Source organism: Lysinibacillus sp. FW301-JW8 (genome assembly GCF_058788755.1).
Window position 1 is genome coordinate 1 of sequence record NZ_JBYTBB010000017.1, and the last position, 57,671, is coordinate 57,671.

General features: G+C 35.7%; 59 protein-coding genes and 4 pseudogenes (1 of these 63 running past the window's edge). 54 read left to right on the plus strand and 9 right to left on the minus strand.

Features of this window, described 5'->3' with window-relative positions; translation table 11 throughout:
- A partial coding sequence (locus tag AC3WOM_RS09110; protein ID WP_492446323.1) for a hypothetical protein occupies nt 1–250 on the plus strand: 250 nt, incomplete at its 5' end.
- A 475-nt stretch (nt 251–725) separates the two neighbouring features.
- On the opposite strand, the gene AC3WOM_RS09115 is transcribed toward AC3WOM_RS09110, so the two are convergent.
- On the minus strand, nt 726–1,031 hold the full coding sequence (locus AC3WOM_RS09115; protein ID WP_492446325.1) for a hypothetical protein: 306 nt from the start codon (nt 1,029–1,031) through the stop codon (nt 726–728).
- A 64-nt stretch (nt 1,032–1,095) separates the two neighbouring features.
- Entirely contained in the window at nt 1,096–2,250 is a 1,155-nt protein-coding gene (locus AC3WOM_RS09120; protein WP_492446326.1) for a hypothetical protein, read from the minus strand.
- A 179-nt stretch (nt 2,251–2,429) separates the two neighbouring features.
- On the opposite strand from AC3WOM_RS09120, the gene AC3WOM_RS09125 reads away from it, so the two are divergent.
- Nucleotides 2,430–2,621, plus strand: coding sequence for a transmembrane Fragile-X-F protein (locus AC3WOM_RS09125; RefSeq protein ID WP_492446327.1), 192 nt, complete (start codon nt 2,430–2,432; stop codon nt 2,619–2,621).
- 159 nt (nt 2,622–2,780) lie between these two features.
- On the opposite strand, the gene AC3WOM_RS09130 is transcribed toward AC3WOM_RS09125, so the two are convergent.
- Entirely contained in the window at nt 2,781–3,356 is a 576-nt protein-coding gene (locus AC3WOM_RS09130) for an LOG family protein (RefSeq protein WP_427538123.1), read from the minus strand.
- A 184-nt stretch (nt 3,357–3,540) separates the two neighbouring features.
- Here AC3WOM_RS09130 and AC3WOM_RS09135 point away from each other — a divergent pair, with 184 nt between their 5' ends.
- Together AC3WOM_RS09135 and AC3WOM_RS09140 are read left to right on the plus strand one after the other, a co-directional pair.
- A complete protein-coding gene (locus tag AC3WOM_RS09135; protein WP_427538126.1) occupies nt 3,541–3,858 on the plus strand; it encodes a MazG nucleotide pyrophosphohydrolase domain-containing protein in 318 nt (105 codons plus the stop codon).
- Nucleotides 3,859–3,870: 12 nt separating this feature from the next.
- Nucleotides 3,871–4,314, plus strand: a complete 444-nt coding sequence (locus tag AC3WOM_RS09140; RefSeq protein WP_492446328.1) for a GNAT family N-acetyltransferase — start codon at nt 3,871–3,873, stop codon at nt 4,312–4,314.
- A 38-nt stretch (nt 4,315–4,352) separates the two neighbouring features.
- Here the strand turns inward: AC3WOM_RS09140 and AC3WOM_RS09145 are convergent, their stop codons facing one another.
- Nucleotides 4,353–4,808 carry an NUDIX domain-containing protein gene (locus AC3WOM_RS09145; RefSeq protein ID WP_492446329.1) on the minus strand — a complete coding sequence of 152 codons (456 nt, stop codon included), beginning with the start codon at nt 4,806–4,808 and terminating at the stop codon, nt 4,353–4,355.
- Between the two features lie 107 nt (nt 4,809–4,915).
- Here AC3WOM_RS09145 and AC3WOM_RS09150 point away from each other — a divergent pair, with 107 nt between their 5' ends.
- A complete protein-coding gene (locus AC3WOM_RS09150; protein WP_492446432.1) occupies nt 4,916–5,413 on the plus strand; it encodes a hypothetical protein in 498 nt (165 codons plus the stop codon).
- A gap of 75 nt (nt 5,414–5,488) precedes the next feature.
- Here the strand turns inward: AC3WOM_RS09150 and AC3WOM_RS09155 are convergent, their stop codons facing one another.
- Nucleotides 5,489–6,661, minus strand: coding sequence for a multidrug effflux MFS transporter (locus tag AC3WOM_RS09155; RefSeq protein WP_492446330.1), 1,173 nt, complete (start codon nt 6,659–6,661; stop codon nt 5,489–5,491).
- Between the two features lie 241 nt (nt 6,662–6,902).
- Between AC3WOM_RS09155 and AC3WOM_RS09160 the strand changes: the two genes are divergently transcribed.
- The 3 genes from AC3WOM_RS09160 to AC3WOM_RS09170 all read left to right on the plus strand — a co-directional run bounded on the left by AC3WOM_RS09160 (nt 6,903) and on the right by AC3WOM_RS09170 (nt 8,779).
- The gene (locus AC3WOM_RS09160) at nt 6,903–7,448 is read left to right on the plus strand and encodes a GNAT family N-acetyltransferase (RefSeq protein WP_492446332.1); all 546 of its coding nucleotides are present in this window, start codon (nt 6,903–6,905) and stop codon (nt 7,446–7,448) included.
- Between the two features lie 127 nt (nt 7,449–7,575).
- On the plus strand, nt 7,576–7,797 hold the full coding sequence (locus tag AC3WOM_RS09165) for a hypothetical protein (RefSeq protein ID WP_492446333.1): 222 nt from the start codon (nt 7,576–7,578) through the stop codon (nt 7,795–7,797).
- Nucleotides 7,798–8,002: 205 nt separating this feature from the next.
- Complete coding sequence (locus AC3WOM_RS09170) at nt 8,003–8,779, plus strand: class I SAM-dependent methyltransferase (protein WP_492446335.1); 777 nt, start codon at nt 8,003–8,005, stop codon at nt 8,777–8,779.
- Between the two features lie 206 nt (nt 8,780–8,985).
- Here the strand turns inward: AC3WOM_RS09170 and AC3WOM_RS09175 are convergent, their stop codons facing one another.
- Nucleotides 8,986–9,384: a glucosamine 6-phosphate synthetase gene (locus AC3WOM_RS09175; RefSeq protein ID WP_492446337.1), complete on the minus strand. Its 399-nt coding sequence runs from the start codon at nt 9,382–9,384 to the stop codon at nt 8,986–8,988.
- A 611-nt stretch (nt 9,385–9,995) separates the two neighbouring features.
- Here AC3WOM_RS09175 and AC3WOM_RS09180 point away from each other — a divergent pair.
- Together AC3WOM_RS09180 and AC3WOM_RS09185 are read left to right on the plus strand one after the other, a co-directional pair.
- Complete coding sequence (locus AC3WOM_RS09180; protein ID WP_427538147.1) at nt 9,996–10,319, plus strand: DUF1827 family protein; 324 nt, start codon at nt 9,996–9,998, stop codon at nt 10,317–10,319.
- A 636-nt stretch (nt 10,320–10,955) separates the two neighbouring features.
- The gene (locus AC3WOM_RS09185) at nt 10,956–11,783 is read left to right on the plus strand and encodes a hypothetical protein (RefSeq protein WP_492446338.1); all 828 of its coding nucleotides are present in this window, start codon (nt 10,956–10,958) and stop codon (nt 11,781–11,783) included.
- Nucleotides 11,784–11,876: 93 nt separating this feature from the next.
- Here AC3WOM_RS09185 and AC3WOM_RS09190 read toward each other — a convergent pair whose 3' ends face one another.
- Complete coding sequence (locus AC3WOM_RS09190; RefSeq protein ID WP_492446340.1) at nt 11,877–12,263, minus strand: hypothetical protein; 387 nt, start codon at nt 12,261–12,263, stop codon at nt 11,877–11,879.
- Between the two features lie 604 nt (nt 12,264–12,867).
- Between AC3WOM_RS09190 and AC3WOM_RS09195 the strand changes: the two genes are divergently transcribed.
- From AC3WOM_RS09195 to AC3WOM_RS09325, 27 genes and pseudogenes are all read left to right on the plus strand, one after another.
- Complete coding sequence (locus AC3WOM_RS09195) at nt 12,868–13,224, plus strand: hypothetical protein (RefSeq protein ID WP_492446342.1); 357 nt, start codon at nt 12,868–12,870, stop codon at nt 13,222–13,224.
- 223 nt (nt 13,225–13,447) lie between these two features.
- Nucleotides 13,448–13,681 (plus strand): annotated as a pseudogene (locus tag AC3WOM_RS09200) (TnsA endonuclease N-terminal domain-containing protein); the annotation flags it as partial.
- 497 nt (nt 13,682–14,178) lie between these two features.
- A complete protein-coding gene (gene comX, locus AC3WOM_RS09205; RefSeq protein ID WP_427538160.1) occupies nt 14,179–14,340 on the plus strand; it encodes a competence pheromone ComX in 162 nt (53 codons plus the stop codon).
- A complete protein-coding gene (locus tag AC3WOM_RS09210) occupies nt 14,313–16,673 on the plus strand; it encodes a sensor histidine kinase (protein WP_492446345.1) in 2,361 nt (786 codons plus the stop codon). Before comX ends, AC3WOM_RS09210 begins: the two co-directional genes overlap by 28 nt.
- Before the next feature lie 795 nt (nt 16,674–17,468).
- Entirely contained in the window at nt 17,469–18,014 is a 546-nt protein-coding gene (locus tag AC3WOM_RS09215) for a helix-turn-helix domain-containing protein (protein WP_427538166.1), read from the plus strand.
- A 265-nt stretch (nt 18,015–18,279) separates the two neighbouring features.
- A complete protein-coding gene (locus tag AC3WOM_RS09220; protein ID WP_492446347.1) occupies nt 18,280–19,278 on the plus strand; it encodes an ABC transporter ATP-binding protein in 999 nt (332 codons plus the stop codon).
- Complete coding sequence (locus tag AC3WOM_RS09225; protein WP_492446348.1) at nt 19,265–20,269, plus strand: ABC transporter ATP-binding protein; 1,005 nt, start codon at nt 19,265–19,267, stop codon at nt 20,267–20,269. Before AC3WOM_RS09220 ends, AC3WOM_RS09225 begins: the two co-directional genes overlap by 14 nt.
- Before the next feature lie 31 nt (nt 20,270–20,300).
- Nucleotides 20,301–21,899 carry an ABC transporter substrate-binding protein gene (locus AC3WOM_RS09230; RefSeq protein ID WP_427538175.1) on the plus strand — a complete coding sequence of 533 codons (1,599 nt, stop codon included), beginning with the start codon at nt 20,301–20,303 and terminating at the stop codon, nt 21,897–21,899.
- 293 nt (nt 21,900–22,192) lie between these two features.
- The gene (locus tag AC3WOM_RS09235; protein ID WP_492446350.1) at nt 22,193–23,206 is read left to right on the plus strand and encodes an ABC transporter permease; all 1,014 of its coding nucleotides are present in this window, start codon (nt 22,193–22,195) and stop codon (nt 23,204–23,206) included.
- On the plus strand, nt 23,206–24,039 hold the full coding sequence (locus AC3WOM_RS09240) for an ABC transporter permease (RefSeq protein ID WP_427538181.1): 834 nt from the start codon (nt 23,206–23,208) through the stop codon (nt 24,037–24,039). Before AC3WOM_RS09235 ends, AC3WOM_RS09240 begins: the two co-directional genes overlap by 1 nt.
- A 12-nt stretch (nt 24,040–24,051) precedes the next feature.
- The gene (locus tag AC3WOM_RS09245; RefSeq protein WP_492446352.1) at nt 24,052–24,390 is read left to right on the plus strand and encodes a cupin domain-containing protein; all 339 of its coding nucleotides are present in this window, start codon (nt 24,052–24,054) and stop codon (nt 24,388–24,390) included.
- Between the two features lie 1,035 nt (nt 24,391–25,425).
- On the plus strand, nt 25,426–26,355 hold the full coding sequence (locus tag AC3WOM_RS09250) for a DUF2268 domain-containing putative Zn-dependent protease (protein ID WP_492446354.1): 930 nt from the start codon (nt 25,426–25,428) through the stop codon (nt 26,353–26,355).
- Nucleotides 26,330–27,097 (plus strand): MerR family transcriptional regulator, encoded by a 768-nt coding sequence (locus tag AC3WOM_RS09255; RefSeq protein WP_492446356.1) that lies wholly within the window; start codon nt 26,330–26,332, stop codon nt 27,095–27,097. The genes AC3WOM_RS09250 and AC3WOM_RS09255 overlap by 26 nt, the downstream gene beginning before the upstream one ends.
- A gap of 396 nt (nt 27,098–27,493) precedes the next feature.
- Nucleotides 27,494–27,574 (plus strand): annotated as a pseudogene (locus AC3WOM_RS09260) (pentapeptide repeat-containing protein); the annotation flags it as partial.
- 12 nt (nt 27,575–27,586) lie between these two features.
- The gene (locus AC3WOM_RS09265; RefSeq protein ID WP_492446358.1) at nt 27,587–27,928 is read left to right on the plus strand and encodes an ApeA N-terminal domain 1-containing protein; all 342 of its coding nucleotides are present in this window, start codon (nt 27,587–27,589) and stop codon (nt 27,926–27,928) included.
- On the plus strand, nt 27,907–29,052 hold the full coding sequence (locus AC3WOM_RS09270; RefSeq protein ID WP_492446360.1) for a hypothetical protein: 1,146 nt from the start codon (nt 27,907–27,909) through the stop codon (nt 29,050–29,052). Before AC3WOM_RS09265 ends, AC3WOM_RS09270 begins: the two co-directional genes overlap by 22 nt.
- 303 nt (nt 29,053–29,355) lie before the next feature.
- Complete coding sequence (locus AC3WOM_RS09275; RefSeq protein WP_492446361.1) at nt 29,356–29,514, plus strand: hypothetical protein; 159 nt, start codon at nt 29,356–29,358, stop codon at nt 29,512–29,514.
- A gap of 240 nt (nt 29,515–29,754) precedes the next feature.
- A complete protein-coding gene (locus AC3WOM_RS09280) occupies nt 29,755–30,789 on the plus strand; it encodes a hypothetical protein (protein ID WP_492446363.1) in 1,035 nt (344 codons plus the stop codon).
- Nucleotides 30,790–31,689: 900 nt separating this feature from the next.
- Nucleotides 31,690–31,989, plus strand: a pseudogene (locus AC3WOM_RS09285) (type IA DNA topoisomerase); the annotation flags it as partial.
- A 319-nt stretch (nt 31,990–32,308) separates the two neighbouring features.
- Nucleotides 32,309–32,839 (plus strand): RNA polymerase sigma factor SigY, encoded by a 531-nt coding sequence (sigY, locus tag AC3WOM_RS09290; protein ID WP_492446365.1) that lies wholly within the window; start codon nt 32,309–32,311, stop codon nt 32,837–32,839.
- Nucleotides 32,826–33,170, plus strand: a complete 345-nt coding sequence (locus AC3WOM_RS09295) for a YxlC family protein (RefSeq protein ID WP_492446366.1) — start codon at nt 32,826–32,828, stop codon at nt 33,168–33,170. The genes sigY and AC3WOM_RS09295 overlap by 14 nt, the downstream gene beginning before the upstream one ends.
- Nucleotides 33,171–33,568: 398 nt before the next feature.
- Complete coding sequence (locus AC3WOM_RS09300) at nt 33,569–34,369, plus strand: CPBP family intramembrane glutamic endopeptidase (protein ID WP_492446368.1); 801 nt, start codon at nt 33,569–33,571, stop codon at nt 34,367–34,369.
- A gap of 87 nt (nt 34,370–34,456) precedes the next feature.
- Nucleotides 34,457–34,648, plus strand: coding sequence for a cysteine-rich KTR domain-containing protein (locus AC3WOM_RS09305; RefSeq protein WP_402787379.1), 192 nt, complete (start codon nt 34,457–34,459; stop codon nt 34,646–34,648).
- 196 nt (nt 34,649–34,844) lie between these two features.
- Complete coding sequence (locus AC3WOM_RS09310; protein WP_492446369.1) at nt 34,845–35,093, plus strand: hypothetical protein; 249 nt, start codon at nt 34,845–34,847, stop codon at nt 35,091–35,093.
- A gap of 537 nt (nt 35,094–35,630) precedes the next feature.
- Nucleotides 35,631–36,119 carry a hypothetical protein gene (locus tag AC3WOM_RS09315; protein WP_492446371.1) on the plus strand — a complete coding sequence of 163 codons (489 nt, stop codon included), beginning with the start codon at nt 35,631–35,633 and terminating at the stop codon, nt 36,117–36,119.
- A gap of 328 nt (nt 36,120–36,447) precedes the next feature.
- Nucleotides 36,448–36,801, plus strand: coding sequence for a hypothetical protein (locus AC3WOM_RS09320; protein ID WP_492446372.1), 354 nt, complete (start codon nt 36,448–36,450; stop codon nt 36,799–36,801).
- A gap of 49 nt (nt 36,802–36,850) precedes the next feature.
- A complete protein-coding gene (locus AC3WOM_RS09325; protein WP_492446374.1) occupies nt 36,851–37,552 on the plus strand; it encodes a hypothetical protein in 702 nt (233 codons plus the stop codon).
- Nucleotides 37,553–37,870: 318 nt separating this feature from the next.
- On the opposite strand, the gene AC3WOM_RS09330 is transcribed toward AC3WOM_RS09325, so the two are convergent.
- The gene (locus tag AC3WOM_RS09330) at nt 37,871–40,045 is read right to left on the minus strand and encodes a DNA topoisomerase III (protein ID WP_492446376.1); all 2,175 of its coding nucleotides are present in this window, start codon (nt 40,043–40,045) and stop codon (nt 37,871–37,873) included.
- Nucleotides 40,046–40,222: 177 nt separating this feature from the next.
- Between AC3WOM_RS09330 and AC3WOM_RS09335 the strand changes: the two are divergent.
- Together AC3WOM_RS09335 and AC3WOM_RS09340 are read left to right on the plus strand one after the other, a co-directional pair.
- Nucleotides 40,223–41,399, plus strand: a pseudogene (locus tag AC3WOM_RS09335) (DNA topoisomerase); the annotation flags it as partial.
- Between the two features lie 186 nt (nt 41,400–41,585).
- On the plus strand, nt 41,586–42,410 hold the full coding sequence (locus AC3WOM_RS09340; RefSeq protein ID WP_492446377.1) for a DNA alkylation repair protein: 825 nt from the start codon (nt 41,586–41,588) through the stop codon (nt 42,408–42,410).
- Nucleotides 42,411–42,522: 112 nt separating this feature from the next.
- Here the strand turns inward: AC3WOM_RS09340 and AC3WOM_RS09345 are convergent, their stop codons facing one another.
- On the minus strand, nt 42,523–43,143 hold the full coding sequence (locus AC3WOM_RS09345; protein ID WP_492446378.1) for a TetR/AcrR family transcriptional regulator: 621 nt from the start codon (nt 43,141–43,143) through the stop codon (nt 42,523–42,525).
- 245 nt (nt 43,144–43,388) lie between these two features.
- On the opposite strand from AC3WOM_RS09345, the gene AC3WOM_RS09350 reads away from it, so the two are divergent.
- The 15 genes from AC3WOM_RS09350 to AC3WOM_RS09420 form a co-directional block, all read left to right on the plus strand.
- A complete protein-coding gene (locus tag AC3WOM_RS09350) occupies nt 43,389–44,141 on the plus strand; it encodes a glucose 1-dehydrogenase (protein ID WP_427538199.1) in 753 nt (250 codons plus the stop codon).
- 1,066 nt (nt 44,142–45,207) lie between these two features.
- Nucleotides 45,208–46,566 (plus strand): aspartate kinase, encoded by a 1,359-nt coding sequence (locus AC3WOM_RS09355; RefSeq protein ID WP_492446380.1) that lies wholly within the window; start codon nt 45,208–45,210, stop codon nt 46,564–46,566.
- Between the two features lie 95 nt (nt 46,567–46,661).
- On the plus strand, nt 46,662–46,844 hold the full coding sequence (locus tag AC3WOM_RS09360; protein WP_427538205.1) for a hypothetical protein: 183 nt from the start codon (nt 46,662–46,664) through the stop codon (nt 46,842–46,844).
- A gap of 234 nt (nt 46,845–47,078) precedes the next feature.
- Nucleotides 47,079–47,759: an adenosylcobinamide amidohydrolase gene (locus AC3WOM_RS09365; RefSeq protein WP_492446383.1), complete on the plus strand. Its 681-nt coding sequence runs from the start codon at nt 47,079–47,081 to the stop codon at nt 47,757–47,759.
- Complete coding sequence (cbiB, locus tag AC3WOM_RS09370; protein ID WP_492446434.1) at nt 47,759–48,715, plus strand: adenosylcobinamide-phosphate synthase CbiB; 957 nt, start codon at nt 47,759–47,761, stop codon at nt 48,713–48,715. The genes AC3WOM_RS09365 and cbiB overlap by 1 nt, the downstream gene beginning before the upstream one ends.
- Nucleotides 48,702–49,781, plus strand: a complete 1,080-nt coding sequence (locus tag AC3WOM_RS09375; protein WP_492446385.1) for a pyridoxal phosphate-dependent aminotransferase — start codon at nt 48,702–48,704, stop codon at nt 49,779–49,781. The genes cbiB and AC3WOM_RS09375 overlap by 14 nt, the downstream gene beginning before the upstream one ends.
- 11 nt (nt 49,782–49,792) lie before the next feature.
- Nucleotides 49,793–50,401: a histidine phosphatase family protein gene (locus AC3WOM_RS09380; RefSeq protein ID WP_492446387.1), complete on the plus strand. Its 609-nt coding sequence runs from the start codon at nt 49,793–49,795 to the stop codon at nt 50,399–50,401.
- Nucleotides 50,402–50,404: 3 nt separating this feature from the next.
- Complete coding sequence (locus tag AC3WOM_RS09385) at nt 50,405–50,989, plus strand: bifunctional adenosylcobinamide kinase/adenosylcobinamide-phosphate guanylyltransferase (RefSeq protein WP_492446389.1); 585 nt, start codon at nt 50,405–50,407, stop codon at nt 50,987–50,989.
- A gap of 34 nt (nt 50,990–51,023) precedes the next feature.
- The gene (gene cobS / locus AC3WOM_RS09390; protein ID WP_492446391.1) at nt 51,024–51,800 is read left to right on the plus strand and encodes an adenosylcobinamide-GDP ribazoletransferase; all 777 of its coding nucleotides are present in this window, start codon (nt 51,024–51,026) and stop codon (nt 51,798–51,800) included.
- Nucleotides 51,773–52,372 carry a histidine phosphatase family protein gene (locus AC3WOM_RS09395; protein ID WP_492446393.1) on the plus strand — a complete coding sequence of 200 codons (600 nt, stop codon included), beginning with the start codon at nt 51,773–51,775 and terminating at the stop codon, nt 52,370–52,372. The genes cobS and AC3WOM_RS09395 overlap by 28 nt, the downstream gene beginning before the upstream one ends.
- Nucleotides 52,321–52,713 (plus strand): bifunctional adenosylcobinamide kinase/adenosylcobinamide-phosphate guanylyltransferase, encoded by a 393-nt coding sequence (locus AC3WOM_RS09400; RefSeq protein WP_492446395.1) that lies wholly within the window; start codon nt 52,321–52,323, stop codon nt 52,711–52,713. Before AC3WOM_RS09395 ends, AC3WOM_RS09400 begins: the two co-directional genes overlap by 52 nt.
- Before the next feature lie 20 nt (nt 52,714–52,733).
- Complete coding sequence (locus AC3WOM_RS09405) at nt 52,734–53,228, plus strand: ECF transporter S component (RefSeq protein WP_427538229.1); 495 nt, start codon at nt 52,734–52,736, stop codon at nt 53,226–53,228.
- Entirely contained in the window at nt 53,225–53,896 is a 672-nt protein-coding gene (locus AC3WOM_RS09410; RefSeq protein ID WP_492446396.1) for a hypothetical protein, read from the plus strand. The genes AC3WOM_RS09405 and AC3WOM_RS09410 overlap by 4 nt, the downstream gene beginning before the upstream one ends.
- A gap of 453 nt (nt 53,897–54,349) precedes the next feature.
- Nucleotides 54,350–56,083, plus strand: coding sequence for an ABC transporter ATP-binding protein (locus AC3WOM_RS09415; RefSeq protein ID WP_492446398.1), 1,734 nt, complete (start codon nt 54,350–54,352; stop codon nt 56,081–56,083).
- Nucleotides 56,080–57,671, plus strand: partial view of an ABC transporter ATP-binding protein gene (locus AC3WOM_RS09420; RefSeq protein ID WP_492446400.1) — the 5' portion only. It continues 220 nt past the right edge of the window; only the first 1,592 of its 1,812 coding nucleotides appear in the window; its start codon is at nt 56,080–56,082; its stop codon lies beyond the right edge, outside the window. The genes AC3WOM_RS09415 and AC3WOM_RS09420 overlap by 4 nt, the downstream gene beginning before the upstream one ends.

Consider the following 57,671-nt stretch of genomic DNA (forward strand, 5'->3'; position numbering starts at 1 on the left):
TTTTATTAGTCAATTGATGGCCTATCAAATAAGAAACTTCATCTGGAAGGAGAAGGGCATAGAAATTAGTGAGATGGTGGCCATTCGTAGTATCGCGACAGAGATTTTACCGAAGCTATATGAAGAATGCATAAAAAAAGAGAAGGGATTGAAAGACTTTATCCATTTGACCACCGAGTTCCTGCTCAAGACGGCCCGGAAATCAAAGTCCACCAAAGGAACAGCCTTTCAACGCCTTCAATTCACGTAAAATATCCAAATATAACCAACTCACCTAGAGGGGTTTATTTTGATATGTCTAAAATACTTTTTCCCATTTTAACGATAAATGAAACCTATCATTTCTAATTATAAAATCATTTGATTAGATGTGTAGAAATCTTAAGTTGACAGCTATGGGCTACTCGACTCCCGTGGGATAGCGAGACAGACGAGAAACTGAGGCCAACACGATGTTGGTCACGAAGGCGTTGTCACAGGACGTGACGCACTTAGTCTTCGTTCCTCAGCGCAGGAAGCGGCTCGTCGCTCGCCCACAGGAAGCCTTGCTCTGCGCGAAAGCGAAGCGTCAGCGGCAAAGCGAGTAGCCTGGAACGGAAATCACCTTCATTTGACTTAGTAGTGTTCACAAAGAGTCCCTTGACCATTTAGTTTTTCAACACTATGAAAAATTCCTAGCTATTTATGAAAATGAATAACTAGGAATTTTTAAAAATATCTGTATTTTAAATATAATGAGTTGGTTTTTTATTTCCTCTTTCATAATTATCTCTTAGCATGTCTGTAAAGTCCTGAGCTAATTTGGCCAATGATTCAGCATCGACTGAAGGGAAGGAGGGGAGTATTTCAAACAGTTCAGGATCAAAGGAAATCTTTTTTCCCTTGTATGACCCCATAATAATTATTTTTATTAACCCTATTTCGCCTAATCTTTTATAATGCTCACTTGTTACCATGATATCTTTTTCAGCATGTAAGTTTAGCCATCTTCTTACTCGAAATTTATTGATGCAGTTCACTCCCTTTTCCACAGGAACATAGCACTAACGGGTTAAGAATAACCCACAATTAGGGAGATTTCCTATATTCCTTCAATTATTGAGGAATGTAAACCTGACCGTTAATTGTTAGCTTAGAAGCAGAGATAAGAATGTCTTCGTTCGCTTTAAAGTATGGATCTAAAATCGTATAGAAAGCGTCCCATTTGGCATCAATTTTTTCTTGATCTACCTTATCATCAAGGGCTATGATTTCCTCATAAAGCTGTTTTAATTGTTTTTGATCAGCCTCGCTCACTTCGAAAGCAAAGTCAGCCATGTATTCTTCAAATGTTTGTGGTGTATAGAAATCATCCATAATAGTATAAAATTCAGCCCATAGCTTTTCGGACAATTCTACATTTTCATCTTTTTCAGCCTTTTGAGCATCCACATAGATTGTTTTTAGCTTGGCTAATGTTTCAGCAGGAATATCTAATTCCGTGCCTTCCATATATTCTTCAAATGTTTGCGGTGGATAAAGTTTTTCTAAATAAGGTTGAAGAATTGTATAAAATTCTTCAAATTTTTCATTTGCCTTGTCCTCTTCAATACCAGCTTTTTCAAGCTTTACCCATTCATCATAAATTGCCATAAGCTGTTTTTGGTCCTCAGCTTCAATGACGATGTTTTTTTCACTAAATCCAAACTCTTCTACATACTCTTCAAAGGATTGAGGCTCCCAGTTAGCTAAGATGTAAGGCTTTGTGATTTTATACATATCCTCATAGATTTTAGTAATCTCATCGTATTTCTTTTCTACTGCTTCTGTAGATGTATCTTCAAGCACACTAGCTTCTTTTTGAAGTTTTTTAATCTCATTAAATAACTTTTCTAATTTTGCTAGTTCCTCAGCCGTGATTTCTTTTGGCAGATCTCTTTTATAAACTTCAAAAGTGTAGAAATCAGAATAACTGTCAACAATTGAACCTTCTACTGAGATTTCTTGTCCCTCTGTTAAATTTAATTTATCTAATTGTTCCTTAGAAAATTTATAGAAGCTAATAAAGTAATTCTTCCCATCTTTTCCTTTAAGATTGATCCCATCTCCATAATTATCTGTAATTGTTCCAATAATTTGCTGTTCCATTTGGACAGTAGCATTGTTGGGAGTTAGCACAGATGTAGCTCCTGCCTGAAGTGGTGTCATCACAGCTAATCCTAATGTTAATGCTGAGGCCATCATCCAAGTTTTTTTAAACGGTTTTTTCATCTTTGGTTGTCTCCTTTATGACTGAAATTATGTTTCCAATATCTATACGATTTACCAGCAAAAAGGTTCCGTTTTTTTCAAAAAGTGTGGTTTTTAATTGTTGTATAATAGTAATACTAGTGGTTCAAGAGATAACTTCCTTTTGAAGTGGAAAATTTAAGGATGTTAGGGGGGACGTTTTGGGAATTGCAGAAGTCTTAACAGTTGTTTTTATTGTGTTAAAGCTTACCGATGTTATTTCATGGTCTTGGTGGCTAGTATTATTGCCTGCCATTATATCGTTTAGCATTTACATAATTATATTGGTGATGAAGCTAATCATGGTAATTATTGCAGTAGTGGCTGTGAAAAATCGTAAAGAAGAAATTTGAACATGGCTAGGCAAGTATAGATAATGAATGAACGTAGTAGTTAAAAGCGGTATAAGGAAATGCCTGTGCTGATGTTTTGGTAGTGAACTGCATGGTAAACAAATAACCATGCAGCAATAGCAATGTGTTAGGAAGGCCAGCTAAGTAAATTACTGGTCTTTATTTTGATAGCTGATATGTTTTAACTGCTGGTGGAACATAAGCAGCGCATTTATCTAAAAGTGTCGCTACATTGTCATCAACTAGCAATGTATCACGATTATGTGCTTGTAAAAATTGCTCATTCTGCATATGGTCAAATAAAGCAATAAGTAAATCATAATATTGATGAATATTCAAAATGCCACATGGCTTTTGATGAAGACCAATTTGATTCCATGTAAATACTTCGAATAACTCTTCTAATGTACCCGGTCCACCAGGTAATGCGATAAAGCCATCAGCTAGCTCCATCATTTTGCTTTTTCGTTCATGCATCGTATTGACCACAATCAGCTCTGTTAAATGCTTATGAGAAATTTCTCGTTCTTCCAGTAGTGTAGGAATAACGCCAATGACCTTACCACCCTCCTGCAGTACTGTATCTGCTACTGTTCCCATGATTCCGACACTGGCTCCACCATAAATTAAGGTAATTTGACGCTTGGCTAATTCCTTACCAAGTTGAATAGCCCCTTCACGATAGGCCTCTGAAGCACCAATACTTGATCCACAAAATACTGCAATACTATTCATAATAGCTCCTCCAAATCACATTTGATTGTTTCATTCGTTTTAACAGGGAATATTTCAAAAAATAAAAAAGTAAAAATAATCTACCTGTAGTTCGCTCTATTCCAGTGAGAAAAATGTCCACTGATAGAAGCTTCATATTATAGTATAATTTAATTTTGTGAGGAAAGAAATGGAGGTCTGAAAAATGAAATTAAATGAATTTCAGCAATGGATAAAAGAATACTATGATGAGCGTGGATGGTCTGAATTGGATATTTTTACTCGCATTGGTTTTCTCGCTGAAGAAACAGGAGAAGTGGCAAGAGCTATTCGAGCCTTAGAAATTGGTAGAGACAGACCAGATGAAAAGGTTCAATCCTATGAAGAAAATAAACAAGAGTTAATAGAGGAGCTTGGAGATGTTTTAGGAAATGTTATTGTAATCGCTAATAAGTATGATATTTCCTTAGAAGAAATTTTCAACGCTCATCAAGATAAGTTAATGAAGCGTTACCAAGATTGAAAGGGGAATTATATGGACTATCAAGTGAAAATTTTACAAGAGAAGCATGATGATTTCACCAATTTTTTAAATGCCAAAATTCGCGAATATAATGATGAACATTCACTATACCATCAGGAAAGCCGACAAAAGGGTTCGATATGTCCATTAAATCTCATCGTCACTGACAATGAGCACCAATGGATTGGCGGCATTACGGCAGAGGTTTATTGGGGATGGGTAGAAATTAATAAGTTTTGGTTTAGTAAAGAATACCGTGGAAATGGTATTGGTGGACAGTTATTAGCCACAGCAGAAAAAACGGCTAAGGGAATGGGCGCAAAAAGAGCCTTGTTGACTACATATGAATTTCAAGCACGTACATTTTATGAGCAAAGAGGCTATCAGGTTGTTGGAGAAATAAAAGATTATTCGCCAGGTAGTAGCTATTACACAATGGTAAAATTACTTGATTAACACAAGGTAAGGCTGTCTATTTGTACGACAGCCTTATTTTAATTAATATCGCCTAAATAGATGGGTGATTTTTTTCCTCCAGCAAATTGTTGTAGACAAGGCACGAATTCCTTTGGATATATTCGATATTCCAAAAGACGTTCAATAGGTATCCACTCAATGCCAATTTGATGACAATCAGGATTTGTCGGAGATTGTGTTAGATTTTTTAAGTGACATAGAAAATAAAATTCGATTTGGTGTACATGACTATCGAATACTGCATGCTCGTGGTTTTTTCCGATATACTCACGAATAAAAAGAAGCTCTCCTATGGTAACTGAAAAGCCAATTTCTTCAATACATTCTCTTTTCAATGCTGTGTGAAATGTTTCTCCATGCTCTTGTCCACCCCCAGGGCAAAGATAGAAGATGCCATCTGTATCCTGATTTTTGGTTAGTAAAATTTTACCGTTTTCTATGATGATTGCTTTTATTGAATTTCTAATGGACATTGTTATACCCTCCTATGCATAAATGCTATAAAAATATTGCTGAAAGATGACTAAAAAAACGCTCGAATGTCCAACTTATAAAAAAGGGGAGATTTCGTGTGTATTCAATGTCAAATTTTAAATTACTTGTTGAGAAGCAAGCAGAGGTAGATACTATTTATCAGAATTGTGATGATTTAATACAGTCAACGGTTACGCTGAAAATGGACGAGGAAGTTAATAAATTGTTAGATGCTATGGATAAAAAATTAACGGAACAGGGCTTTACCATTACTAAGACATCCACTGGATTTATTGCTAAATACCAAGAGGCTGTTATCAATATTGATAAGCATTCGAAAAATCTGGAGGAGTGCTTATTCATTAATTTAAATAGTTATGCAGAGGATCAAGTTTCCATTGTTTTAGATATTACCCATTCCATGATGCCGAAGATTTCCAATAATCTTGATGGTTACTCAGAAATTATCGAGCAGATGACAGATAAATTAAAAAAAGCCAAAAGTCTTGAGAAAGCCTGTACGTCTCCGAAATTTATTTATAAAACGCAGGGTAATACGGTTTTTCAATCTGTTGAGGAGGTAGTGAATTACTATTTTCAGTAAACAGGAAAGCCACCCAAAAAGTATAGGGTGGCCTATAGTGGAAGTACTAATGCTTAAATATGCCCGCTACTATATTTAAACAATAAATTTTCTTCCGAATAATAACATAAGCAAGGTTAAAATCACGAAATATAGAGGCATTGTGAGCAAGGAGCCATTATGCAAGAAACTCATGCCAGACGTTATGAGACTCACCAGCAGGTAATAGCCTAGGCTGAAAATAGCACCTGCCGTTCCAATCACATCTTGAAAGCTGACAAGAGCTAAGCTTAAGCAATTAGGCAAAGCAATACCTGCGCCTAATAGCATAATAAAAATAGTACTTAATATGCTACTAAATAATACATGATTAGAGAATGGTAATATACTAACGATCAATTGTAAAAAGGCGCCAACGATCATTACATAGCAGCCAAGATGGATTACTTTTTCTGGCTTACAATTGATGACTAGTCTTTTAGAAATCATTGCCCCAATAATAGAGGCAAGTGCCACAAAAATTCCAAGAAATCCATAGAGACCTGGCGATATATGAAAGTGCTCCATAAAAATAAAAGGTGCCTCTGCATAGTAACTGAATAACACACCATTTATGCCACCAATCAACAAGCCAAAAACAAGCACTTTAGGAGATGAAAGAATGCGTTTCACAACTGGATAAATAGCGATTCTTTTTCTCGTTGTTAGATCTGTTGTTTCAGGCAGTCTCAAATAGGTGTAGATAAAAAGCAACATGCTCATTGCAACGAGCACAAAGAAGACGGCTCTAAAGCCGAGTGCCTGATCGACCCAGCCACCAATGAGTGGTCCCACTGCAGGGGTAAAGGCAATGACGGCAGAAATTTGTGCAAACATCGCATGTCTTCTATTGTCAGAAACACTTTCTCGTAAAATTGTTTGCGTAATAATGGAGCCGGTTGCTGCTCCAAAAGCTTGAATAAATCGACTAACCAATAGAAAAGCTATCGTCTCTGCGTAAAAACACATAATACAGCCAATTCCATAAAAAATTAAACCGCCTAACATTGCCGGTCTACGTCCAATAAAATCAGATAGCCATCCCCAACAAAACACACCTATTGCAAATCCAATAAAATAAATACTTAAAGTGAGCTGTACGGCACTATTTGTAGTATTCAATGCGTGCGAAATATCAGGAAGAGATGGAGAATAGATTGTCTCACTAATCTGTGGAAATGCCACAAGTACAATCATTAAAAGTAAAGATGGTGCTGCATGTTTTTTCAACTTATTGCCCTCCTACAAGCAAAATCTACTTTTTAAATAAAGAGTAGATAGAGTAGCTAGGGAAAAGGCGGGACCATTATTAGTATACGTTCATAGGATGTCATGTAGTTATCACCTTAATATGCTTGAAGTAGGAGTGCATAGTCTTATATAGTATAATTTAACTTTATTTATATAGCAATTGTTACTATAGTTATCAAATTAAAGAAGATGGTACTGTAGAGATAAAAGGAGGGATTATATGTTTCCCAATTTAGAGACAGAAAGACTTATTTTACGAGAGCTGACACAAGAAGATGCTAAAAGTATTTTTCACTGTTTTTCTCATGAGGAAGTGATACGGTATTATGGGCAGGAGCCTTTTACAGATTTTAAGCAAGCCGAAAAATTAATAATGCTTTTTTCAAAAAATTTCACTGAAAAAAGAGGGATACGTTGGGGCATAGAAAGAAAAGAAACGAAGGAAATCATCGGAACTGTTGGCTTCAATGTTTGGTCACCAACACATAAACGAGCAGAAATTGGCTATGAAATTCATCCAGATTATTGGCGAAGGGGGTATACATTAGAAGCGGTTACTAAGGTAATTTCTTATGGCTTTAAAGACATGGGGCTAACGAGAATAGGTGCTGTTGTTTTTATTGAAAATAAGGCCTCTAATCAATTGCTTACGAAAATAGGGTTTCAACAGGAAGGAATTCTTAGGGATTATATGTACCAAAATGGTAAGGCATACGATACATTTGCTTATTCGATCTTAAAGAATGAAGCTCATTATTTTAGTTAACACCATTTATTGGCTATTAATTAGTAATATTGTTGTAGTTTTGTAGATTCATTTTTCGGTTATAGTGCTAATAAGAAGCTAGGTTTTAGGAAAGAAAAAATAGGAACAGGTAAGGGGCTTTATACCGATGGAATTACAATACAGTACAACTTATTTTCAAAAGTTAGATTTGCTAGAAGGGCTATACTTAGGTCAGGCATCGTTAAGAGAAAAGATGCAGTCGAAAAATGGAAGCAATCGTTATAGGGAACGTTTTGAGCAAATAGAGGATGCCATTGTGAAGCTAAATAAAGAAATTAGAATATTAGAACGTTACATCATTCAGTCTGTAGATTCGGTTATACTTTGATCGTAACAAAATCAACTCATGCAAAATATTTTTGAATTGCATGGGTTTTTTATTGCGTAAATAGTAGCAGTTTAAGTAAATCATCTCGCTTGATAAGATTAACTTATTAAAAATGATAATTAACATTAATTTTTATTATGTTATGAACAAGTTTACAATAAAGGGAACAAGATTATCCATATAAATTTTGAAAAGAGTGATAAAGATGGGCATTGATTTTCACAATATGAACAATCAAACAGCGTATACAACTCGGCATGCTGATATCTCATGGATGGAAACCATTAAAAAACTTGTTCCGCTAATGAATATTTCTAGAGCTGCTGATATTGGGTGTGGCGGAGGAATTTATTCGAAGGCATTAGTAGAATTGGGTGCAGCTTCTGTCATCGGTGTAGATTTTTCTAAGGCAATGTTGGTGGGTGCAAGGGAAAATTGTAAGGATTATCATCATATTACATTTAAGCAGGGAAATGCACTGGATACAGGCTTAGACAACAACAGCTTTCAGGTAATTCTCGAACGAGCTTTAATTCATCATATCCAAGATTTAAAAGCTTGTTTTCAAGAGGCGTATCGAATACTAGAGGACGATGGTATCTATATTATCCAGGACCGTACACCAGAAGACTGTCTTTTAAAAGGTGATGCACGTCATATACGAGGATATTTCTTTGAGTATTTCCCTAAATTAAGGGAGCATGAAATAACGCGTAGATATAGTAGTGAAAAAATAATGGAAACACTAAAGGAAATTGGATTTAAGGAGATACAGGAAATAAAACTATGGGAAACGAGAAAAGTTTATGAGTACAAAGCACAATTACTCCAAGATATTAGGCTTAGAACAGGGAGAAGTATTTTACATGAGCTAGAAGAGGATGAGTTGCAGGAATTAGTGCAATATATAGATCAGTCATTGGACACTGACAGTGCGATAGTTGAAGAGGATAGATGGACCATTTGGAAAGCAGTGAAATAAAGAATAGTATTTTTAGGTTATAGTATCTATCAAGAGGATGTTTAAATCTGTTATTTTGTTGATTCTACGATTTTCTACTATCTTTGATTGTCTCTATCTTCATTCAGTAGAAGATTCTGAATGCGTTTTTGGCTCCTTTTCAATGGGGGCGAAATTGATAGAACTAAATAAGCTCTCGTTTTGCATATAAACGAGAGCTTTCACTATTAATCACCAGCTAGAGTGAGAAGGTAGTTGTCTCGATCCTTTTCATCCTGCATTTTATTATCAACCAGCATAGCTCCGTACCATACCTTTGTCATATCATTATCCACTAAAAATTGAATATTCACTTTCTTTTCCTTATTACTGATTGGACAATCTCCTTTAAACTCTACAACATTCTGTCCTTTTTGTGTTTCAAAATATACCCAATATGGATTTTTACAAGCATTTGCCAATCCAGATTCTAACGATTTTTGACTGTTTTCAAATGAATAGTTTTTAACGTATGTAATATATTCATTATCTGTAATGTCCTTTTGTGGACCATAAAAGTACCAAAATACCCCTAAAATCCCAATTGGCACAATCCACAATATATTCCTTTTGCTTAATTTCCTCATATTTGCATCCCCCTTTATTAGATTATTTTATCATTTTTATACTGATTTTTGCTAGCTTACAATAATATTTTCTAGTTTTTGTTTTATTGTCATAGCTAAAATGGATTGAGTCTAGGAAATGATATGCCTCAACTCTATCAGGGTGAGTGTCCAGTTTGCAGAAAGCTGTTCTTTTACTCCCATGAAAGAACGTAATAATCTTTCATTTTCTGTGGTGTAGCGATGATTTTATGCGACATGGATGGCTAACGGTGAATATAAATATTTTATTTAATTTTTAAAATTGGTTTGTTTACATTTCAAATGAGTCACTTTTTTTCTTACTGTATTATCAGCAAATTTGTTTAGAAATTGTTCAGAACGGTATGTTATTTTAGTAATGTAACATGACAAATGTTATTCATTGCGCAAAAAAGATTGGACTCAAATGATGTGAGATTTGAGTCTAATTTTTTTGTTTCTATAAGAATCATTTTTTAGATTTTTAACAAGAACTATACATCCCAGATTATTTAATATAGCAATTTGGCTATGTATTTCCAAGCATTTAATAGAGTCTGAACATTTTAGTTGTAACGAATAAACGTTTTTCGGCGGGGGGGAGGGATAAAATGGCTATAATCTATCAGTTTTCAAATAGAACATTTCGAGATATAACAAATGAAGGGGTAGTTGACGTAGAAAAAGTTGCAGCTGATTTTATTGGAAGCGTTGTAAAAGTCTACGAACGCAAAGGAACAATAATTGTACACATTGAAGATAAGAAGGCTAGTCATGCAAGTATTTCTAATGCTAATGGTCAAGTTAAGGAATGGGAAATTAGATATGCAATTGAACAGGTTTTAGAAAAAGAAATAAAAGATGTGCTTGTACATGTCAGTAGAACTGGAGTAATTCATGTATGCAATAAAGAGGACAATACTTTTATCAAATAGGATTACTGATTTTTTATAGTGAACCAAGTTAGACTTTTTTGGAGCAATTATGGCTCCAACTGAAATGTTAAATACATATTTGGCAATTGTAAAAGGCATTTGAGAATGGATTTCTTATTGCCTTTTCATATTGTTGAAAAACGATTATGTCAATAAAAATCCAGATGTGAAAAAGATTGCTCTTCCAAAATGAGGAGATAATCTTCATTCCAACTTCGTCCTTCCTATAGACATGCGATGAAAAATTAGGTTTTAACTAGAGTGGATATAGATTCTACCCTAATTCATTAAAGAAAAAAATTTTAATATGTTAGGAGTTTATTTTCTAATATATGCTTTTTTTGATATAATTTTCAGATAATATGAAAAGGCTATAAAGAATTTAAATTAGCATTTGTGGGTTGTATTATTTATTTAAATCGAAAAAACTCAACAGAAAATGTCCCGTTGAATATCGAATGGATTCTTATAAAAGTACAAATTTTTGAGGTCAGATCATAACAAAGGGATTCCTAAATAATAGCTACAGGGAATATCTAGCCATTCGTGAGGAGATGGGACAGATCATCAAGATGTTAATTGATTCAAAGATTTTGGAGGCAGGTAATTAGGAAGGGAAAAAAGGAGGAGTTTGCATTGCTTGAATGGACTAGTGATACATGGGGGAAGCTGATGGGACCATATGGCTCTGGTGAGAACGTGCCGACGCTGCTAAAGCAGTTGATGCAGGAGTATGACCAAGAAACGGCTGATGAGCTCTTTCAGGAATACTTGTTTCATCAAAATACGATTTATACAGTCACATATGCGGTTGTTCCTTATTTAGCCCAGATTGCTCGTTCAACGAAAGATCCGAAAGTGCAGCGAGAGCTGTTTATTACATGCGGTATCATCGAAGCGAGCCGTGACAAGAACGACTCTGCGCCATATCCTGCAGCTTGGGTGGAGCTCGCTGAGGATGTGGGTGCATCAATCTGTGAGGACATTTACAGTGGATATATAGAGGCAATACGTGATGTAGCGTCATTAGGAGAAGAGGTGCGTATTCATGCTGCCCGTTCTCCAGTTGATGATGTGGAGAAGCGTTATATTCTTGCCGCCGATGCAGCTTTTCGGGAATCGTACAAGGTGGCAAATATGCTGTTGACGTTTGTGTCGGGGGATGAGTACATTGCAGTGTGTCAAGAGTGCAAACAGGATGTATATTTATGGCCGAATGGAGAGGGTGAGTGCATACAGGCATTTGCACAAGACCCTGTGTTCGAAGAGGAACAAGAGGCTCATATAGTTATACCTGTGTCTAAATTTTCGGATGCGGATCAAGTGGTGTTGGCAGATCAAGTGACGGCGATTGGCGAACATGGACTGACCCGCGATTTGCCATATTTGGCTGGTGACACAAAATGTCCCTCATGCGGTATGCACCTACCAATTTGGCTAGCAATGCTGTCGATATTTGATTAATAAGCTTTAACAGTTTTGGCTAGATAATGGTTTACAAAAGGAGAGGGAATGCGTGGAGCATTCCTTTTTATGTTAACTTCCTACCAGGTCTTATTACCTAATAATTTCGCCATCACCACTGACATTAAAAAAGCCGACCCCATGCTTTTGTGCAAGTTCTTTCATAACGTTGAAGGCTTCATCTGCTACTGACCAAGCAAAAGCAGTATAAATAATAGCATAGCCAATACTATATTCAGTAAAACGACTCTCAAGCTCATCGTCCTCATCTTCATCCAGTAATTCCTCATCTGCCAAATTCATATCGGGAAATTGCTGAGTCATGTCATCATACCATTTTTGTAATGCTGTAGTTGTAAATGTCACTGTTTGATAATCATGTGGCTCTGTCCATTTTGTCTGTTCATCATACCATTTTAAAAAAGCTTCCTTATTGCTAGGTGCTTGCTCCGTGTCAAATACCATTAAGTCATAGCTCATTGCGTAATCTCCTTTTCTTTATGAAATTTAAATATAAGAACCTTTTTGCTGAAGAGGTAGAGGCAATTATTTAAGTCCAACTACATTATGATTATACTTTAATATCTAAGTTTTTGAACTTAGCTTCTGCAGAAATTCCAGCTTTGACAGATTTACTCCAATTACATGAAGGATCTTTTGCTTTCACAAAATCTCTAAGACGCTCAGCTTCTTCAAACTGGATTGGATCAAGTGTCTAGCTAGCAGAATAACGCTCTGTTTTTGGCAGTGGATTATAATACTTTTGCTTCACTCAATGAATAGGGTCCTTTCCTCATTATCCATTCGCATTCCTCTGTTTTTCACATTGACTCTCTCTCATCATTATTCAAAGCTTGTTTTACGTTATTAGGAGTAGGAACTAGATTTTCTTAAATATTATGAGGGTATCGGTATAAGTTCCAAGAAAATGAGGGGTGCATTGTTGTAAATAAACATGCTCTTCATTTGGACAAATTTTACTGATTATCGTAAACTTCCTATTATGAAAAAAGTGATAAAGTGAAATTAATTCTATCTGAATTTCATATTTAGAACGAAAGTATAACAAAAAGGGTTGAGTATTGTGAGAAAAAAAGGCTATTTCATAGACAAATACAAAAATCAGATTTATAACGATGAAGCATTAGTTTCAAGTAAACTTTATCCAAGTACTCCTACGTTACAGGAGATTGGAGAAATGATTTTTAATAGCATAGTAGAAGATATTTTTATCTGTAACTATCAAACAGAAAAGAAAAGCAAGTTAGAGCAAGTATCGATTAATGATGTTAAGTCTGAATGGTATTCAAAGTATAAATATAATATCTGCCTTGATGAGGAAGCGTATTTGAATGATTTTCCTAATGGATACTGCTTTTTTGCTGAGCTTTGGGAAAGCGAAAAAGGTGCTCCCATTGTGGTGTTATTCCAATATCATTAAGAGTCCAAAAAAGAGTATGTAGTATTTGAAAAACCTTCGCTGATGATTTTAAAATGTATATTCAAATCATTTTATGCCTGAGGATTATTTCAAGCTAACTGCTATTTTTAGCACTTGTAATAGGCATCTGGAGCAAGAAAAGTCAAAGTAGACAAGAAATCATTCAAGATGTTTCATCATTGAGAAGGAACACACATATAGGTAGCATGAATTCTTATATGATTTGGAACCATACCACTATATTTAACTGAATACTGCTATTTTTTTGTTGATATTTGAGAACAATTTCCTTTATTGCCGTTTGAAGAAACAATTGTCATTGCAGATGAAGTAGGTATTAAACATCATACCAACCCTAAGACGCATGATTCAATTGTGCTGACAACCGATTTTTTATTAACAATAGATAAGGGGGATTAGAAGAGTTACTCGCACTATTAAGATAAAAGATGAGCTTTAAAAGGTCATTGAGAAAATTGAAACTGAGCAAGTTTATGGGAAGGATAAAATATTGTTTGGGGTATATTGAGAACATAGATTTTGAATTTTTGATTATCCTTTTGAAAATACAAATCAATGTTGAAATAGAAGGATATTTTAAAAAGATCTTCCACGAATTCTATTAAGAGCGTGTTTTGAGCGCTTTTATCAAGGTTTATTGATTTAATAAATATTCTAAGACTACAATATCGACATCTAAAATTAAATTGTCAAAAAATGAAGAAGATAAAGCCTGTTTTTAGCAAAATCAGCTCTCGATATATTGAATTTTAGCAATTATTAGAAAATAATGTTGATAAATTGGATAATAAAAGTATAATGTAAGTATAGTTGCATTTATGGTTATTAATCCCTTATAAAAATTGAATGGTAAAATACTATTAATAGAGATTGAAATACAATTGAATATGCCGAAAAATGTAACTATAAAAACTAATGAAATGAGGAGATTTTATGATTAACATGATTCAATATTTGGAAAAAAACCCGTCACTACTTACATTGTTAAAAGAAAATAAGGCTTCTCTAGTTGGTGTTACAGAACTTGAGCAGAAGGCAATCATAACATCCTTTGATGATGAAGAGACATGTTTAGAAACGGGCTTTTGGCACTAAACTTTTTGAAAAGTAATTGGCTTTGGCTTGCTATAAGTACTTATCTTATATTAGGAAGTTATTTGATATATGTTACTTATAGCACGCCTTATTTGGGAATTAAACTGAAAGAAGAGAATGGACAATGGTTAATAATTGAGCCATTTTATAAGGAATGGGCAAATAAGCAAAGGATTTCAGCAGGGGATATTATTTTAGAAATTGATGGTAACAATATTAATGAACTAAATATTATTAAATATGATCCTGTAATTAGAGCGGCTAAAGAGTTAAAGTTTGTGAACCAAGAAGATGGACAGTTAATTCATTTACAACTAGAACCATCTGACATTCCTGAACAATTTTTGTATATATTTTTTTTACCAGCATGTTATTTTTTATTAAGTTTAATTGTTTCTCTCTACTTATATAAAAAACAAAAGAATTCGAGTTTAATAAATTTACTTATTCTGTTTATTCTTACCGTATCATTGGCTTATGTTAGTATTGGTGCATCAGGAATGTTAGATAATGTTGGGACAGTTGTGAATCGAAGTAGTATGATACTTTGTCTTGTTCTTTTGATTCACTTTTTAAGAAATTATTTTTTATTTTTGAATTTAAAATGGTTATTTATCTACAACATTAAAATAATATATATATTTCCTTTAATTATAGTTTCTTCTTTTAGTATTTTCAGTATCATCTACCCATTTACAAATACTTTACTCTCTATTTTTACCCTGTGGTTATTTTTTATTTTATTAATAATAATTTTTGGTATTTTAGGGATAGGCTATTTAAAATATAAAACCCCTCAATTGAAAATTTTTTTATTAAGTATTATTAGCCCTTTCTTACCATTCCTTTTTTTGTTTGCTTTACCGCAAATTATTATTCATAAATATATACTCTCTGCCGAAATATGCTCCTTATTTTTGTTGCTTATACCATACAGCTTCATATGTACACAGCTCACGGAACGCATATTTGATATGGAGTACTATATAACTCGCTTACGTCATTATTTTAATTTTTCATTTGCTTTTACAGTGTGGCTATTAATAGGTCTCTACTTGATAACTGATTTATCTATTTCAGGAATGACAGAAATTTTCCTTTTTTCCTTCTTCTCTTTAATAGCACTTTTCTATATTAAAGAAAAAATAGATTATCATAAGCGAAAAATCCTTTTTTCAACAAAAGGGGATTATATTCATAGAATGTATACGACCATTGATAGTATTGGAAGAGTCGTAAAGATTGAAGACTTATTGGAGAAATTTGTTCACGAAGTTGCTTTACATCTTGAGATTAATCATATAGACGTACTAACTTATGATTTACAAACACAACAAGTTACTTTTTTAAGCAAATCAAAAGTATATACACAAAATCAAATGGATGAAGTGTTACTAGAAGAACTACGTTTAGGGGATATAAAGAAAACTGAGCATTTTTATATTGCTTTTATTCACCAAGATATAAATTATAAAAGGATACTAGTCGTAGATCATAATAAATCTATCTATCTAAAGGATGAGGAATTATTATGGCTAGAATTATTGCTTTTATATTTAAATAATTTTATAGAAAATACTAAAATGGTGGAAGATCTTTTAGAACAATTAAAGCAGATGAAAGAAGCAGATAATAATCAGTTGCCGTGGCTCAATAAGCTACTTTGGCTACGATTTGAACAAGAAAAATATCTATTAGCGCAAGAGCTTCATGATACGATTTTACAAGAGCAGCTCCATATTGCTAGAGAAATGCATGAAGTGATTCATGCAAAGAAAACAACAAATGTACAAACGAACCTATCTAAAGTACATGACCATATGATTGCATCGTTGACTGATTTAAGAGGTTATTGTGAAAATTTAAAACCTCCACTATTAGATACATTAGGATTAAATGCAGCGCTTGAGAAACTTATTCAAAAAGTTCATAAATGTGCTGAATTTGTTTTGATTTACACCATTGATCGTCTTTATTTAGAGGATGAGCGTTTAAACTTGATGATTTATCGGATTTTTCAAGAGTTAATAAACAATGCGTTGAAGCATTCACATGCCAACATTGTAGAAATTTATCTCTTAGAAACAGATGGTGGCTTTGAAATCAATTATTCTGACGATGGTGTAGGATGTAAAATGGATGAAATCATTCTTGCGGATTCAATGGGAATCAGGGGGATGCAAGAGAGGGTACGGGCCTTTAATGGCAAGTTTTCTATCAATACCAATATTGGAGATGGAATGTCCATTCGAATTAAGGTAGATGAAGGAGAACAAACCCATTCCTATGGCTACGATACTTATAATAGACGACCAACTCATAGTAGGGGATAAAATATTACAGTCGTATACTTTATTGTGCCAAAAGCATCTGCTAGGAAATCAATACAATAGATAAGAAAATGTTGAAGAGCGCATTTGTTGAAGTTCAATCAGAAGAAAGTAGTTGAACTTTATGAAAATTGAACAATACCTCACTATGAAAGAATCTATTTTTATCAAATAGATTCTTTTTTTTTCGTAAAATATGGTCTTGGTAGTTGAGTCCCGTTTTCATAAAAATTCACCATTTGCAATTTTAATTCTCCTGTATTAGTGTTTACAAGATCCTTAAGTTAGTAGTCTTCGTTTACAAGTTCATATTTAATCTGTTCACATAGTGCAGCTTATCTAATTTTTTTCGTTTAACATGCACCATTTTACAGCTTCATTAAAACCCACCCGCTATAAAATAGGGCTATAACTCCTTCCAATGACCGAAAAGTACATTATTTATTAAATTTGCTCTTTTCTACTTTCTGTTTTCACTATAATTTCTGACAGCCTACTCTTTCGAATAGATTATAAACCAATACATCCATCCTTTATTACCACTCATCCATTTAAAATTTAGATTTTTTCTTTAATAGTCAGCATTCTCGGTGCCTCTAAACGATTATTATCTATCTAAAATCAACAAATTTTTTATCGTATTACTGCTATATTACAAAGATATCTTAAAAAAATATTATAGTAAGAATATAAAGAATATTTTAAAATTTAATTTACATTTATAAAAATTATGATAAGATTGTAATAAATTACGGTTATACAGTAATTATTCTTCTGTTAAGAGAAAGGAATTCAGTTATGGAAGAAATTTTTCAAAAGATAAAGCAATTAAGGTTTGAACAAGGTATGACTTTGAAGGAATTGAGTGAAAAGACCGAATTATCTGTCAGCTTTTTATCCCAAATTGAGAGAGGAACGTCATCTTTAGCTATCACTTCATTAAAAAAAATTGCTGACGCGTTTGGTGTGAAGATGATTCATTTCTTCGAGGAGACGGAAGATCTAAATTACGCAGTGAAAAAGCAAAATCAAAAACCTTTTAAAATAGAAAGCTCTGATTCTACTTATGTTAGGTTAAGCAATAACTTTCCAGATAGAAAAATAGAGCCATTTCTCGTAACAATAAAGCCTCTTCAAAAAGAAAACGAACCATTTAAACATCCAGGTGAAGAGTTTTATTACGTTCTAAAAGGGGCAGTATTATTCACTATTGACCAGACAGAATATTATTTGCGTGAAGGGGAAGCAATACATTTCCCTTCAAATCTCACTCATATATGGGAAAATCCCTTAAATCAGGAAACTGTATTACTTTCCGTAATCACTCCAGTTATTTTTAGTTAAATAAATAAAAGGGAAATTTATCTAGTTGTTTTAAGTTTTATTTACTTGAGGAATATTAGAATTTCAAAACGAATTCATTCATTAAAGATCTTATGCACCATTACTTGATCTTTCGACAATCGAGCAATAATTAATTGAATGTTCCTCAAGCCAAATTGCGTGCTAAAGATTGGTATATTTAATTTTCTGAATTATAAATCTATTTATTTCTGTAGTACTATTCTAGCAATTATTTTTAACAATACTTTTGAAAGAGGTGAAACTGATGACATTACTAAAAGTGGAGGATTTGACGATTAAATTCAAGTCACGCCAAGGTGTTGTCAAAGCAGTAGATAATTTAAGCTTTGAACTAGACCAAGGAAGTTCATTAGGAATCGTTGGTGAAAGTGGTAGTGGCAAAAGTGTTACCTCCCTTACTATAATGGGACTTTTACAAAATGCTAATACTGAAATCACTGGAAATATTGATTTTGATGGTTTAGATTTGTTAAAACTCTCATCTCATGAAATGCGGAAGATTAGAGGAAATTCTATATCAATGATATTTCAAGAGCCAATGACCTCACTTAATCCTTTACATACTTGTGGTAAGCAAATTATGGAACCAATCTTGATTCACCAAAAAGATGTAAGTAAACAAGAGGCAAAAAACCAAGCAATTGAATTACTAAGAATGGTAGGAATCCCTTCTCCTGAGCAGCGGTTTCATGAATATCCACACCAAATGTCTGGTGGTATGCGACAAAGAATTATGATTGCCATCGCTTTAGCTTGTAATACCAAACTATTAATTGCCGATGAGCCTACTACTGCATTAGATGTTACTATTCAAGCTCAAATTCTAGATTTAATGAACAGTCTGAAGAAAAAGAGGAATATGAGTATTATTATGATCACCCATGATTTGGGTGTCGTGAAAGAAATGTGTGAGAAAGTAGTAGTCATGTACACTGGACAAATTGTTGAAAAAAGTCCAACTGAGTTAGTTTTTGCCGATCCTCTTCATCCATATACAAAAGGATTGCTTAATGCTATACCTAAAATTTCTAGTAAAGTGGAAAGACTTGAAGCGATTGAAGGTAGTGTCCCTGATGCACTGAATATGCCAAAAGGTTGCAGTTTTCATCCTCGTTGTAAATATGCAACAGAGAAATGCAAATTGGAAGCCCCACCATTATTTAAACTAGAAGATGGTCGTGAAGTAAAATGCTTTATTTATGACGGATCTGAAAAGGGTGGTGATGTGAATGGTTCAAAATAATTCCAATAATATAGCTACAGTATCGAACAGCAATGGCACAGAAAACATTTTAGAGGTTTCACACTTAAAAAAGACCTTTCATATTAAAAGCCCAGATGGGAAAAAAGGCTTGCTTAGAGCAGTAGACGATGTTTCTTTTACGATAAAAAAGGGTGAAACTTTTAGTCTTGTCGGTGAAAGTGGATGTGGTAAAAGTACATTAGGCAGGACATTACTTGGTCTATATGCGCCTGACCAAGGATCTGAAATTTTATTTAATGGCGAGGATATTACAAAGTTCTCAAAATCAAAACAGAAAAACTTTGCCAAAAAGGCACAACTGATTTTTCAAGATCCATCTGCTTGCTTAAATCCACGTAGAACCATTAAGCAAATTTTATTAGAACCATTCAAAATTCATAAAATACAAAATGGTGAAGCAAAAATTAAAGAACTAATGGATATGGTTGGTCTAGCAAATCGTTTCCTCGATAGATTTCCTCATGAAATGTCAGGAGGTCAGAAACAAAGGGTTGGAATTGCTAGAGCATTGGCACTAGATCCAGAGCTTATCGTGTGTGACGAACCTGTCTCAGCTTTAGATGTGTCAATTCAAGCACAGGTCATTAACTTACTAGAGGACTTACAAAAACAATTGAACCTTACTTATCTATTTATCTCGCATGATCTCAGCGTTGTACACCATATTAGTGACCGAGTCGCAGTAATGTATTTAGGTAAAATTGTTGAATTGTCTACTCGTGATCAACTATATGATAAAACGAAACATCCTTACACAAAGTCGCTCCTTTCCTCTGTTCCAGATATTAGCGATGAACATCGAGAGAAAATTATTCTTAAAGGGGATGTTCCAAGTCCATCTAATCCGCCTGCCGGATGTCGGTTCCATACAAGATGCCCTGTAGCGATGGATATTTGTAAAACACAGGAGCCTGACTTTATTCAAACTGATAGTAAGCACTTTGCAGCATGTCATTTGCATACAAAGTAAACTATAAATTTATTATAAAAGGGGAATTTGGATGATGAAAAAAATTTCTTTACTTTCAATCCTATTGGTATTGGCTCTATCACTTATCGCCTGTAGCAATAAAGAAGAAAAAACAAATGAATCTGGAGGCACATCTAACACGGATACAATCGTTATTGGGGTTGCTTCCGACTGGAAAACATTAGATCCAGCTCGTGCTTATGAAGTGTTTGGGAATTTCTATTTCTATGCAACATATGAGAATTTATATACATTGGAAGGATCAGATCTTACGCCAAAGCCAGCACTTGCAAAGGAATATACGGTAGACGAATCTGGACTTGTGTATACATTTAAGCTAGATGAGGGTCGTAAATTTTCGAGCGGTAATGCTGTAACTGCAGAGGATGTAGTATTTAGTTTTAATCGTACAATAAATTTAAAAGATAATGCCTCTGCACTTGCAGAAGGAGTTGCTAGCGTGGAAGCGCCAGATGACAAGACTGTTGTTGTCAATCTTAAGGAAAAGGATGCATCATTCCTTTCAAAACTTACAAGTAATGCCTTTGCAGTTGTAGATAGCAAAGTTGTGAAGGAACAAGGTGGTTCAGATGCAGCTGATGCAAGTTCAACAGATGCAGCCACTACTTATCTAGATGGGGCATCAGCAGGCAGTGGTCCATATGTATTAACGAAGTGGACTCCAAATACAGAGATGGTTCTTGAAAAGAATCCGAATTATACAGGTACTGTGAATGCGAGTAAGATTATCATCAAAGAAATCCCGGATCCAAATACACAAATTAAAGCACTTGAAAAAGGTGAAATTGACGTAGCATTAAGCGTTGGACCTGACCAAGTGAAAAGCATCAAAGAGGGTGGAAATGCCAAGGTAGTATCTTCACCAACTTCAACAATTTCATTCTTATTAATGAATAATAGTACTGAAATAGGAAAAGAAATGGCGGACCCACTTGTTCAGCAAGCTGTTCGTTACGCACTTGACTATAAAGGCTTCCAGCTATTAGCAGGCGATGGCTCATTATTACCAATGTCATTTGTTCAAGATGGTTTTGTTGGTGCAAAATCTAGACCAGATAATTATCAAAACTTAGATAAAGCAAAGGAATTGATGAAGCAAGCAGGGTATGAAAAAGGCTTTACAGTACCTCTAACAGCTGCTAATTACGATTCAGAAGGACTTTCATGGGTAACAATTGCTGAAAAAGTAAAAGAAGATCTTGCGAAAATTAATATTAATGTAGAAATTCAAACTGGAGATGTTGGGGTTGTTATCGAAGACTATCGAAACGGGAAAACACCATTCCTAGTGATGCACTGGTCACCTGACTACTACGATCTAAGCAACCAATTAGCATTTATTCCAGGTGATATAGTAGGAAAACGTGCAAACTGGGAGTCTTCAGCAAATGCAGAATTAGTAAGTTTAGCTGAACAAGCGAAAGTGGAAATTGATGTTACAAAACGTGCAGAAATTTCTGAGAAAATGCAGGAAATAGTTGCTGAAAATAGTCCATATGCATTCTTAGTACAGCACCCTAAATCATTTGCTGTAGGTGCGAACCTTGAAGGTGTTACTTACAACGACCTTTATAAATTACGATTAAATGAATTAAAGCTTTCAAAATAATTTTTTACAATTAAGTAGCTACTCGTAGGTAGGTAACTACATACGGTAGCTACTTACCTAGATTACCTTCATTCAGCGGAAGACTCCCACCTCTATAGGTGGTGAGATGAATGTGATTTTGATTACTCTTTCAGAGGGTGTCCAAAAACCTACTGAATGAAGATAAAGCCTCCGGCGGATGTCACGGATTTTCAAAGGAATGAATTGTGCGGGCACAATTCAAAATCCGGACGCAATTACGCCAAGGCGAAATTGATTAGAAAGTTGTATTTTAGTTGGGAGTGTGATCCGAATTGCTTAGATTTATTGCTAGGCGTCTATTGTTTCTGCTTTTCTTATTATTTGGTGTGGCACTTTTCGTTTTTATTCTTTCGCATTTAGTGCCGAGTGATCCGGTTGCTGCGAATTTGAGCCAAAGTGCAATGAATAATCCTGAAATTGTTGCTGCTTTTAAAGAGAAGTGGGGACTAGATCAGTCGCTTTTTAGTCAATTACTTCTGTACTTCCAACACTTATTGACGGGTGATTTGGGTACATCAATACGAACAGGCAGACCTGTGTTTGATGATTTAATGCAGTTCTTCCCAGCAACATTGGAATTATCGATAGTGGCGATGGTGATTGCCTTAGTATTAGGTATTCTATTTGGGGCAATCTCTGCTATTTTCAGAAATAAGGCTATTGATCATATCATTCGTACTGTTTCTATTAGTGGGGTATCTATACCAAGCTTTTGGTTTGCTTTAATCATGCTTAACATTTTTTCTTCAGTTCTAGGCATTACGCCTGGACCAGGACGAATTGATGCACGAGCAACAACTCCTGAGGAAGGAACAGGATTACTTCTTCTAGATTCAATTATTAACGGGAATTTTCAATTATTCGGTGATGTGGCTATGCATTTGATTCTGCCAGGAACGGTATTAGGATTCTTTACTATGGGACTAATTGCTCGTCAAACAAGATCTAATTTGCTTGAAGTGTTGTCAATGGATTACATACGCACAGCTCGTTCTAAAGGTCTGAAGGAATCTGGAATTATCGTTAAACATGCGATTTCCAATGCAATGATACCAGTCATTACAGTAGCTGGAATAGGATTTTGTAATTTACTAGGTGGAATGGTGCTAGTTGAGAATATTTTTGCTTGGCCAGGAATTGGACAATATGCCTACCTATCTGCCGTTTCACTTGATTTCCCAGCTATATGCGGTGTGTCATTATTAATTGCTTTTATTTATGTTGTTATTAATCTACTAATTGATATCCTTTATGGGATTATTGATCCGAGGGTGAGGTATAAATAATGAGAAAATTTAGCTCTTTTATCACTCAAAAAGGATTTCTTTTTAAATTGGGATTATTCATTTGTGCATTTTGGATTATCGTTGTCATTTGTGCACCTTTAATCGCTACACACAGTACAACTGTACAAGATTTAACCATTCGATACCAGCCACCGAGCTTATCACATTTCTTTGGTACTGATGAGTTGGGACGTGATGTATTCTCACGTGTTATGTATGGTTCTAGAATTTCTCTAACAGCAGGTATAATTACTGTGATAACTGCCTTTTCTTTTGGTATTTTCTATGGGGGAATAGCAGGATATAAAGGCGGGAAAGTAGACGAAGTAATGATGCGTTTCTCAGAGCTTATTATGGCATTTCCACCACTTATTTTAGCGATGGTAATTGCAGCAGCGCTTGGTCCAAGTATTATAAACTCAGTAATTGCAATGGCCATTATATGGTGGCCAAACTATGCAAGATTGATGCGTTCAATGGTGATCTCCTTAAAAGAAAGCGAGTATGTTACTGCTTCTCGTGTGATGGGTGCTTCACATGTTCGAGTTCTATTTTTAGAAATTTTACCGAATAGCTTTGGTCCCTTACTAGTTATGGCAACACTTGACCTAGGGAATGCAATCTTGATGTTTTCTGGATTAAGCTTCCTTGGACTTGGAACACAGCCGCCTACACCTGAGTGGGGTTCAATGGTATCAGATGGGGCAAAGGTTATTCAAAATTGGTGGGTATCTACTTTCCCAGGGTTAGCTATCTTCTCTATTTCTATTGGTGCTAACTTCGTAGGGGATGGTTTACGAGACTTCTTAGATCCAAAACTTCAAAAAGAATAGGTGGTAAATGTAATGGAAAAAATTAATATTAATCAAGTCGAGCCCATTGGTATGCCAATGTATGAAATGAAGAAATTTTTTACAAAGCAAGGGAATTTTCAAGAAGTGAGCATGAGTGTTATTTCACTAACACCTGGCGAACGAGTTCCAGCTGTGGGCATGAGCCGTCATGATGAAGATGAGTATTCTTATATTTTCAGTGGAGAAATTGAAACATACAGTAATGGTGAGTACAGTGTGGAAAAAGCTGGAGATGCAACACTAATACCTGCTGGCGAAGAGCACTGGTGTGTTAATAATAGCAGTGAACCATGTATGCTCGTTTGCTTTATGGTGAAAACAGCCGAATAATAATTGGCGCTTTCTTATTTAAAATTGGTCCAATAAGATTTGTAGCAAGTTTAATAAAGCTTGAAGCGCTACTAATAAAATAGTTTTCTCGTGATTTAATATGAAGATTATAATAAACTATTTAAATAAAAATGATAGAAAATAAATGGTATGTTTTACAGTGAAAATGATAACTTTACTCCTGAAAAAGTTTTTCGTGATTTTAAGCTCAAATCATAATTTAGTATTACCAGTGTTTAAAAACTAAAAAATATTTGTTAGAACTCATTTTGATTATTTTTTTCAAAATGAGTTCTTTTAATACTTTGAAAATAGTATTTAAAAAATAGTAAATATTGTATAATAATGCATATTTGGGGAGTTTTATTTTTTAAAATAGGTTCATCACCAAAAGATGTGGTTGACATTTTTAATTGTAATAGTAGTTGACTGGCGGAGCGGAAGTCAACCACAAGTTATGGTGAAGAGCCTTAAAATATCCGCTATTTGATATAATTTTTAATGGGTATGAAATAATTGGAGAGCATGGAATATGCCAAAACTCAATTCTAGCTAATTATAAAGTGTCAAACAATTTTCACATATTATGATGTTGACGCTTACTTGTTTGACTTTTAAAAAAGTCGAACAAGACTTATACCTTATTAAGAGTGATCAGTGGGAAACAATAGTTATGTTATTCCCTTAAAGGGTCATTATATTGAATAACTAAAAATAGGCTAAGATATATTTTTATAGTGTATTTTTAAAGATAAAAGTATGGTCAAGATAGAAGGGAAATCCGGATAGATGCCTGGTCATCCTTCGTTTTTTTATGAGATTGCAGGAGAAAAAACCGAACAACTTTTTATCATCCAAAACATAGAGAGGGCATGAGAATAGGTGGAACAAGGAGTGGGAGGTAAGATGCGAGGAAGTCTTAATGTTTCGAAAAACACCTAATTTTTCCCTTAAATATTTTCAATTGAATTACTTGACTATAACGTAACGTCATAGTGCATAGTTGTAAATATATTAAATAAGGAGTTGGGAAAAATGAAAATAAAAGCATTACGCTCAGATAAAGTATATCGGAAAGTGATACAAGCCCCACAAGAGGAAAAGATTGAATTATTCAGGCAAGAAATGTTGGCCCCATTTATGAAGAAATGGGAAATACAACATATTCCTTTTAAAACTGAAGAGCCCAATGGTTTTGACGTTATTACGTTGAATAATATGATGAATATATCACCTACTCAAATTACCAATAAAATTTCAAAGGAATTAGATTTAATTTCGTCTGACTCCTTTTGGAATGAGTGTGAAGAATCCGTTAAGAAAAGCCTTTACTTATTTACAGAGCACGGTGTAAACCTCACTGTATCAGATTATTTATTCACTATTCAATTAGGAAATCCAAACAGCACTCCATTGATGTTAAGTGAAGGATATAGTGGTGATGGGGGTATTCCTGGTTATATTATTTGTACACTTGTACCAAATGAATACACAATGCCCCGGATGAAGGCTGCTTTAGCTCATGAATGTAATCATAATGTTCGTTATCAATTTATTCAATGGGACCATTTCGCAGTTACGTTAGGTGAATTAATTGTTAGTGAAGGGTTAGCAGAAAACTTTGCGACTTCTATTTTTGGGGAGGAGCTACTTGGCCCATGGGTATCGAAAACAAGCATTGAAACGCTTAATAATCATATTAAACCGGTATTGAAAGAAAAATTACAGCTGGAAGGATTTGATAAAATTACACCTTATCTTTATGGTGACGAGATAGCAAAACTTCAAAACTTTACACCCGCCAATATGCCTTATAGTGCTGGTTATGCATGTGGATATTATTTAATAAAATACTATTTGAAAAAAACAGGAAAGAATATCTTTGAAGCTACAATTACTCCAGCCAATTTAATATTGGAAGAATCAAAAGGATTTTGGGATGAAGAAACAATTATTAGCAGTTAAAGATATCGTTCAAATTACAGGCATAACAAAAAGAACCTTACACTATTATGATAAGATAAATTTATTAAAACCAATTTACCTAACAGACAATGGTTATCGGCTCTATGATAGGAATAGTTTAGAGAAACTTCAAATAATCTTACTTTTAAAAGAAATGGACTTTTCCTTAAATGAAATTACGGATATTTTGAAACTTTCGGATGAAGAACAGCGAAAAGTATTAAAAAATCACAGTCAAGCTTTATTTTTGAAAAAAAAACGATTAGAGAAAATCATCACTGCGGTTGATCAGTATGTATCAGGAAAGGATATATACAACTTAAACATTTTTAATGATTCAACCATTCCATCCTTACAAGAACAATATGATCGTGAAGCTAAATTTTTCTATGGTGATACAAAGAGTCACAAAGAATTTGAAGAAAGACTAAAAAAACTCTCACCCAACAATAAAGCAAACTTATATTCCGAATTTGAACAAAACATGGAAAATGTATTTAGAAAAATCGCATCCCATATAAAGAAATCTCCTTCTTCTGATGAAGTACAGCAATTAATCATCGAATGGAAAAGATATCTTGAACAATCGATTGTTTGTGACGCTGAAATGTTAACATGTATTGCAAATACGTATAAATTTGATAATCGCTTTAAAAATTATATAAATCAGTTTAGCAACGACGACTTAGCCGAGTTTTTATATAACGCTATTACACATCATATCAATCAGAAGAAGGAGTAATCAAATACTTTAATAATAAAACATACAATTAAAAGATTGGGCTGCCCAATAAATTCCCCAAACAGAGCAGGTCAAAAAGTTTCCCAAATCACTTTGGAAAGCGCTGACCGGTGGAAAGATCCAGAAACAGCGTAAAAAATTTTCGATGTGTTCCCGGTAGTGAAACAGCTACATGAGATGCTCTGGTACTTGGCCGAAGTCCTGACGTTGAACGTGGCTCACTCATCAAACTAGACGTTCCATCACATCAGGCAGATGTAAACGTTCTGCTTTTAAAAACAAGCGAACTTGTGCGGACCGAGTCACATCGTCATCATAAGAATTCAAAAAAGTAATAAGATTGACCGTCAGGGAGCCGACCTTATGGGGGAAAATCTTTGAGGTGCCAACTTAAGAGGAGCATACCTGATTGCTACTGACCTCCAAGACGCCGACCTCAGAGGGGCCGATCTAACTAGAAGCATCTTAGTAAACTAAGTGGAGGTACTTATGGGACTAAAAAAACCAGATATTTATGATGAATTCGAATATGCAGGTCACTGGTGGTTGCCAGAAAATCCTGAGAGAAAAGTATCAGGGACACTAATATTTTCTAAGGACGGAATAACACTAGAACTTATTGGTACTATTAATGGTAAGAGTAATTGGGATGAAATAAATGAAGAACATGTTGGTGAATTTCCAATTCTATACGGAGAATGTGAAGAAGGGCCAGTAACTCTTATCAATGGATTCGAAATGAATAAAAGAACAGGGTACATAATAACTTCAATCTTAAATGAAACAAAGGTAGGAGGAAAGGATCTTATATGGGAAACCGGACATTCCTGAGCGTTACAAATGCCGATACAGATTCGATCGATTATGAGAATACAGCTTTCGAGACGAATAATTTTCTCGCTCCAGTATGGTTTTGTCTGGTCAGCCAAGAGCAGTTCCAGCGCTATAGCGAGCAGCTTATGCAAGCATGGAGCAAGATTCAACCCCATATGGACCAACCGGATGTGGAGGATCTGCCTGAGTGGGAATCCTTTTCCGAGGCATTCCAATGGCAGATTCCATGGGTGGATGCTGCAGAGCAGTTGCGCCTGAGTTTACCCGGCACACTGGCCCATTTCCCTTCGCTTGCCGCTCCTGTACATGAGTGGCTGGAAACCTTATCGACCCATGTACAGCGGTATTCTGCTGCCGTTATTCATCTTGAGCTTTCGCAATATTTCTCGTTCACTGGCGATCCCGCCCTCTATCTGAAAGACATTCAAGAATACGTTACCCTCTGGCAGTTGCCGCATCCCTCGCAGGAGAAGGTCTGGCAGGGAGCAGCCGATAACTTCTATATGCTGAATGGGGAGCATTTGCCATGGAGAGAACGTACGATAGCTAAACCGGAGCAAGCTCCAGAAATTCAGCCAGCACAGTCCATTCCTCCAGCATCTGGGAAGCGCCAACCCAAATGGCGGCAGGAGCTCTACATATGGTTGCTTGTGATACTGTCCGCAACCATCTTTTTTATTGTCTATGTCAATACCTCCAGTGGTTGGTTGGCGGTGCTCGGCTTCCTCATCCCCTCTCTGTTTATCGTTTTGTGGAATGTGATTATCGGTCCTAAAAAAAACTCCCGCCAACGACTGGAGGAGGCCACGACCTTGAAGAGGAACAGTACCCCCTCTTATGCTGTGCTTAGGATTGAGTATTTCGATGGGCATTCACCTATTGGGGTAGATGGCATGGAAACCGGCCCTTCGGAGGATAAATCATTACCGTATCTTATCCCGTGGCTGCAAATCATGCAAGCGAAGGTGCTTTCATCTCATGAGGTTGAGCTCATAATTTCTTCTAAAAATCCACCAGTCTCTACCTTACAACTTCATTTGAAACTGGATGAACAGCTGGTAGCAAAGGATACCGTATCAGCTGTTAATGCCATTGTGTTGGCTCATAAAATGTCCGTTTAACTACAATGACTTCGACCTCAACCAGAAAGCCGTTCTTACAGTAATTGCACAGGCGTGATAATGTAGATTATTTTTGAAAGATAAAATATGAAAAAAATTACGGTTCACAAGATAAAACCATATTTTTAAATATCCATCCTGCCTTCAAGTAACGGGAACTTTAGTTCAATGCACCATGGAGCAGATTGCGATCCGGCAGCTGCTCCATGGTGCATTAAGCTAATGGACAGGTTACCACAACATACTGGTTATTATATGCGTCTATTGTTATGGAGTTATTTGTAACTGTGGGGAAGGGAGCTGATGAAGCAAGGAACGGATGTCGCGTTAGTAATAATGACCGTTATGTTAACAATTGTTGGGTGCAGTGGTAAAAGTCCTTTTGGGGAAAATTTAAAGAGTACGAATGAAGTTTTAGTGAAAAGTGAACAGTTTGAGAAGAAAATAACTGATGTAAGGTGAAATATCCAGATTGGTGGATCTATTAAACAAAAGCAAAGCAATCGATCCTCAGAAAGAACGATATTAAAAACCATTGGTTATTTAGACAATATAAACTTGAAATTTCATCGAAAAAAAATAAGCGATGAAAAGCAGTGTAAACGAACACACAGTTCGACAAAAGTGAAGCTGAAAGTACAAAAAACAACAATTATACTTCTGTTGAACGACCATATCCTTACTACGAGAGGAACGAGAAATTTGGATAGATTACATTTAGAAAAAGTCAAAATCCCTAACAATATTATCGAATATATGCAAGAGGGTATGTGGGAATGTCTCGACTATAAACCATTTGTGATACATATAGCCAGCGTTATAAATAAGGGAAATGAAACATTGAGTTATTCACTAGAGTTTTCGCCAACTGGTGGTTATGAAAAACTTAATCGCAAATTAGAGGAAATGCCGTATATTTCTGACGGATACGGTTGGACCAATTACATTCTTGATAAACTTAAACAAGAAAAAGTTGCTTTTAAAGAAGTCATTGAAAGCGATTCTGAATCTGAAACTTGTGTTTTGATAACGTTTAACGAAAACGATTTTAGAATGCTGCTGCAAAAAGTATCTCTCTATGTCAGAGAGCTTTTACTAACGAAAATCAGTGATAACAGTGAAGAAAATACAAAAACCATGATGATCAGCCGATTTTGGAGTCACGAAGATGAAGACGATGAAATATGCAAACCTGAAATCATGTTTAGAAGACCACGTGTGGACTACAGAATTAGCGAATATATATGGTCTTTTTTGGAAAGCAATCTGTTGATGCAAAAAAGGATTTTGCAAAAAAACAGTATGGCGATAACCTTGTTTATGGGGCCGATAAACAAACGTCATAAGTTCTTTTATGATTCCGCATACAACACAGAGACCAAGAAGTTCCGTCCAGCGATGAGGGGGAGTAAACTGAAGGATATCAGTATATCGTGCAGTTATAATGGTTTTAATGAAAAAATGTCGCCCGCAGAATATGCAGATATTGTTTATGATATGTACTGTTCATTTTTAGTAGACAGTTTTAAAAAAATAACAAAGGAAGAATGTGATGAGTTAAAAGGCATGCTCGATTTTGATGTCATCCATTCGTTTGAATTTCCTGCGACTTTTGATAATCAGAAGTACAGTGCAGATGGAGGCGGATTTGGTGGCAGAACTGTAAATGGAATTGTGGATGAAAAGGCTGTTCCCTATAATTATCGGGAAGCCTACATTAACCAATTTGGAAAATAACTATGCCTAAAAGAAAGTGGGAGCTTGCGGAAAAGGCAAAAATGATTGCAGATGAGCTGTAATAACTCAAACTTTCGCACTTAAATAAAAGCTCTAATTCAAGGCTGTAGTTAAAGATTCGGCTAATTAAGTTTGATTCTTGACAGATTTTAAACATAAGAAAAGACCCCTTTGAAATTTGGTATAGTGAAGTTGACCGCAACACTATCAAATTAAAAGAGGTGTAGAAAGAAGACTCATATTAATACTGTTTCAGAAAAATTTACAGATGAATTAGTTATAAACTTATATAATCACAATAGATTAAAATCATCAAAAGAATTATTAAATTGGTTATTAATTGATGGGAAAATGAAGAATATCGAAAATCTTTACAATAAAATTGATGCTATTAATAGTTATTCTCAACAGAAAAATATCTTTAAAATTGTGCATTGGTATATAAAAGAGAAACAACTATCGAGAGAAGAAGTATACAATTTTTGTCACAATTAAATCCATCATTTCAGGAAATTGTCGTTAGAAAAGGTGATAATAAAGAAATAGATTCAGATGAACATACCTTAGCTCTTTTTGAGATTTTGAAAATAAAAAAATAATTGCTTCTTCCAAACAGAATCCAATACAATAAGAGATAATAATAAGCGTAAACAGTCGTTTTAGCCATTAAATTAATATAGAAAACTTTTTTAAGTGCATGTTTTTAATTTATTGAAAAAACATGCTCTTTTTTATTATTAAAAATCGGGATGCTTTTTCAGTTAACATATAAACTAGCTATTTTATGCAATTTAAAATAACTTGAGCTATTATTATTTGATGCTTACTTGTTTGACTTAATAAAAAGCCAAAGAAGACTGATACCACAAACATAAAAAAACAAGGGAGGTTGAGCCATAAATGGGACTTAGATTGATTTTAGCAGAAAAGCCGTCCGTTGCGAAGAACATTGCAGATGCTTTAAAAATAAAAAGCAAAAAAGATGGTTTCTTTGAAGGAAATGGTTATGTTATTACATGGGCTTTCGGTCATCTATTGCAGCTTTTTGATGCCAAGGATTATGACAAAAAGATGGAAAAATAGCAGATGGAGAACTTTCCATTTATCCCCGATCATTTTCGTTACAAGGTGAAGGCGGATCCTAAAAAAAGAGGGAAAGAAGATTTTGGAGCAAGAAAACAGCTGAGAATCATTAATAGTTAAATGAAGCGACAAGATGTTCAAATGGTCATTTCTGCGTGTGACTTTGATGTATCTCTATAAATGTATATGTACATAATTATAATTTTTATCCCTTTCGTTGATACGAAGGGGGTTTTTGTGGGACTGTCAATATTTTTGTGTGACAGTCCCATGAGCAACAATACTTTGGTTTTTGGTCAAATAATAACTTTCAAGTAAACTTAATAAATACTAATAGGTGGCTAAACGTTTTTGTTGTGATTCTTTATTTTGAAAATGAACGATTTTCCCAGTTAGTCGTATTACATATAAATCATTATTGTATGGAGTAGATCTCATGGATGAAAAGGATTTAATTCGAAAGGCGAAAAAGGGAGATACATTGGCTCTTTCGAAGCTGCTACAACAGAATTATTCGTTCCTCGTAAAGTATTTAATGAAAGTTACCCTTCATCCACAAATCGCAGAAGATTTAACACAAGAGACGATGATGAAGTGTATTGAAAAAATCCAACTGTATAATGGTGAATCCAAGTTTTCCTCATGGCTCATCACAATCGCAACGAACCTTTTTATCGATCAACAGCGTAGAAAGAAGCGGGAGAAAAACTGGCTAGAGCAGGAACAAGCGCTCCGAAAAATGAAATGGAATGCAGCCATTATGAACGAAGAATGGACTGATGTACTTGATGTACTTGCTCAAATTAATGAAGAAATACGTATGTCAATCGTGTTAAAGCATTATTACGGATATTCATATGAGGAAATTGGAAAAATGATGGGTATTGCAGAAGGAACAGTAAAATCTCGAGTTTCAAATGGTCTAAAAAGTGTACGAAAGGAGTTGGCTGAACTTGAAGGAGTATGATTCTAAAAATAGTAATTCTATGTTGGATGATGAAGATGAATTAACGGTTAAGCAATTAATAGATGGTTTAGAAAAACTGGATCAATGGAATCCAGTATCTACTCCAAACTTACAATGGTTTCAACAATATGTTGAATTAGAGAAAAAAAGAATACGAAAAAAACAATGGAAAGACCTCCTCACGTTTATCTCTGTTGCAGTATTTGTGCTTTCGGTTGGGATTGCTGTCGTTTATCGTCAGCCAATTCTTTTTCTTTATTTTCAGCTTGTGGGGATTATCTTATTGCCCTTAGCTCTTAACAAAACTAGAAAGAAGGTCAGGAATGAATGATCTCAAACAAACTAAGTAGCACACCGCTTTGGTTATGCGTCGTGATTGCATTCATTCTGATTTGTCAGAGCTCATGGATGTTTTGGGATGCACGGAAGAGGGGACACAATGCTTGGCTATGGGGCTTTTTAGGCCTTATTCAATTTCCAGCATATCTTATTATCTATCTTGTTTTTGCAAGAAAAATATTTAAAAGAAAGGTCTCAGGATCAAATTCCTGAGATTTTTTTTTTATTTTTTTTTCGTGAGTGAACGATTAGACGAACGTAATCGTATTAAGGGTGAATAAACAATTTGGAGGAGGGAAACAAGAATGAACTGTTTAATAGAGTCTTATAGTAAATAAAACAAATATTGATATTTATATGAATCTTATACTGAAATCAAGGAGGTTACTTATGACAAAGCAAAAAAGTGTTAAAGGACTATTCATTTATCTCTTGCTTGGAATCATTGCATTCGTTCCCTTATATCTTAAGGCACTATCGACACTATCGACAAACCCGGCCCAATTAGAGCAAGCGAGGGAAATGATGGGGATTTCAGGATTACCTGAAATGTTAGCCTTACTTGGCACACTTCCCAATTATATTTTCTTAATCATTGCTCTTGTTATAGGTTTTTTTACTGCTCATAAAGTTGGTTTAAAATCTGTGATTATGCACCCGAATGCTAGAGAAAAGTCAAAGTCAGAGTGGATAAAAGGTATTAAACTAGCTATCATACTCGGTTCGATTGCAGGAGTTGTTATAAGAGGATTCGATTATCTTTTATTCCCACTCTTGCCGGAGAGTCTAAAAGAACTAATACATCCTTATAATGCAATAGAATTTTTAGCAGCTTTACTCTACGGAGGGATTGTTGAGGAACTATTAATGCGTTTTGGGTTTATGAGCTTGTTGGTTTTTATTTTTTGGAAACTATTTGATCGAAAATCAGCAAAACCTTCGAACTGGGTCTTTATCCTTGCAATATTTGTTAGCGCATTATTATTTGCAATAGGTCACTATAGTGGAACTGCAAGTGTGACAGAAATGACCGCATTCATTTGGTTCCGAATGATCTTATTGAATGGTTTACCCGGCTTCTTCTTTGGCTGGATTTATTGGAAGCACAATCTAGAACTTGCGATGCTTGCACATATGTTTGCTCATATTGCCATGAATTTTCTAATGTTGATTGTCTCCTTTTTTATGTAAAAATATATATGGTGCATATACACTTTGAAAATTTGCTTGTGTAAAATATAACTATATGAGGAGCTAGACAGGAAAGGAGAAGGGTATATGAGTGAAAAAAGCAAATGGATATACTGCCCAATTTGTAGTTCAAAAACACGCACTAAAGTATATGCGAATACAATATTAATTAGTTTTCCTCTTTACTGTCCAAAATGTAAACAAGAAAGTTTAGTAAACATAAAAAAATTTAAAATTATCATAGTTAAAGAGCCAGACGCTAAGACGCAGAGCCGATAAATTGAGATATATGTTAACCTCAATATAAATCCTATATGGTTTTAATACGTTACTTCAAGCAACTGGATTTAATCGAATCATCAATGGGCTGCTACCTTCTGATCAAACAGTTGGAAATGGCTATACCGAAAAAGAAATCAGTGATAATAAATTATTTTCTTATCATGTTGTCAACGATACGATCATTAATCAGGCTTTGAGTTTAAATGACAATGTCAATGAGGTAAACAGCATCGTCTTCCCTTCAGAAGTACCTGTACTGAAACTAATATCCTCAGACTTTCAAAAACGAGTAAAAGATGGAGATGAGATTCAAAAAAGTCACGTAAAACGACTTGGTGCAAATGCCGAGTCCCAAATGATTGACGGCTCTCATGGATTCTTTCAAACGCATGTCACAGAGATCCATGATGCCACAAGTACTTTCCTTAAAAAAATCGACTAAGGACTTGTTACAAATACAGACTAAAGGGAGCTAGAAATATAATCTCAGCTCCCTTTTTATCTTTAGATATGAATGTACTTCAACAAACGCACCATGTTAGTGCAACGTCTTTGTATTGTTTAAGTTTGTCCCAAGCAAAGCGAAGATTGTTTAAACTTGATTGAATTCTTTTTACATATAAATGTTCAGAAATATCATTTGGATTTAATTCAGAAAGATCAATATCAATTTTCCCATCACGACTAAACTCAGTAATGTCTCCATTGCAAATTTATATGCCTTTGTTAATTCAATTGTTAAAACACTTGCTAATAAGATGTTGGAATGAAATTTTATCGAAGGAAGATGAGGAATCTCTGGTGAAATAAATTAAAGATTGTGAAAAGATGTTCTTCAACTCCCATGAAAGAACGTAATAATCTTTCATTTTCTGTGGTTTAGTGTTGATTTTACGCGACATGGATGGCTAACGGTGCAGTTTAGTTGAAGAAAAAATGGTATAATTTAATAAAATAAATGGTAAATAAAGGAAGGGGAATGTATTCAATTGACAGCAAAGATACGGTTGTAGAGTTAAATGAAATGCCCCAATCATCTGTAGGTGCCCCAATCCCTGTAGTTTTGTCTGCTGAGTCAAAGACCGTAGTTTCATATTATATTCAAGAAAATGAATCGGATTATATGAATGAGTTTGAATTAATAGCGATTATTTCTTTCGAAAGATGCAGTTCTACAATGTTTGGACCACCTAATGATGAAGCTTTTAGTGGTCATCCATTATATACTAAGGGCTTAAGACCATATTCTGCATTCATAATAGAAAATTCATCGTGGTTAAGAAATTTGATTGAAATGAACTCTGTTCATCCCTATCATAATGAAACATATTTTAATGACTTAAAACACTTTGTTTTATCATTTCACGATTCTACCTTTGAATGTATAGCTGAAAGTTTTAGTATTGAAATAGTAAACGATACCATCTCAAATGTAATTAACCTAATGAAAGAAAAATTAAATTTTTAGTATTTATGATTTCAGGTCTTATTATGCTAACGGAGCAGCATAGCAGGCCTCTGCCTTATGAATAGACTGAACGAAGGAATGTAAGCGCAAATGACGCTAAGAGACATGGGAGGGTACGTCATCATAAGTATCGCAGAGATCCATTGTGCATCACATAGTGGATAAAAAAGCTAATGATTTCCATTAATTTTAGCGAAGCGCACACTCAGATTGTAAATTATAACTATAAATTAAAAATACTGTTTATAAATCAAGTGGAAAAATATTTTTTTCACATCACGAAGTGATGGAAACCGTTGATACATCAATGTTTATAGAGGGAGTTTAGTTGAAGAAGAAATACTATACTATTTACATTATTACCAGAAAAGATGGTGGGCTAATGGAAGAAGTTCTAAAAGAAATTTTGTCTCCGAGTAATCAATATAAAGTTCAAATTATTAAACGTAAGGATGGTCTTTTTACCATAGAATTATATAGGTGGCAGGAAGACTACGGATATGAGTATTGGAGTCCTATTAAAAATGGATTGTCTTTGATTGAGACAGAGGAAGGTGCAGTAACATTGGCCATTGAACATTTAAGAGAATATTCTGGGAAATTATCAATCCTTTATTACTTCACTAACAGGAATGATTGTTCAATTAGAGCGATTGCTTTTTATGCTAACGAGGCAGTTTAGTGGAATAAGCAGTCAAATATAGAGAACACTAAATTTGAGGTGTTTTCTTATGAGAAAAGTTCTTATATTAATTATTGCCATTTCTCTTTTTGCTGTTTTAACAAAAACTAAAGCAATGATAAATGAATATGATGAAATTGCAAAGTCTGATAAAGCGGATGTTACCCTTTATGCTAAAAAGATGAACGGAGTATATGCAGATTTTAAAATTGATTTTCAAGGCGTGGTTCTTAGAAGACCTTATTGGATAAATACAACAAGTCCTACTTGGTCACCTCAAATTATCTATGAAGACATCAATAAAGATGGAAAAAATGAGTTAATCATAATTTTGACCAAAGGTACTGGTACTGGAATATTAGAACGAGAAGTTCACGTTTTTCATATCCAAAATCAAAGAATAAATAAGGAACTTGTTGAAGTACCAGTTGAAGTTCTTGTTGATGATCCGATTGCAATAGTGTTAAAAAATGTGAAGATTAAGTTATTACCTAACAAAGCCATTATTAGTATTGGAAAAAAGAAATTTAAAATTAATATAAAACCTTTAAAATTTGAACCCGAACATTTATTTCCTGATATATACTTTGGCAATCTTATCAACTTTGAAATAAATGACAATCAACTTATTGCGAAAATAGGGGGTCAAATTTCTCCAGCAGGTGAGAGTATAGGGTATATTCAAATTACGTATATGTATAAGGATAAAATGTATCAAGCGAAATCAATTAAATTTAATCCAATTGAATAATCGGGGTGCTTTAATCGAAGAAGATAGCAAAATCAGAAGCAACAATCTTTGAGAAAACAGCTATATTAAAAGAGCATGCTTAATATAATTTCTGGAATATTTCCCCATTAAAGGGCGCTTTAATGGAAGAAATATCATAGAAATGATCAATCTTTTTTATAGAAGAATGATTCAATAAAATTTATAAAGAGCACGTTTTGATTAAATTTTTTAAAAACACGCTCTTTCTTTTTGCTTGTTTATCAAGGCTATTAGGTATTTTAAATTCTTAATATAAGCTACAGACTTTCAACGATATGTTGAAAGTAGGATTGTGAGTTATTGTGGAAATTTAAAACTAATTTTACGTTCTTTTTTATCCCAAATAAGGTGGGCATTAAAAGTTTTCTCTCCTTTTTTAAATCCTTTTATCAAGTCTGTTTCACCAGTTGCCAAGAGTTTTTTCATATTCGATTGTGAAATAGTTTTTCTTAAAAGTTTCTTTGAAACCGAGAATTTACAATTAGCTGTTTTATAATTTGAACATCCGTAAAAAGTGCCATGATCTATGATTGACCCCTCGCAAAGGATACAATTCCCAACAACTGTTTTTTCTTTATTATATCTTTTATTGTACGGATTATTTGCAGTGATTTTATCGACTGCATTTTGATTAAATGCCCATTCCTTTTCACGCTTGTTAGCATCTGAAATCAATTTGTCAGCAAGCTTTTTTACTTGTTCCATAAATTCTTTAGGAGAAGCGTTGCCTTCACCTATTTCAGATAGTCGTTGCTCCCATTTGGCTGTCATGGAAGGGGACGTTAAGATACATTCACCTAGTGCGTCAATTAGTAACATACCTTTAGCCGTTGCAAAGACTTGGTTTTTCTTAACTTCGATATAGTTTCGATCTTTTAATGTACCAATAATTCCAGCGCGTGTAGCTTCAGTACCTAATCCTTCCGTTTTCGATAAGACCTTTTCTAATTCCGCATCTTCTAAATGTTTACCAGCTGTTTTCATTACGGTAATCAAATTACCTTCAGAATAACGATTTGGTGGTTGGGTTTCACCTTTTTTTACGTTCGCTTTCGCAACGATACCTTGCTCATTTTCATGTAATAGGGGGAGCAGTTCATCTTTGTCTGTAGGTGAGTTATCTTTAGAATGATAAATAACCTTACGCCAACCTTCTTCCATTAGCACTTTGCCCTTAGAGATGAATTCTGCACGTTTATCAACAAGTGAATGAATCGTTGTATAAGAAAATATGGCATTGTTGTAATGTGCAGCAATGACTTGTCTTGCGACTAAATCATAAATCTTTTCTTCTTCTGTACTTAGCATTGCTACGTCTGGTATTTGCTCTGTAATAATAATTGCATGGTGATCGGTTACTTTTTTTTCATTCACATATCTTTTATTATTCATAATTGAACTTGTCGGTGGCGGAAGAAGACCTTTATATTTATCAATTTTACTTAAATGCTCTAGTATCTTTGGTAGTGTTTTTGCTTCTTCATTCGTTAAAAATTGTGAATCAGATCGTGGGTATGAAACTAAGCCTTTCAAATAAAGTTTTTGTAAAATATCGAGCGTCATTTGCGGTGAGAATTTATAGGCTTTGTTTGCTGTAGCCTGTAACGCCGATAGATTGAATAGCAAAGGTGGTGCATATTCCTTTGTTTCTTTTTTGATGCTTGTAATTTCTACGTTCTTATTGATGCAAAAATTGGCTGTAGCAATTGCTTGTCGTTCCTCTTGAAGTCTTGAAATATTGTTCTTCTGCCATTTGGCTTTTAACATTTCTCCATCAAAATTAAACTCAGCTTCCACTTCCCAAAATGTTTCTGATTTAAAATTCGCAATTTCATGCTCTCTCTTAACAATTAGTGCAAGTGTAGGTGTTTGTACACGTCCAATTGAAAATACATCTTTCACACCATTTCGTTTAAGGAGTACAGTGTATAATCTGGATGTGTTGATGCCAATTAGCCAGTCTGAACATGAACGACTTAGTGCTTCAAAATAAATATCACGTGTTTTCTCTTCAGGTAGTAAGTTTGCAAACCCATTTTTTACTGCGTTTTCTGTTAAAGATGATATCCATAGACGTTTCATCGGTTTATTAACACCGCACACTCTCAAAATGGTGCGGATAATTAATTCACCTTCACGTCCAGCATCACCACCAATGATGATTTCTTGAATGTCGGGTCTTTTTACTAAACCTTTGATTACATTAAATTGTTTATATTTTGATTTTGTCACTTTATATTCGAATCGATCTGGAATAATCGGTAATGTTTCTAAAGTCCATTTCTTCCATGTTGGATTATATTCCTCAGGTGCTTTCAGCTCGCATAGATGCCCTATCGCCCATGTAATTAGTGCCCCATCTGGAAAATATGTGTTTGGCTTAACTTCAAAATAACCAGCTTTTTTTGTAAAAGAAAAGGGGGCAGCTAATTTTGCTGCTTGGTCTGGCTTTTCTGCAATTACTATTTTCATATATCCTTCTCCTATTAATAATAATTACAACTTCTTGTATAATAATTATAAATTAATTTTCAGTATAACAGTTATGCAAATAATTATGTCCATCTATTATTAGGGAATCTAATTTTGATAACTAATAATCTAGGCTATTATACATTGTAATTAAGTCCATTTTTATGTAGATAATGTACAACAAGTGTCGTTTTAGAGGAAAGCTTAGTGGAGAAAATGGCAAAAGTATTAGATAGCTTGAAAAAAGGATTACCTTACGAGTATGAAATTCAATTTACCAAAAAGAAAAGGGTTATTGACAACTCGAAAGTAGAAAGCCATAGTGCGATTATACCGACATATGTTATTCCAAAAAAGCTATCAAACGATGAGGCTATTGTTTATCATGCAATAAAAAATCGTTTTATAATGCAGTTTATGCCAGTTGCAGAATTTGAGGAAACTCGCATTTCAACGAAAGTGAACAGTAGCGAGATAAAAGGAATGTTCGAAACAAAAGGGAGAGTTCAATTAGTGGAAGGCTGGAAAAAGGTAGAGGACATTCAATCGACTGATGTCATTCTCCCTCTTATCAATCAAAATGAACTAGTTTCTATAGTAGAGCATAAAATTACATCCCATGTCACAACTCCTCCAAAACATCACATTATTAAGGGTGATGGAGACGTGTGGGAAAGGGGTAGAAAATGAAGATAGCAATGACATTATGGTTGCTATTTTAAGTGGCTATAGCATTGGTACCCCGGCTACGAGAGCTGAAACGATAAAAAAGCTGATAACAGTTGGCTATATAGCAATGGAAAATAAAAATTTAGTGTGTACAAAGCTTGGAAAAAACTTAGTAGAAATATTTCCAGTTAAAGACTTATTTGATTTAGAGTTCACAGGCAGATTAGAAAAAACCTTATTAGAAATTGAAAAAACAAGGTTTACGAAGGAACAGTTTTTACATTTAATTGTTAATTTTACTGTAAATGCTGTTCATACAATTAAACAAAGTGAAGATGTGATACTTAATAAAGTCACGCGGGCAAAGAAAAAATTCGAAGTGCTGGGAAAATGCCCATTGTGTGGACATGGTGTAATTGAAGGGCAAAAAGGTTTTGGCTGTAGTAACTGGAAAAAGGGCTGTAAATTTGTTATCTGGAAAAATGATAAATTTTTAACCTCTCTAAAGAAGAAGCCTACGAAAACAATGGTTAAGAAATTACTAGTCGATGGAACAATATTCGTAAAGGGATTAACGAGTAAAAAAGGCAATAAATTTGATGCCTATTTAAAATATGAGAAAAACCCCGATAATGAATATTTTAGCTGGAAGATGGAGTTTGATGAAAATACAGGTTCAAAGTAAGTACGGGCTCCAGTTTCATCAATTTTAAATGTATACGAAAATGATAATTTACTGATGTTTTATTATTGTGTTCCTTGACTCTATTTATTTGAAAGGGAACATTATGTTATAGTGGGATTAATTCCAAAGAAAAAATATTAATAGTAATTAAAGATGTAATGTTCAGCAATTACAGGAGGTTATTGAATGGAAGTACTAGTGGATGTTTTAAATAGAAAGGGAGCTAGAAAGGCTAGTGATATTCCGAAAGAAGTATTAATGCTGCTAAATCAAGGTAAAATAGAGAGTGTTAATTTAACGGAATGGCAAGCTGTTCACCATATTACTTTATTAAAAAATGTTCTACCATCCATAGGGTTGGAAGAAAAATTAGAATTTGTTTTAACTGAAATAGAAAAGCAAAAAGTAGAAACAGGAATGAAGGCAATACGTTTAATTGGAAGTTTATTAGATACAATCGTCAAAGATGAAAGTGCTACTAACAAAGAGAATATTATCAAAAAATGCTCTCATCATGTATCGGATAGTGTACGATGTTGGGCAGCATTTATGAATAAAAGTAATGATTATACTTTAGAAGAGAAATTGTTGTATATCCAGCCTTTTGCCGCAGATCATCATTTTGGTGTTCGGGAAATTGCTTGGATGGCAATTAGAGAGGATCTTTCAGCAAATATTGAGAATAGTGTAGATTTGCTAATTGAGTGGGCGAAAAGTGAAGACGAAAACATTCGTAGATTTAGCTTGGAATCAATTCGTCCTCGTGGAGTATGGACCAAGCATATTGAAATTTTAAAAGAAAAACCACACATTGCGCTCCCCATTTTAAATTTATTAAAATCAGATTCATCCAAGTATGTTCAAGATTCTGTTGGTAATTGGTTAAATGATGCTAGTAAAACGCAACCAGATTGGGTCAAAAACCTTTGTGACGAATGGCAAAAAGATTCTCCATCGAAGGCAACAGTGAGGATCATTAAAAAAGCTCAAAGAACGATTGTGAAAAATTAGCACAATCCTATTGAATTGCACCCCGATTGTTAGACACTCTAACAATTGGAGGTACAGTTCAGACTCGCCATCAAACAATTGGGGTGTATTTGTATGATTTTTTATTCAACTATTATTTTACAAAAGGATTTTCAATATATGGTCCTTTCACTGTAATCGTCATTAGCTGGGCAGCCATAAATTTAGGTGAATAAGGCATATCATTTTCTAACCACCAAACAATAACCTCGAGAAAGGCAGCAGCGAAATATCTGATGGCCATTTCACGGGGAACTGTAAGCTTTTTATCATCAGGTTGCATATAATTTATGCCATTTGATACAAAATCAATGATTATATCCTTCATACCTGAGGAGAAATAGGGAATGTTTTTTTCTGTTAAAAATACTTTGTATAATTTGCTGTTTAAAGAAATTTGTTCAAATAAGTGCATAAATGTATCATGTGGCTGATCCTCAACTTTAAAAAAATCCAATTTCATCTTGTCATCAAATGTAAAGTTTATACTTCCGACTAAATCACCTAGTATTTCCTCTGAGCTTTGATAAAGTAAATCGAGTTTATCACGATAATGTAAATAAAAGGTAGCGCGATTTAAGGTTGCTCGTTCTGTTATATCTTGTACAGTAATTTTGTCATAGCCTCGTTCATCAATTAACTCCACCAATGCATCCCTTAGTAACTGGCGTGTTCGAATGACACGAGGGTCCATTTTCTGTTTTTTCTTCGACATTTTCATGCTCCCTGTATTATTTTTTCTATTTTAGCAACACTAACAATTTTATTGTTGATAATGCATCAAATGGCTAAATTGTGTTGATTGCCCTTTAATAGATGGCTGATATAATTATCTTAACGACACAGTGTCGATAATACAACTAGTTGTTAATGTGTTCACGAATTAGTCATTTTATGAAATACAATAAATCGTGCATTCACTTTTTTAGAATGAATGCTAATCTAGAAAGGATGTTTTATATGGGGCGTTTAGCTGGTAAAGTAGCTATTATCACAGGTGCAGCAATGGGAATGGGTGCTTCGGAAGCAACATTATTTGCGAAAGAAGGGGCAAAGGTAATCGCTACAGATGTTCAAATCGAGCCATTAAACAAGTTGGTCAAGGAAATTAAAGAAAGCGGTGGCGATATAATTGGCATCCAACATAATGTGACATCAGAAGAAGAGTGGAAGTCTGTTATTGCTGAGGCTGTTAAGGTATATGGAAAAGTAGATGTGCTAGTAAACAATGCTGGTGTTTCTTCACCAAAAACGATTGCCAACATGGAAATGGCGGAGTGGAATAAAATTATGGATATTAACCTAAATGGCTGTATCATAGGCATGAAATATGTTATTCCTGAAATGCAAAAAGCAGGAGGCGGCTCAATTATCAATATTTCTTCAATTGGTGGCATTGTTGGGATGGCAGGTACAAGCCCATACACAGCAGCAAAAGGAGCACTTCGTGTTCTATCAAAATCTGCGGCTATTGAATATGGTAAAGATAAAATTCGTGTCAATTCTGTACACCCAGGGATTATCGTTACACCAATGACGGCTCCAACAATGGAAGAAGGAGGAGCACTACCATTCTATCAAACATATACACAACTCCCTTATTTCGGTGAACCAGAGGATGTTGCTCATGGTGTAGTCTTTTTAGCATCGGATGAATCTCGTTTTATGACAGGTGCAGAATTAGTCATCGATGGTGGTTGGACTGCTATTTAAAATTAAAGTAGAACAATAAAACTAGGTGTCACAGAATGTGAGCCTAGTTTTTTTGTTTATCTGTAAAATTCGCGGGAGAGAAATCAAGGGAAAAGGTTAAGAAGCGGAGTAATTACTTGGCTTAAGAGGAAGCTGTCAAAGAAGTGCTCAGGTTCCCAAGAAAATCGCTCGGGTAGACCGAAGAAGTGCTCAGGTTCCCAAGAAAATCGCTCGGGTAGACCGAAGAAGTGCTCAGGTCCCCGAGAAAATCGCTCGGGTAGCCAAAGAACTGCTCAGATCCCCGAGAAAATCGCTCGGGTAGCCAAAGAACCGCTCAGGTCCCCGAGAAAATCGCTCGGGTCAATCAAAGAAGTGCTCAGGCCCCCAGAGAAACTGCTCAGGTAAGCCAAATAACTACTCAGTTCCCCGGAAAACCGCTCGGATAGACCAAAGAACCGCTCAGCTCCCCGGGAAAACCGCTCGGGTAGGCTAAAGAACTGCTCAGCTCCCCAAGAAAACCGCTCGGGTAACCAAAGAACCGCTCAGGTCCCCGAGAAAATCGCTCGGGTCAATCAAAGAACCGCTCAGCCCCCAAAGTTAATCACTGCCGAACAGTTTCAAATAGCTAAAAGACTATAGCTCGCCAAAGTTTAAAATAGCACAAACATCACTATTTTCTCTGCATATCATAATGAGGTAAGCGTTTTCTTTTATTTATATAGAAGAAAGCCATTACATTTCTGTCAAAATGGGAACAAAATCAGGGGAAGAATCTTGCAAAAAATTTAGTAAAATCAACACATGTCCTAATGACGATAATTTCCGAAAACTAGACGATTTAAGCTAATTCAGACAAAGATTTGTACGAATATATGAATTTCATAAAAAATATTTGTAAAAACCTTAACTATTTCATATGAAATCCGTATAATAAATCAAACAGTGCGAAAATTGTCCATTTTCTATCGGTAAATTGCGTGAATTTTTTAAATTGTATTGACGTGAGGAACGATAATTTGTACACTGTGTACATTCAATTGTTTTTTGGAGGAATACAATTACTTTAAATAGTTAGGATTTGATAGATATGATCGTATGTAAATTTGGTGGAACATCTGTAGCAAGTGCAGAACAAATTCAAAAAGTAGCAAACATTGTAAAATCTAATCCGGCACGTAAAATCGTTGCCGTTTCAGCACCAGGGAAACGCTCTGGGGATGATATAAAAGTAACTGATTTATTAATTCTTTTAGCAATGGCAGCCGTAAAAAATGAAGATACTGAAGAGAAAGTCCAAACTGTAGTCAACCGTTTTAAGGCAATTGCAGATGGTTTGGCATTAGATAATGCCATTTGTGACGTGATTGCGGATGATTTACGTGAACGTGTACAGGGCGATAAATCCAATAAGGAATTATTTATTGATAGCATTAAAGCGGCAGGTGAAGACAATAATGCTAAACTTATCGCAGCATATTTCAATTCGATTGGTATGCCGGCACGATATGTAAGTCCAAAAGAGGGATTAGTGGTCAATGATTTACCAGAACGCACTTATGCATTACCTGAGGCATATATCAATTTAGCACCACTTAAAAACACAAAAGAAATTATTGTTTTCCCAGGTTTCTTCGGTTACACTAAAGCGGGCGTATTGCGTACATTTGACCGTGGTGGCTCTGATATTACAGGCTCTATTCTCGCAGCAACTGTGGAAGCAGAGCTTTATGAAAACTTTACGGATGTGGATTGTGTGTTCTCTGCGAATCCGAAAGTCGTGAATGATCCAGTGGAAATTAAAGAAATTACGTATCGCGAAATGCGCGAATTATCCTATGCAGGCTTTTCCGTGTTCCATGATGAAGCGTTGATGCCTGTCTACAAGATTGGGGTGCCAGTTAACATAAAAAATACAAATAATCCATCAGCCCCAGGTACTCGTATCGTACCAAGCCGTCCTGTAACAGGTCGTCCGGTTACAGGTATCTCGGCAGACAGTGGCTTTTCAACTTTATATGTCTCTAAATATTTAATGAATCGTGAAGTAGGCTTTGGACGTAAGCTGCTACAAATTTTAGAGGATGAAAATATTTCATATGAACACACACCGTCTGGTTTAGACGATATTTCTGTCATTATGCGTTCCAATCAATTAACACCAGACAATGAAGCACGCATTTTGACACGCGTGAAAAATGAATTGCAGGCAGATGATGTGCAAATGCGTCATGGCTTTTCAATGATTGTTATTGTGGGCGAAGGCATGCGAAACAATACAGGTTTAGCGGCACGTGCAGCTACTGCGATTTCCAAAACAGGTGCAAATATTGAGATGATTAATCAGGGTTCATCTGAAGTAAGTCTAGTTTTCGGTGTGCTCCAAGAATTTGAAAACAAAATTTTACAAGCACTTTATGGAGAATTTTTTGCACATGTGCAAGCATAAGGAAATAAACACTAATCCTTTTACCTGGATTAGTGTTTTCTTTTTAGCTAGAATACGGTAAAATCGAGGACGTACATAGATAGGAGGGCTTTCTGTTGAAAAATTTATCATTTGGTATGCTGTTATCAGTAATTGGGATACTATTTGTGTGTCTTACAATCATGGATGTTTTACCATCCTCGACAAAAACTATGAAATTTGTCTATATCGGCATTGGCTGGATATTCATCATTGCTGGGTCCGTTATTCGGTTTAAAAATTTAAAACAAAGACAATAAGTCATATCAAGAAATTAAATTGTTTTAAAACATAAATTTATGATACAATTTCAAAGAAAATGAATAATTTGAGTAGTTTGAAGTTGTGATGCTGTGCGAAAATTCAGAAGTTTCAAATTGAGGTTTATTAATATAAAAAATGGACAGTACAAATTCTTCTTTGTAAGAATTTGTTTTTTTATGGCTGTAATCGCCATAAGTAATTGTTCTAATTTTGATCTAGGAGGCGATATAATGCCAATACTTCGTAAAGAGGATATTCATATTTTCGAACATTATGTTGCTCTACAGACAGATTCACCGATGAAGGTCGTATCCTCAGCTATGCACAATGCAGGCTTTGGCTATTACACACATTTCATGAATCGGTCAGTACCGTATACATATGATGAACGGAAGCCACATCTGGAATTACAACAATTTTTACAAAAAGAGGGCTTTCCAATCGATAACACTGTGGCAATGATGACAGCTGTCTATGCAAAATTTGCTACAATTCGAGAATTTACTGATGAAGGAATCCACCTAATCGTTATGATAACGGCTGGACTCGGCAATGCCGTAGATATTACACGTGCCTATCATCGTCAGGAGCAGTATCATGCGGGCACAATTAATACTTGGGTACTAATTAATGGGAAACTATCAGATGAAGCTTTATTTCAGGCGATGATCTCTACAACAGAGGCAAAGGTTAAGGCCATTATCGATGAAGGTATTATTGATCCTACAACTGGTACACAAGCTACTGGTACCTCAACAGATAGTTTGCTTATTGCGTCAACAGAGGAAGGGGAGTACCATCAATATGCTGGCCCGATTACGATGCTAGGAAAAGTTATAGGTTATGGTGTGTATTCGACAATGCGAGAGGCGATTCAAAAATATAAAAAAGATAAAGAGGAGAATTCATGATGATGGCATTGGTCGTTGCCTGTATCATCGGGCTTGTTTATGATTTATTAGTGGGTGATCCTCCAAAATTGCCTCATCCAGTTCGTTGGATTGGAAAGCTGATTCAATCTCAAACGGAATTATGGAATAAAGGGAAAATGAGAAAATTCCGCGGCATGGTCATGGCACTTGCTGTAGTGGGCACAACTATGTTTGTAGTGACGGCTATTCTCCTAATAAGCTACCAAATCAGCTTGCTATTAGGGATTGTGGTGGAAGGGCTTCTTATTGGTATTGGACTGGCTCAGCGCAGCTTAAAGGAGGCTGCAATGGCAGTGTATGAACCCCTTGTTAAGGGGGATTTTGCAGAAGCTCGTGTGAAGCTATCTTGGATTGTTGGCCGTGATACCGAAAACCTAGGTGAGGATGAGATTGTGCGCGGTGTTGTAGAAACAGTGTCAGAAAATACAAGTGATGGTGTAACAGCACCATTATTCTATGCTTTTTTATTTGGCGCCATTGGTTTATGGGGCTATAAGGCAGTAAACACATTAGATTCGATGGTTGGCTATAAAAATGATAAATATAAAGATTTTGGCATGTTTTCTGCGAAGCTCGATGATGTTCTTAATTTTGTTCCGAGTCGTATCACAGGCCTACTCATTGTATTTGGTACAAAAAATGAAACGGATGTACCCCTTAGAAAACGCCTAAAACGCTGGGCACAGGATGCCAAGAAGCATCCCAGTCCAAACAGTGGTTATTTAGAGGCAGCAACAGCTGTACAACTAGGGGTACAGCTTGGTGGTAGAAACACCTATCAAGGGGTTGTATCACACCGAGCAATTATGGGAGAAAAATTAGTTCCCTTAACAAAGGAGCATATCGCTACATCCGTTATACATATGAGAATAGCGACATTACTCTTTACACTTATTATGTTAGCAGTGGAGGTGTTAATATTTGCAATTACCTAATCATGGAGCGAATCCACAAAATGTCTATCGGCAGCTAGGGCTTGTTATGCCAGAAGAGGTCTATGATTTTAGCGAAAATGTTAATTCTGCAGGGCCGCCTCCGTTTGTGGAGGCACGCTGGCGAACATTTTATCCGCTTATTCAACGATATCCGGATCCAGATGGTGAGCCATTCCTCACAAAGGTTACAGCTTTTCATCATGTAGCAAAAGATTCTATCTTACTTGGAAATGGGGCATCTGAGCTTTTTACTGTACTTGCTAGACGCTATGCATGTAAGCGTGTCATCATTGTCCATCCAACTTTTTCAGAATATGAACGAACATTGCAAGCTGTTGGTGCAGATATTGTATCGATTATCGTAAAGGATATCGTTCAATATGCATTACCGATAGAGCAACTAAAGCGAGAAATGGTGAACGCTGATGCTTTATATATTTGTACACCCAATAATCCGACAGGCGTGCTACCTCAAAAAGTAGAGCTAGAACAGTTGATTATACACGGAGCAAACGTAAACTGTGAGCTTATTATTGATGAAGCCTTTATTGACTGGGTGGATGAAGGATGTTCATTAATTGGACATGTATCGAAAAATCCACATGTGCTTGTTGTGCGATCGATGACAAAAATGTATGCTATTCCAGGATTGCGATTGGGCTATTTAGTTGCGAATCCAGCAGTTGTAGGAGAGCTAAAGGGTATGCTTGCTCATTGGAATTTAAATGCCTTTGCGCTTGTTATAGGTGCGGGCTGCTTAGACGAGCACCACTATTGTCAGCGAGCTATTACTTATGCAAAAAACCAGCGAGAAACATTACAAAGTTATTTACAAGAAAATGGTTGTCAGGTGACAAACAGTGTAACCAATTATGTATGTTTTGCATTACCCAAAAATCAGTCAGCAGATGCATTTTTTACGTATTGTTTATCGAAGGGTGTTGTACTGCGCCATACTAAAAATTTTCTAGGATTAAATGGCGAATGGTTCCGTATTGGTATAAAAGATATTACGGCTATGACTTATTTACATAACTGTTTGCAGACTTGGTTTAAAGCAAATTAGGAGTGAGAAGAGTGACAACATTTTATCTAGTAAGACATGGCGAAACGATGTGGAATAAGGAACATCGTTTGCAGGGGTGGTTAGATTCACCATTATCTGAAGTAGGTGTTTTACATGCGGAAAAGCTACAAAAATATTTAAAGAAGATATCTTTTGCTGCAGCTTTTAGTAGTTCAAGTGGTCGGGCAATGGAGACACTGCACATTCTTGTTGATGATCGCCAGCTCCCAACATTTTATGAGAATGATCTAAGAGAAATTTATTTAGGAGACTGGCAAGGTAAAACGGTTGAGGATATTCTAAAAACACACTGTTCAGAGTATGAATTATATACGAATTATCCTGCTCAGTTCGTTGCTACTCATACCGAAAGCTTCGGTGCAGTGACAGAACGGGCAATGTTTACGCTTAAGAAAATTGCAGAAAAATACCCACAAGACAATGTCTTAATTGTTTCTCATGCTGTCACAATTAAATGCATTATTAATGCCATTTTAGAGCGTAGTATAAATCAGCTATGGGCAGAGCCGTTTATCAACGGTACAAGCGTTACGATAGTAGAACACGTTGAACAGCTATGGCATGTGAAAGAGATAGGTACCATTAATCATCTGCAATAGGAGGTGTTTACATTGCCATTAATTTTCATTACTGGTGGCGTACGCAGTGGTAAATCCCATTTTGCAGAAAAAACTGCGATAGAGCATTATCAGACGAGATCGGTGCAGGCATTGCGTCTTATTTATATTGCGTCTGGAATTGCACTGGATCGTGAAATGGAGAAACGAATACGATGTCATCAGGCTGATAGACAGTCTCATCAAATCCCATGGCTGACGATTGAAGCCCCTTATAAGATGGTAGATTCGTTTCAAAGTCTAAGGGATGGTGACGTTGTATTATGGGATTGCGTCACAACATGGCTAACAAATGCTTTTTATGAGGGCTTTGATAAGGGAACGCCATGTGTAGAGCAGTCGGGCTGCTTAGAGGAGAAGCTAAGTGTTTTAAAAATAGCTGTAAGGTCGTTACTTGATAAAAATATCACGCTTATAGTTGTTTCGAATGAATTATTTGATGAGCCCCCGTATCTCAATGAGGAGGTAGAATTATACCGACAAATGCTAGGGGATTTACATCAATGGTTTGTTTTGATGGCGGATGAAGCTTTTGAAATAAATTATAGTATCGTAAAAAAATGGAAATGATGTCCTTGAAACTAAAATGAAGGAAGGCAAGACGATGAAAAATTTCTGGCATAGTCTATTACTTGCATTTCAATTTTTTACGGTTTTGCCGGTACATAAAGAACTATCATTAACAAAAGGAACTGTTACAGGAATGTTCGCCTTTTTACCATGGGTAGGTGCATTAATGGGTACTGCAACAGCGGCAGTGATCTACAGCTTAACCGAATGGACTGCGAGCAGTGAGATATTACTGTCCTTTGTGATTATTGGACTATTCGCTTTACTCACTGGGGGTTTACATTTAGATGGTTTTATTGATATGGGAGATGCCTATTTTTCGTATCGGGATCGTGAGAAGCGGTTAGAAATTTTGGATGATCCGCGTGTCGGTGCATTTGGTGTGCTCTCTGTGTTATTTTTAGTGCTAGGAAAATTTGTGATACTTCATGAATTATTCATGCAGCAGAAATTCGCACTTTGGATGCTTATTTTTGTTCCATTATTAACGAGAGTCGGCATGAGCTTTTATTTTATGTCACTGAAATGTTCAAAAGAAAAAGGGCTTGCCTACTTTTTTAAATCCAATATTAAGCAATATGTACTTGTTGGTTTCATGCTTATCTCATTAATTGTAGCCTATACAATCGTATACCTTATTGCAGGCTTTACATTTGTACCAATTGTGCTTCTAGCGGTTTTAGCTATGGCTCTTGTAGTTTTTCGGCAATTTACACTACGCAACTTTGGTGGCGTTTCTGGTGATTTACTCGGCGCTTCCATTGAGGGGATGGAGGTAGTATTATGGGTAACACTGTTATTGTGCGCTTAATGAGGCATGCACCAACAAAAGAGAATTTGGAAAAGCGTTATCTTGGGTGGACTGACTCATCATTAGCTGATACATCTATACTACCAATTGTAGATAAAAATGCTATGAAAGTATATGGCAGTGATTTACGACGTTGTAGAGAAACGGCTGCTCATTATTTTCCGAATGCTGCTTACATAACTGATTGGCGATTTCGAGAGACCAATTTTGGGGAGTTTGAAGGAAAAACGTATGAGGAGTTAAAATCTGATTGTCGTTATTGTGCATGGTTAGATGATCCTGTGCTGTCTCCACCCCCAAATGGGGAGGGCTTTGCTGCATTTTGTCAGCGTGTGAAGGATGGTTTTTCTTCGTTACCAAAGAATGAGGATGACTATTATGTTGTTGTACATGGTGGTGTTATACGAGCCTTGCTTGTATATTTTGCTCCAGTGGAGAAGCCCTTTTGGTCGTACAATGTACCACATGATAAAATGTTTACCTTAACATTTTCAAGGAAAGCTTGGGAGGAGGGAAATAGATGCATGTCTTTATCGGAGGGGCCTATAATGGAAAAACCGACTATGTTATGACATTACTTGGAGATCAAGAGGTTGAGTTAGTTGATGGTTATCTGCCTGAATCTATTCCTGTGTGTGATGTATTAGTTATAAAAGGCTTGGAAAAGTGGCTTGTCACACAAAATCTAGAGGAGGATGAGGCTCTTGTCAAAGCCATTCTAACAAGACTACAGGCTCTAGAAGAAAATAGGACATTGTATATCATAGTTACTGATATGGGACGCGGAGTTGTGCCGATGGAAAAGCCGGCACGATTACTACGTGATACTTGTGGGCGGTTGTACCAAGCTTTATTTGCTGAAGCAGAATGTGTCGTGCGCATTTGGTACGGAATCGCAGAACAAATTAAATAAGACAGAAGAGAGGAAATGGAATGAATCGACAAAGATTGACGAAATTGACGCTCACAGCCATGGTAGCCGCCATTTGTGCAGTTGGGGCGGTGATTAAAATACCAACAATTATATCGACTGCTGCGTTGGACTCTGCTCCTGCATTTTTAAGTGTCGTATTTTTATCGCCAGTTTTAGCGGGAGTTGCAGGGAGCATTGGGCATTTTATTACAGCCTTAACGACTGGATTCCCATTTGGACCATTACATATCATTATCGCAGCAGAAATGTTTTTCGTTGTCTGGATATTTGGGATGATGCATAAAAAAGGTATGCATTTCTGGAAATGGCCTGTGGCACTTTTTTTAAATGGTGTGGTAGCACCGTTACCATTTTACTTTATCATAAGTCCAGCTTTCTATTGGGCTTCGCTGACTAGTCTTCCGTTGGCAACTCTTATTAATTTAGTAATTGTTGCCATCGTCATACCGATACTCTCTAAGGTGTTTCTACGTAAGGATGGGCGAGTACATTGAGAAATGCAGTTAAAATAGGCGGGCTTATTGCGACTACTGATAATGCTGCAGCGATTGGTGAAAAGCCACATGATATTGTGTCAGCTTCAGATAAACTCACGGCTTACTTTACAGCGCGTGTTACATTTTTAGAGCAGCTTGCAGCAAATGCTTTACCTACACATATTATACTAGCTAATTTTTCAGGAGATGCTGAGTGGTCTCGTTATGTGGCTGGCATACAGCAAGTGTTTGAGGAGGCTTGTCTAATATGCCCGCAGATAGATGGTAGTACGGAGTCCAATATGCCAACTTTACAATCTGCTTTATCGGTTACAATGCTTGGTGAGACGCAAAAACGCACATCTTACGTGCTTGAGCACCTTAGTTGGTATACGTATGGACTGCCACTTATAGGCAATGAAGTTCTTGCGCAGCCAGAGGATGTTGCACAGCTTCAAGCTATATACCATGCATGGAAAGAGGAAATTGTTCAGCAGGTTTGGCCTGTTGGGTCAAAGGGACTACAAGCAGAATTTACCCGGCTTTTTGGCAAAGTACAGGTTGAAAGTGTATTAAATATTGAGAAAAGTGCTGGGCCTTGTACTGTAATATTACTTGGGATACATCCTGAAAAAGAGCAGCTGGCACAAAAAATTTTTCCTAGAAATTTTAAAAAACTATGTTAAACTACATCCTAAAAAACGGATATCATTGAGCAGTGATCCAATCAATATGTAAAAGTTAATGTAGAAGATAACGGCTTTGATGATTTAGAAGATGAAACCACGTGAGCAGAAGCTTGCGTGGTTTTTTAGCTAGCAATTAGGTTGATATTGACGATTTGTATACTTTTGTATACAATTGTATGCTGTAGAGAAGTTCTCGATAGTCTGCGGGTTGGATGTAGAGCGGTTGGTTGCCGACTGGGCATAGTAGTAGCAATCTAATGATCTGGGAGACTAACGATTCGGCAATAAAATCAAGAGTACACTGTGACATACAGATAGAACTAAACCTCAGTTGATTGTAATCTACAATAATATCAATGTATTACGTGACTCGAAAAACTTCTTCGCAATTGGGAATGATTTTCAGTTATAATGAGAAACGAATGATTTAACAGGAACGGAGTCGAAGAAATGCAGGCAATTAAACAATTAGGGCGCTATTTAGGACCCTATAAATTTTTTACATTGATTGCACCGCTGCTGATGGTGCTAGAGGTGACAATGGATTTACTTCAGCCTACAATTATGCAGCATATGATTGATACAGGCATTGCTAATAGCGATAATCCATATGTGCTGAAAATGTTTGTTTGGATGCTGATAAGTGCAGTGCTAGGACTTTTTGGAGGAATTGGTTGTTCATATTATAGTTCAAAGGCAGCGATTCATTTTGCTTCAGATGTTCGCCAGTCATTGTATGAGAAAATGATGACGTATTCAGCAAAGGAACGTGATAGCTTTACAACAGGAAAGCTAATTACTATATTAACGAGTGATGTGGAAAGTATTCAGCGTGCGTTTATGATGACATTGCGTATTTTTGTTCGTGGACCACTGCTATTTATCGGTGCGGTTATTATTGTCTTTGTAACTGCTCGCGAGCTATTTTCCATACTACTCATTATCGTACCAATTTTAATCATTGCCATGTACTTTTTCACGAAGTATTCAGGTGTGCTGTATCGTAAAGTACAAGAGGCGATTGATGGTGTGAATACAAAGTTACAGGAAAATTTAGCAGGAATTCGTGTTGTCAAAGCCTTTCGTCGTGAAACACAGCAAATTGAACAATTTAGTAAACATAATGATGCACTGACACAGCGTTTTATTACAGCCGAGCAAATTGTTGGCGTGCTTGTACCCTTTACTATGTTTGTGGTTAACCTTGGTATTGTCGCAGCACTTTGGCTTGGGGCAATTAAAGTGGAGGCAGGAACATTACAGGTAGGCGTGATACTAGCTTTTATCAATTATTTAACAATTATTTTGAATGGCTTGATGTCTTCGAGCATGGTGCTGATGCAAATTGCCCGTGCAATACCTTCTGGTGAACGCATCATGGACGTTTTAAATAAAGAAGTGACAGTGAAAGAAGCAACAAATGCGCTTGTTACTCCAATCCATGGTGCAATTGATTTTCAAAATGTCAGCTATCGTTATTATGATACAGCTGAGGATGTCCTCAAAAACATTACCTTTTCCGTGAAGCCAGGGCAAACAATTGGTCTCATCGGCAAAACAGGAAGTGGAAAATCCACGCTAGTAAAACTTTTACCACGCTTATTCGATCCTACTAGCGGTGAAATACGCTTGGATGGAAAGCCAATAAAGACGTATGCATTGTCAGCTTTACGTGAGCATATTGGCTTTACATCCCAAAAAGCATTACTGTTCTCAGGCAAGATTGAGAATAATATCCGTGTAGGAAAAGAAAATGCAACGACTGAAGAAATACAAAAAGCATTGAATGCAGCGTGCGCCACTGAATTTGTGGAACGACTTGATCAAGGCATCGCCCACGAACTGTCACAGGGAGCAAGGAATCTTTCTGGTGGACAAAAGCAACGACTAGCCTTAAGCCGTGCGCTTATCAGGCGGCCAGCAATTTTAGTGCTGGATGATACAACATCTGCATTGGATAGTGCCTCCGAAAAACATGTGCAACAAGCCATTCATGAACAATATCAAAATACCACAACATTTATCGTTGCCTCAAAAATCGCTTCGATTCAGCAGGCAGATGTCATACTTGTGCTAGAGGATGGAGAAATTGTAGGTCAAGGCACACATCAACAATTATTACAAAATAATAAAACCTATCAAGCAATCTATGCTTCACAGCAAAAGGCTGGTGAACAATCATGAATCAAAGTCAACCAAAGCAAATGAATTTTGGACGTGGTCCTCGTATGGGTGGCCCAGCTGAAAAGGCTAAAAATCAAAGGGTCACAATATACCGTGTATGGCAATATGTTAAGCTGCAAAAAATTGGACTGTATTTCTCTATATTTTTTGTTATCGCCGCTACATTTTTAAGCTTAGCAGGCCCATATATGATTGGACATATCGTTGATGATTATATTATGAAAAAGGACATTGCTGGAACGATTCGTCTAGGTGTTGTCCTAGCTGCCATTTTTACAATCGCCTCTATTTTTACATGGCTGCAAACATATGTCATGATTCATGTAGCAATGAAAACCATTCGCACACTAAGACTGGAATTATTTAAAAAACTTCAAACTCTCACACTGAGATTTTTTGATCAACGAGCACTTGGTGATTTAATGAGCCGTGTCACGAATGATATTGATAATTTAAATACGGCCCTTGCACAAAGTGTGACCCAAATTGTTTCATCCATTTTAACAGTGATTGGTGTTAGCATTGCGATGTTTTCACTCAGCTGGCAGTTAGCTATTGTCACATTAATTATTATTCCACTTATTGTTTTTACGACAAAGCAAATTGTAAAACGTAGCAGTAAAAACTATGCAGCACGTCAACGTGATTTAGGCAAGCTTAATGGCTATATTGAGGAAATGATTACAGGGGCGGAAGTTGTCACACTTTTTGGAAAGGAACAGCAAACAATTGACACATTCCATCAACAAAATGAAAGCTTACGCAAATCGGCACAGCGAGCAGAAATTACGTCAGGTCTACTTGGTCCAATCAATAACTTTATGAATAACCTAGGTCTAGCAGTTGTCATTGGTACAGGGGCATTTTTATCGGTGCAAGGAATTGTGTCAGTTGGCGTCATTGCAGCATTTGTCACGTATACACGTCAATTTTTCCGTCCGCTAAATCAGTTGTCCAACCTATTGAATACCTTTCAATCAGCAATTGCAGGAGCAGAGCGTGTTTTTGAAATTTTAGATGAACCATCAGAGATTGCGGATAAACCACAGGCTATTGATACCCCATCTTTAAAAGGAGAAGTGAAATTTCAACAAGTGTCCTTTAGCTATTTACCAGGAAAGCCAGTCCTGAAAAATATAAGCTTTCATGCTAAGGCTGGGGATACTATTGCGCTTGTTGGACCTACAGGATCTGGAAAAACAACGATTATCAATTTGCTTACACGTTTTTATGATGTGGATGGCGGTGAAATTTTGATTGATGGTCAAAACATCGAGAATTATAAAATGGCCACAATCCGTCAAAGAGTAGGAGTCGTTTTGCAGGATACGTATTTATTTTCTGGGACTATTCGGGAAAATATTCGTTTTGGTAAGCTAGATGCGACAGATGCAGAGGTAGAGGAAGCGGCGAAAATAGCCAATGCTCATAATTTTATAAAATATTTACCAGCTCAGTATGATACGCCAGTACATGCAGGAGGCGCAAATTTAAGTCAGGGACAACGTCAATTACTTGCTATTGCCCGGGCAATTTTGGAAAATGCAGATATTTTAATTTTGGATGAAGCGACATCCAGTGTAGATAC

Excerpts from the sequence above, each read along its gene's own strand:
- AC3WOM_RS09120 (WP_492446326.1), bottom strand. The coding sequence starts at position 2,250 with ATGAAAAAACCGTTTAAAAAAACTTGGATGATGGCCTCAGCATTAACA.
- AC3WOM_RS09130 (WP_427538123.1), bottom strand. The coding sequence starts at position 3,356 with ATGAATAGTATTGCAGTATTTTGTGGATCAAGTATTGGTGCTTCAGAG.
- AC3WOM_RS09135 (WP_427538126.1), top strand. The coding sequence starts at position 3,541 with ATGAAATTAAATGAATTTCAGCAATGGATAAAAGAATACTATGATGAG.
- AC3WOM_RS09140 (WP_492446328.1), top strand. The coding sequence starts at position 3,871 with ATGGACTATCAAGTGAAAATTTTACAAGAGAAGCATGATGATTTCACC.
- AC3WOM_RS09145 (WP_492446329.1), bottom strand. The coding sequence starts at position 4,808 with ATGTCCATTAGAAATTCAATAAAAGCAATCATCATAGAAAACGGTAAA.
- AC3WOM_RS09150 (WP_492446432.1), top strand. The coding sequence starts at position 4,916 with ATGTCAAATTTTAAATTACTTGTTGAGAAGCAAGCAGAGGTAGATACT.
- AC3WOM_RS09160 (WP_492446332.1), top strand. The coding sequence starts at position 6,903 with ATGTTTCCCAATTTAGAGACAGAAAGACTTATTTTACGAGAGCTGACA.
- AC3WOM_RS09165 (WP_492446333.1), top strand. The coding sequence starts at position 7,576 with ATGGAATTACAATACAGTACAACTTATTTTCAAAAGTTAGATTTGCTA.
- AC3WOM_RS09170 (WP_492446335.1), top strand. The coding sequence starts at position 8,003 with ATGGGCATTGATTTTCACAATATGAACAATCAAACAGCGTATACAACT.
- AC3WOM_RS09175 (WP_492446337.1), bottom strand. The coding sequence starts at position 9,384 with ATGAGGAAATTAAGCAAAAGGAATATATTGTGGATTGTGCCAATTGGG.
- AC3WOM_RS09180 (WP_427538147.1), top strand. The coding sequence starts at position 9,996 with ATGGCTATAATCTATCAGTTTTCAAATAGAACATTTCGAGATATAACA.
- AC3WOM_RS09190 (WP_492446340.1), bottom strand. The coding sequence starts at position 12,263 with ATGAGCTATGACTTAATGGTATTTGACACGGAGCAAGCACCTAGCAAT.
- comX (WP_427538160.1), top strand. The coding sequence starts at position 14,179 with ATGATTAACATGATTCAATATTTGGAAAAAAACCCGTCACTACTTACA.
- AC3WOM_RS09210 (WP_492446345.1), top strand. The coding sequence starts at position 14,313 with ATGTTTAGAAACGGGCTTTTGGCACTAAACTTTTTGAAAAGTAATTGG.
- AC3WOM_RS09215 (WP_427538166.1), top strand. The coding sequence starts at position 17,469 with ATGGAAGAAATTTTTCAAAAGATAAAGCAATTAAGGTTTGAACAAGGT.
- AC3WOM_RS09220 (WP_492446347.1), top strand. The coding sequence starts at position 18,280 with ATGACATTACTAAAAGTGGAGGATTTGACGATTAAATTCAAGTCACGC.
- AC3WOM_RS09225 (WP_492446348.1), top strand. The coding sequence starts at position 19,265 with ATGGTTCAAAATAATTCCAATAATATAGCTACAGTATCGAACAGCAAT.
- AC3WOM_RS09230 (WP_427538175.1), top strand. The coding sequence starts at position 20,301 with ATGATGAAAAAAATTTCTTTACTTTCAATCCTATTGGTATTGGCTCTA.
- AC3WOM_RS09240 (WP_427538181.1), top strand. The coding sequence starts at position 23,206 with ATGAGAAAATTTAGCTCTTTTATCACTCAAAAAGGATTTCTTTTTAAA.
- AC3WOM_RS09245 (WP_492446352.1), top strand. The coding sequence starts at position 24,052 with ATGGAAAAAATTAATATTAATCAAGTCGAGCCCATTGGTATGCCAATG.
- AC3WOM_RS09250 (WP_492446354.1), top strand. The coding sequence starts at position 25,426 with ATGAAAATAAAAGCATTACGCTCAGATAAAGTATATCGGAAAGTGATA.
- AC3WOM_RS09255 (WP_492446356.1), top strand. The coding sequence starts at position 26,330 with ATGAAGAAACAATTATTAGCAGTTAAAGATATCGTTCAAATTACAGGC.
- AC3WOM_RS09265 (WP_492446358.1), top strand. The coding sequence starts at position 27,587 with ATGGGACTAAAAAAACCAGATATTTATGATGAATTCGAATATGCAGGT.
- AC3WOM_RS09270 (WP_492446360.1), top strand. The coding sequence starts at position 27,907 with ATGGGAAACCGGACATTCCTGAGCGTTACAAATGCCGATACAGATTCG.
- AC3WOM_RS09275 (WP_492446361.1), top strand. The coding sequence starts at position 29,356 with ATGAAGCAAGGAACGGATGTCGCGTTAGTAATAATGACCGTTATGTTA.
- sigY (WP_492446365.1), top strand. The coding sequence starts at position 32,309 with ATGGATGAAAAGGATTTAATTCGAAAGGCGAAAAAGGGAGATACATTG.
- AC3WOM_RS09300 (WP_492446368.1), top strand. The coding sequence starts at position 33,569 with ATGACAAAGCAAAAAAGTGTTAAAGGACTATTCATTTATCTCTTGCTT.
- AC3WOM_RS09305 (WP_402787379.1), top strand. The coding sequence starts at position 34,457 with ATGAGTGAAAAAAGCAAATGGATATACTGCCCAATTTGTAGTTCAAAA.
- AC3WOM_RS09315 (WP_492446371.1), top strand. The coding sequence starts at position 35,631 with ATGTATTCAATTGACAGCAAAGATACGGTTGTAGAGTTAAATGAAATG.
- AC3WOM_RS09325 (WP_492446374.1), top strand. The coding sequence starts at position 36,851 with ATGAGAAAAGTTCTTATATTAATTATTGCCATTTCTCTTTTTGCTGTT.
- AC3WOM_RS09330 (WP_492446376.1), bottom strand. The coding sequence starts at position 40,045 with ATGAAAATAGTAATTGCAGAAAAGCCAGACCAAGCAGCAAAATTAGCT.
- AC3WOM_RS09340 (WP_492446377.1), top strand. The coding sequence starts at position 41,586 with ATGGAAGTACTAGTGGATGTTTTAAATAGAAAGGGAGCTAGAAAGGCT.
- AC3WOM_RS09345 (WP_492446378.1), bottom strand. The coding sequence starts at position 43,143 with ATGTCGAAGAAAAAACAGAAAATGGACCCTCGTGTCATTCGAACACGC.
- AC3WOM_RS09350 (WP_427538199.1), top strand. The coding sequence starts at position 43,389 with ATGGGGCGTTTAGCTGGTAAAGTAGCTATTATCACAGGTGCAGCAATG.
- AC3WOM_RS09355 (WP_492446380.1), top strand. The coding sequence starts at position 45,208 with ATGATCGTATGTAAATTTGGTGGAACATCTGTAGCAAGTGCAGAACAA.
- AC3WOM_RS09365 (WP_492446383.1), top strand. The coding sequence starts at position 47,079 with ATGCCAATACTTCGTAAAGAGGATATTCATATTTTCGAACATTATGTT.
- cbiB (WP_492446434.1), top strand. The coding sequence starts at position 47,759 with ATGATGGCATTGGTCGTTGCCTGTATCATCGGGCTTGTTTATGATTTA.
- cobS (WP_492446391.1), top strand. The coding sequence starts at position 51,024 with ATGAAAAATTTCTGGCATAGTCTATTACTTGCATTTCAATTTTTTACG.
- AC3WOM_RS09395 (WP_492446393.1), top strand. The coding sequence starts at position 51,773 with ATGGGTAACACTGTTATTGTGCGCTTAATGAGGCATGCACCAACAAAA.
- AC3WOM_RS09400 (WP_492446395.1), top strand. The coding sequence starts at position 52,321 with ATGCATGTCTTTATCGGAGGGGCCTATAATGGAAAAACCGACTATGTT.
- AC3WOM_RS09405 (WP_427538229.1), top strand. The coding sequence starts at position 52,734 with ATGAATCGACAAAGATTGACGAAATTGACGCTCACAGCCATGGTAGCC.
- AC3WOM_RS09415 (WP_492446398.1), top strand. The coding sequence starts at position 54,350 with ATGCAGGCAATTAAACAATTAGGGCGCTATTTAGGACCCTATAAATTT.